This window comes from Tardiphaga sp. 285_C5_N1_2 (assembly GCF_052076065.1).
GTDB classification, from domain to species: domain Bacteria; phylum Pseudomonadota; class Alphaproteobacteria; order Rhizobiales; family Xanthobacteraceae; genus Tardiphaga; species Tardiphaga robiniae.
The window spans coordinates 5,454,418-5,511,707 of the sequence record NZ_CP197241.1; the positions used below are offsets into that span (position 1 = coordinate 5,454,418).

The 57,290-nt window shown below is 62.5% G+C and carries 52 protein-coding genes and 1 riboswitch (2 of these 53 only partly in view); of the genes, 22 read left to right on the forward strand and 30 right to left on the reverse strand.

What is annotated here, in order from left to right; genetic code table 11:
* The 3 genes in view from AB7951_RS25840 to AB7951_RS25850 are tightly spaced (at most 35 nt apart) and all read left to right on the forward strand, a layout consistent with a single transcriptional unit that may run on beyond the window.
* Positions 1-671, forward strand: partial view of a helix-turn-helix domain-containing protein gene (locus tag AB7951_RS25840; RefSeq protein WP_120287932.1) — the 3' portion only. 172 nt of this gene lie to the left of the window's left edge; the window shows 671 of its 843 coding nt (coding positions 173-843); its start codon lies off the left edge, out of view; it ends in the stop codon at positions 669-671.
* 35 nt (positions 672-706) lie between these two features.
* Positions 707-1,108, forward strand: a complete 402-nt coding sequence (locus AB7951_RS25845; protein WP_120287931.1) for an SRPBCC family protein — start codon at positions 707-709, stop codon at positions 1,106-1,108.
* Positions 1,105-1,632, forward strand: coding sequence for a hypothetical protein (locus tag AB7951_RS25850; RefSeq protein WP_120287930.1), 528 nt, complete (start codon positions 1,105-1,107; stop codon positions 1,630-1,632). The genes AB7951_RS25845 and AB7951_RS25850 overlap by 4 nt, the downstream gene beginning before the upstream one ends.
* 7 nt (positions 1,633-1,639) lie before the next feature.
* Here AB7951_RS25850 and AB7951_RS25855 read toward each other — a convergent pair whose 3' ends face one another.
* Both AB7951_RS25855 and AB7951_RS25860 read right to left on the reverse strand, forming a co-directional pair.
* Positions 1,640-3,085, reverse strand: a complete 1,446-nt coding sequence (locus AB7951_RS25855) for an MATE family efflux transporter (protein WP_120287929.1) — start codon at positions 3,083-3,085, stop codon at positions 1,640-1,642.
* Positions 3,086-3,214: 129 nt separating this feature from the next.
* On the reverse strand, positions 3,215-4,267 hold the full coding sequence (locus tag AB7951_RS25860) for a hypothetical protein (protein ID WP_120287928.1): 1,053 nt from the start codon (positions 4,265-4,267) through the stop codon (positions 3,215-3,217).
* Between the two features lie 128 nt (positions 4,268-4,395).
* Between AB7951_RS25860 and AB7951_RS25865 the strand changes: the two genes are divergently transcribed.
* Positions 4,396-5,736, forward strand: a complete 1,341-nt coding sequence (locus AB7951_RS25865; RefSeq protein ID WP_120287927.1) for a PQQ-dependent sugar dehydrogenase — start codon at positions 4,396-4,398, stop codon at positions 5,734-5,736.
* 169 nt (positions 5,737-5,905) lie between these two features.
* Here AB7951_RS25865 and garD read toward each other — a convergent pair whose 3' ends face one another.
* Complete coding sequence (garD, locus tag AB7951_RS25870; RefSeq protein WP_120288121.1) at positions 5,906-7,450, reverse strand: galactarate dehydratase; 1,545 nt, start codon at positions 7,448-7,450, stop codon at positions 5,906-5,908.
* Between the two features lie 162 nt (positions 7,451-7,612).
* Here garD and AB7951_RS25875 point away from each other — a divergent pair, with 162 nt between their 5' ends.
* A complete protein-coding gene (locus tag AB7951_RS25875) occupies positions 7,613-8,467 on the forward strand; it encodes an NAD-dependent epimerase/dehydratase family protein (protein WP_441256087.1) in 855 nt (284 codons plus the stop codon).
* 18 nt (positions 8,468-8,485) lie between these two features.
* Here AB7951_RS25875 and AB7951_RS25880 read toward each other — a convergent pair whose 3' ends face one another.
* A complete protein-coding gene (locus tag AB7951_RS25880; protein ID WP_120287925.1) occupies positions 8,486-9,478 on the reverse strand; it encodes an aldo/keto reductase in 993 nt (330 codons plus the stop codon).
* A gap of 139 nt (positions 9,479-9,617) precedes the next feature.
* Here AB7951_RS25880 and AB7951_RS25885 point away from each other — a divergent pair, with 139 nt between their 5' ends.
* Together AB7951_RS25885 and AB7951_RS25890 are read left to right on the forward strand one after the other, a co-directional pair.
* Entirely contained in the window at positions 9,618-10,511 is an 894-nt protein-coding gene (locus tag AB7951_RS25885) for a LysR family transcriptional regulator (RefSeq protein WP_120287924.1), read from the forward strand.
* A gap of 219 nt (positions 10,512-10,730) precedes the next feature.
* Complete coding sequence (locus AB7951_RS25890) at positions 10,731-11,393, forward strand: outer membrane beta-barrel protein (protein WP_120287923.1); 663 nt, start codon at positions 10,731-10,733, stop codon at positions 11,391-11,393.
* A gap of 100 nt (positions 11,394-11,493) precedes the next feature.
* Here the strand turns inward: AB7951_RS25890 and AB7951_RS25895 are convergent, their stop codons facing one another.
* On the reverse strand, positions 11,494-12,600 hold the full coding sequence (locus tag AB7951_RS25895) for a 2'-deoxycytidine 5'-triphosphate deaminase (RefSeq protein WP_068737579.1): 1,107 nt from the start codon (positions 12,598-12,600) through the stop codon (positions 11,494-11,496).
* 107 nt (positions 12,601-12,707) lie between these two features.
* Positions 12,708-12,787, forward strand: a riboswitch (SAM riboswitch).
* Between the two features lie 83 nt (positions 12,788-12,870).
* Here AB7951_RS25895 and AB7951_RS25900 point away from each other — a divergent pair.
* Positions 12,871-14,052, forward strand: coding sequence for an O-succinylhomoserine sulfhydrylase (locus AB7951_RS25900; RefSeq protein WP_120287922.1), 1,182 nt, complete (start codon positions 12,871-12,873; stop codon positions 14,050-14,052).
* 155 nt (positions 14,053-14,207) lie between these two features.
* On the opposite strand, the gene AB7951_RS25905 is transcribed toward AB7951_RS25900, so the two are convergent.
* From AB7951_RS25905 to AB7951_RS25915, 3 genes are read right to left on the reverse strand one after another with little or no spacing between them, the layout of a single operon-like run.
* The gene (locus AB7951_RS25905) at positions 14,208-15,179 is read right to left on the reverse strand and encodes an SGNH/GDSL hydrolase family protein (RefSeq protein WP_120287921.1); all 972 of its coding nucleotides are present in this window, start codon (positions 15,177-15,179) and stop codon (positions 14,208-14,210) included.
* A complete protein-coding gene (locus tag AB7951_RS25910) occupies positions 15,179-15,937 on the reverse strand; it encodes an SGNH/GDSL hydrolase family protein (protein ID WP_089266770.1) in 759 nt (252 codons plus the stop codon). The genes AB7951_RS25905 and AB7951_RS25910 overlap by 1 nt, the downstream gene beginning before the upstream one ends.
* On the reverse strand, positions 15,934-17,190 hold the full coding sequence (locus tag AB7951_RS25915; RefSeq protein ID WP_089266769.1) for an OpgC domain-containing protein: 1,257 nt from the start codon (positions 17,188-17,190) through the stop codon (positions 15,934-15,936). Before AB7951_RS25915 ends, AB7951_RS25910 begins: the two co-directional genes overlap by 4 nt.
* Positions 17,191-17,432: 242 nt before the next feature.
* Here AB7951_RS25915 and apaG point away from each other — a divergent pair, with 242 nt between their 5' ends.
* The gene (apaG, locus tag AB7951_RS25920) at positions 17,433-17,825 is read left to right on the forward strand and encodes a Co2+/Mg2+ efflux protein ApaG (protein WP_089266768.1); all 393 of its coding nucleotides are present in this window, start codon (positions 17,433-17,435) and stop codon (positions 17,823-17,825) included.
* A 972-nt stretch (positions 17,826-18,797) separates the two neighbouring features.
* Here the strand turns inward: apaG and AB7951_RS25925 are convergent.
* Complete coding sequence (locus AB7951_RS25925; protein ID WP_120287920.1) at positions 18,798-19,796, reverse strand: Hsp33 family molecular chaperone; 999 nt, start codon at positions 19,794-19,796, stop codon at positions 18,798-18,800.
* A 129-nt stretch (positions 19,797-19,925) separates the two neighbouring features.
* On the opposite strand from AB7951_RS25925, the gene AB7951_RS25930 reads away from it, so the two are divergent.
* Positions 19,926-20,735 (forward strand): aminoglycoside phosphotransferase family protein, encoded by an 810-nt coding sequence (locus tag AB7951_RS25930; RefSeq protein WP_120287919.1) that lies wholly within the window; start codon positions 19,926-19,928, stop codon positions 20,733-20,735.
* Between the two features lie 7 nt (positions 20,736-20,742).
* Here AB7951_RS25930 and argF read toward each other — a convergent pair whose 3' ends face one another.
* Complete coding sequence (gene argF / locus AB7951_RS25935) at positions 20,743-21,681, reverse strand: ornithine carbamoyltransferase (RefSeq protein ID WP_120287918.1); 939 nt, start codon at positions 21,679-21,681, stop codon at positions 20,743-20,745.
* Positions 21,681-22,919, reverse strand: a complete 1,239-nt coding sequence (locus tag AB7951_RS25940; RefSeq protein ID WP_120287917.1) for an aspartate aminotransferase family protein — start codon at positions 22,917-22,919, stop codon at positions 21,681-21,683. Before AB7951_RS25940 ends, argF begins: the two co-directional genes overlap by 1 nt.
* Before the next feature lie 446 nt (positions 22,920-23,365).
* Here AB7951_RS25940 and AB7951_RS25945 point away from each other — a divergent pair, with 446 nt between their 5' ends.
* Complete coding sequence (locus AB7951_RS25945) at positions 23,366-23,875, forward strand: GcrA family cell cycle regulator (protein ID WP_068737968.1); 510 nt, start codon at positions 23,366-23,368, stop codon at positions 23,873-23,875.
* A gap of 102 nt (positions 23,876-23,977) precedes the next feature.
* Here AB7951_RS25945 and phoB read toward each other — a convergent pair whose 3' ends face one another.
* From phoB to AB7951_RS25995, 10 genes are all read right to left on the reverse strand, one after another.
* Positions 23,978-24,682, reverse strand: coding sequence for a phosphate regulon transcriptional regulator PhoB (gene phoB / locus AB7951_RS25950; protein WP_068737970.1), 705 nt, complete (start codon positions 24,680-24,682; stop codon positions 23,978-23,980).
* 92 nt (positions 24,683-24,774) lie between these two features.
* Positions 24,775-25,488, reverse strand: a complete 714-nt coding sequence (gene phoU, locus AB7951_RS25955; RefSeq protein ID WP_089266763.1) for a phosphate signaling complex protein PhoU — start codon at positions 25,486-25,488, stop codon at positions 24,775-24,777.
* Positions 25,489-25,516: 28 nt separating this feature from the next.
* A complete protein-coding gene (gene pstB / locus AB7951_RS25960; protein ID WP_068737599.1) occupies positions 25,517-26,344 on the reverse strand; it encodes a phosphate ABC transporter ATP-binding protein PstB in 828 nt (275 codons plus the stop codon).
* Positions 26,341-27,186 carry a phosphate ABC transporter permease PstA gene (gene pstA / locus AB7951_RS25965; RefSeq protein ID WP_120287916.1) on the reverse strand — a complete coding sequence of 282 codons (846 nt, stop codon included), beginning with the start codon at positions 27,184-27,186 and terminating at the stop codon, positions 26,341-26,343. Before pstA ends, pstB begins: the two co-directional genes overlap by 4 nt.
* Position 27,187: 1 nt before the next feature.
* Positions 27,188-28,177 (reverse strand): phosphate ABC transporter permease subunit PstC, encoded by a 990-nt coding sequence (pstC, locus tag AB7951_RS25970; protein ID WP_175369635.1) that lies wholly within the window; start codon positions 28,175-28,177, stop codon positions 27,188-27,190.
* 153 nt (positions 28,178-28,330) lie between these two features.
* The gene (pstS, locus tag AB7951_RS25975; RefSeq protein WP_120287914.1) at positions 28,331-29,341 is read right to left on the reverse strand and encodes a phosphate ABC transporter substrate-binding protein PstS; all 1,011 of its coding nucleotides are present in this window, start codon (positions 29,339-29,341) and stop codon (positions 28,331-28,333) included.
* Positions 29,342-29,780: 439 nt separating this feature from the next.
* Positions 29,781-31,097: an ATP-binding protein gene (locus tag AB7951_RS25980; protein WP_089266759.1), complete on the reverse strand. Its 1,317-nt coding sequence runs from the start codon at positions 31,095-31,097 to the stop codon at positions 29,781-29,783.
* Positions 31,098-31,136: 39 nt separating this feature from the next.
* Positions 31,137-32,183, reverse strand: a complete 1,047-nt coding sequence (locus AB7951_RS25985; RefSeq protein WP_089266758.1) for a lysylphosphatidylglycerol synthase domain-containing protein — start codon at positions 32,181-32,183, stop codon at positions 31,137-31,139.
* Between the two features lie 329 nt (positions 32,184-32,512).
* The gene (locus tag AB7951_RS25990) at positions 32,513-32,812 is read right to left on the reverse strand and encodes a hypothetical protein (RefSeq protein ID WP_120287913.1); all 300 of its coding nucleotides are present in this window, start codon (positions 32,810-32,812) and stop codon (positions 32,513-32,515) included.
* A complete protein-coding gene (locus AB7951_RS25995) occupies positions 32,809-34,212 on the reverse strand; it encodes an OmpA family protein (protein ID WP_120287912.1) in 1,404 nt (467 codons plus the stop codon). The genes AB7951_RS25990 and AB7951_RS25995 overlap by 4 nt, the downstream gene beginning before the upstream one ends.
* 162 nt (positions 34,213-34,374) lie before the next feature.
* On the opposite strand from AB7951_RS25995, the gene AB7951_RS26000 reads away from it, so the two are divergent.
* Positions 34,375-35,433, forward strand: coding sequence for a polysaccharide deacetylase family protein (locus AB7951_RS26000; protein WP_120287911.1), 1,059 nt, complete (start codon positions 34,375-34,377; stop codon positions 35,431-35,433).
* 56 nt (positions 35,434-35,489) lie between these two features.
* Here the strand turns inward: AB7951_RS26000 and AB7951_RS26005 are convergent, their stop codons facing one another.
* A complete protein-coding gene (locus tag AB7951_RS26005; RefSeq protein WP_120287910.1) occupies positions 35,490-36,215 on the reverse strand; it encodes a CBS domain-containing protein in 726 nt (241 codons plus the stop codon).
* A gap of 182 nt (positions 36,216-36,397) precedes the next feature.
* On the opposite strand from AB7951_RS26005, the gene AB7951_RS26010 reads away from it, so the two are divergent.
* The 4 genes from AB7951_RS26010 to atzF all read left to right on the forward strand — a co-directional run bounded on the left by AB7951_RS26010 (position 36,398) and on the right by atzF (position 41,701).
* Positions 36,398-37,204 (forward strand): SDR family oxidoreductase, encoded by an 807-nt coding sequence (locus AB7951_RS26010; RefSeq protein WP_068737620.1) that lies wholly within the window; start codon positions 36,398-36,400, stop codon positions 37,202-37,204.
* Positions 37,205-37,466: 262 nt separating this feature from the next.
* The gene (locus AB7951_RS26015) at positions 37,467-38,201 is read left to right on the forward strand and encodes an isochorismatase family cysteine hydrolase (protein WP_120287909.1); all 735 of its coding nucleotides are present in this window, start codon (positions 37,467-37,469) and stop codon (positions 38,199-38,201) included.
* Positions 38,198-39,841: a regulator gene (locus AB7951_RS26020; protein WP_439066652.1), complete on the forward strand. Its 1,644-nt coding sequence runs from the start codon at positions 38,198-38,200 to the stop codon at positions 39,839-39,841. Before AB7951_RS26015 ends, AB7951_RS26020 begins: the two co-directional genes overlap by 4 nt.
* Before the next feature lie 54 nt (positions 39,842-39,895).
* Positions 39,896-41,701, forward strand: a complete 1,806-nt coding sequence (atzF, locus tag AB7951_RS26025) for an allophanate hydrolase (RefSeq protein WP_120288120.1) — start codon at positions 39,896-39,898, stop codon at positions 41,699-41,701.
* A gap of 139 nt (positions 41,702-41,840) precedes the next feature.
* Here the strand turns inward: atzF and AB7951_RS26030 are convergent, their stop codons facing one another.
* The 3 genes from AB7951_RS26030 to AB7951_RS26040 form a co-directional block, all read right to left on the reverse strand.
* Positions 41,841-43,886, reverse strand: a complete 2,046-nt coding sequence (locus tag AB7951_RS26030; protein ID WP_244628369.1) for a methyl-accepting chemotaxis protein — start codon at positions 43,884-43,886, stop codon at positions 41,841-41,843.
* 282 nt (positions 43,887-44,168) lie between these two features.
* Complete coding sequence (locus tag AB7951_RS26035; RefSeq protein WP_199711993.1) at positions 44,169-44,873, reverse strand: 3-oxoacid CoA-transferase subunit B; 705 nt, start codon at positions 44,871-44,873, stop codon at positions 44,169-44,171.
* Positions 44,870-45,538, reverse strand: coding sequence for a 3-oxoacid CoA-transferase subunit A (locus AB7951_RS26040; protein ID WP_199712009.1), 669 nt, complete (start codon positions 45,536-45,538; stop codon positions 44,870-44,872). The genes AB7951_RS26035 and AB7951_RS26040 overlap by 4 nt, the downstream gene beginning before the upstream one ends.
* A 358-nt stretch (positions 45,539-45,896) precedes the next feature.
* Here AB7951_RS26040 and AB7951_RS26045 point away from each other — a divergent pair, with 358 nt between their 5' ends.
* From AB7951_RS26045 to AB7951_RS26060, 4 genes are all read left to right on the forward strand, one after another.
* Complete coding sequence (locus AB7951_RS26045) at positions 45,897-46,382, forward strand: (2Fe-2S)-binding protein (RefSeq protein ID WP_068737631.1); 486 nt, start codon at positions 45,897-45,899, stop codon at positions 46,380-46,382.
* An 88-nt stretch (positions 46,383-46,470) separates the two neighbouring features.
* On the forward strand, positions 46,471-48,825 hold the full coding sequence (locus AB7951_RS26050) for a xanthine dehydrogenase family protein molybdopterin-binding subunit (RefSeq protein WP_120287907.1): 2,355 nt from the start codon (positions 46,471-46,473) through the stop codon (positions 48,823-48,825).
* A gap of 74 nt (positions 48,826-48,899) precedes the next feature.
* On the forward strand, positions 48,900-49,700 hold the full coding sequence (locus tag AB7951_RS26055) for an FAD binding domain-containing protein (RefSeq protein ID WP_120287906.1): 801 nt from the start codon (positions 48,900-48,902) through the stop codon (positions 49,698-49,700).
* A 293-nt stretch (positions 49,701-49,993) separates the two neighbouring features.
* Positions 49,994-51,100, forward strand: a complete 1,107-nt coding sequence (locus AB7951_RS26060; RefSeq protein WP_120287904.1) for a CaiB/BaiF CoA transferase family protein — start codon at positions 49,994-49,996, stop codon at positions 51,098-51,100.
* Between the two features lie 202 nt (positions 51,101-51,302).
* Here the strand turns inward: AB7951_RS26060 and hppD are convergent, their stop codons facing one another.
* A complete protein-coding gene (hppD, locus tag AB7951_RS26065; protein WP_120287903.1) occupies positions 51,303-52,427 on the reverse strand; it encodes a 4-hydroxyphenylpyruvate dioxygenase in 1,125 nt (374 codons plus the stop codon).
* Between the two features lie 133 nt (positions 52,428-52,560).
* Here hppD and AB7951_RS26070 point away from each other — a divergent pair, with 133 nt between their 5' ends.
* Together AB7951_RS26070 and AB7951_RS26075 are read left to right on the forward strand one after the other, a co-directional pair.
* Complete coding sequence (locus tag AB7951_RS26070; protein ID WP_120287902.1) at positions 52,561-53,037, forward strand: Lrp/AsnC family transcriptional regulator; 477 nt, start codon at positions 52,561-52,563, stop codon at positions 53,035-53,037.
* A 152-nt stretch (positions 53,038-53,189) separates the two neighbouring features.
* A complete protein-coding gene (locus AB7951_RS26075; protein ID WP_120287901.1) occupies positions 53,190-53,501 on the forward strand; it encodes a DUF1272 domain-containing protein in 312 nt (103 codons plus the stop codon).
* Positions 53,502-53,571: 70 nt separating this feature from the next.
* On the opposite strand, the gene hmgA is transcribed toward AB7951_RS26075, so the two are convergent.
* The 4 genes from hmgA to AB7951_RS26095 form a co-directional block, all read right to left on the reverse strand.
* Positions 53,572-54,918 carry a homogentisate 1,2-dioxygenase gene (gene hmgA, locus AB7951_RS26080; protein WP_120287900.1) on the reverse strand — a complete coding sequence of 449 codons (1,347 nt, stop codon included), beginning with the start codon at positions 54,916-54,918 and terminating at the stop codon, positions 53,572-53,574.
* Positions 54,919-55,032: 114 nt separating this feature from the next.
* Positions 55,033-55,983: an MBL fold metallo-hydrolase gene (locus AB7951_RS26085; RefSeq protein WP_093758037.1), complete on the reverse strand. Its 951-nt coding sequence runs from the start codon at positions 55,981-55,983 to the stop codon at positions 55,033-55,035.
* 135 nt (positions 55,984-56,118) lie between these two features.
* Positions 56,119-56,343 (reverse strand): DUF2783 domain-containing protein, encoded by a 225-nt coding sequence (locus AB7951_RS26090; RefSeq protein WP_120287899.1) that lies wholly within the window; start codon positions 56,341-56,343, stop codon positions 56,119-56,121.
* Positions 56,340-57,290, reverse strand: the 3' portion of a protein-coding gene (locus AB7951_RS26095) for an FAD-dependent oxidoreductase (RefSeq protein WP_120287898.1). It continues 663 nt past the right edge of the window; only the last 951 of its 1,614 coding nucleotides appear in the window; its start codon lies beyond the right edge, outside the window; its stop codon occupies positions 56,340-56,342. The genes AB7951_RS26090 and AB7951_RS26095 overlap by 4 nt, the downstream gene beginning before the upstream one ends.

The following is a 57,290-nucleotide window of genomic DNA, read 5'->3' on the forward strand; positions in this document are numbered from 1 at the left end:
CCGGCGCGCTGCTGATCGGACACCCCGGCGACGAATATACCTGCCATCACGAGCATCATGGCTGCGGCGACGAATGCCTGTCCTTCGCCTTCGCACCCGAACTGGTCGAGACGATCGGCGATGCCAGGACCATCTGGCAGCAAGGCGCTGTCGCGCCACGCGCCGAATTGATGGTACTCGGCGAACTCGCGCAGGCAAGTGCTGGTGCCCACAGCGATCTCGGACTCGATGAGATCGGTCATGCGTTTGCCGCGCGTTTTGTCGACATCGTCTCGGGCGAGCCGCGCAGGCGTGTGAGCGGCAATGCACGGGATCGCCGGCGCGCGGTCGAGGCCGCGCTGTGGATCGACGCCCATGCCAGCGACGAGATCGATCTCGATGCGGCCGCCCGTCAGGCCGGATTGAGTCCGTTTCATTTCCTGCGTCTGTTCAGGAATGTGCTGGGCGTGACACCGCACCAGTATCTGGTGCGCGCGCGGCTGCGGCGGGCTGCAAACCTGCTGGTCGAGAAAGACCGCGCCATCACCGACATCGCCTTCGATGTCGGCTTCGGCGATCTCTCGAATTTCGTGCGCAACTTCCATCGCGCTGCCGGCGTCTCGCCCCGCGCATTTCGACAGGCTTCCCGAGGCGACCGCAAGATTTTCCAAGAACGGCTGGCCGTGCGCTGAGTAGCTTGCCGTCCTGATCAACCGGGAGGCACAGCATGGCATCGATTCACAAAGAGATTTTCCTCGGCGCACCGGCAGACGATGTCTGGTCCGCACTGGCCGACTTCGGCGCGCTGCACACAAGGCTGGTGCCGGGGTTCGTCACCGACACAAAGCTGGACGGCGACGCGCGTATCGTGACGTTCGCCAATGGGTCCGTCGCACGCGAAATACTGGTCACCTGCGATCACGACCGGCAGCGCCTCGTCTATGCCATCGTCAGCGAACGTATCAGCCAGCACAGCGCGTCAGCGCAGGTGTTTGCCGATGGCGATGCGCGCTGCCGGTTTGTCTGGACGGCCGACGTGCTGCCGAATGAGATCGCGCCTTACATGAGCGAGCAGATGGATCTGGGCCTGGCGGCGATGCAGACCCAGTTCGGGAAAGCCGCGCGATGACGGCATCGTTTCTCGATGCGCTCGCAGCGGACGGCCCTGCCCCGGATCGCATCGGCCAGATGGATCTCTATGGCTGGCTGATCGGCGCCTGGGAGCTCGATGTCACCAGATATATACCGGACGGCAAAGAGCGACGGCGCAAGGGCGAATGGCATTTCGGCTGGGTGCTGGAAGGCCGCGCCATCCAGGATGTCTGGATCGTGCCGCCGCGCGGCCAGTTGCGCAACGGCGACGCCGCAGCGAATGCCTACTCGTATGGAAGCACGCTGCGGATCTACGACCCACGCATCGATGCGTGGCAGATTCAGTGGACCGATCCGGTGATGCAGAATTTTCTCACCATGACCGGCCGCAAACAGGGCAACGACATCGTCCAGCTCGGCCGCGACAATGACGGACGCCCGATCCGCTGGAGCTTCTCGCAGATCACGCCGCGCTCGTTTCTATGGCGCGGCGAGACCTCGCATGACGACGGCGCGACGTGGCGGCGCGATGTGGAATTTACTGCGACGCGCGTCGGCTAGAAACAGCTCAGACGAGCTCCGGCCGAATCTCGGGCACGGGGCCAGCCTTCGGTCCCCACGACGTCAGCAGTACGCTGAGCGCCGACAGCACGCCGAGCAGCACCATGGACGCCGCCGCGAGCCAGAAAAAGCTTGTGGCCGAGGCATCGATCGACAGCAGCCACCAGCCTCCAACGCTGACGAAGGCCAGCCGCGCGGTTTGCGCTAGCACCGGGCCGAGTACCTTGGCGGCGCCCTGCGAGGCAAAATAGGCCACCGTGGACAGCCCCAGAAAGGCATACATTGGCGCACAGGTGGCCAGATAGGTCCGGCTTGCCGCACGCACACCGGCATCATTGGTGAACATATTGACCCAGGCATCGGGGAAGATCGCGATCAGCGTGCCGAGCAGACCGACAACACCGAAGGCGATCACGCTGCCAGTCCAGGTCACGCGGCGCGCACGCGCGATGCGGCCAGCGCCGATTGCCATGCCGACAATCGGCACCGAGGCGATACCCACCGCGAAAGCCAGCGTGCTCAGCATGAATTCGAGCCGCGCACCGATGCCGTAGCCGGCCAGCACCGCGGTGCCGTATTGCGCCAGCATATGGGTGAAAATCAGGAGAGTCAGAACGCCCTGTAGCGGATTGAAACAGGCGATGGCACCCACTTTCAGAATATCGAAGAACATCCCGCGCTGAATGCGAAAGCCCTTGATCTGAGGCCGGACTCGCGCACGACCGGAAAAGACATACCAGCCCATGACGCCTGTGCCGATCGTGAATGCAATCAGCGTGCCCGCCGCGACGCCGGGCATGCCGAATTGCGGGATCGGACCGAAGCCGAGACCCAGCACGCCACCGAGAACCACTTGCAAGGCGGCCCCCGCCATCTGCATGGCGGAGGGCATCTTCATGTTGCCGGTGCCGCGCAGGATCGCCGCGAAGGTATTCAGCAGCCACGGGATCACGCCACCCGCGAAGAAGACGGTGATGTAGCCCTGCGCCTGGCTCAGCACATTGCCGCGGCCACCAAGCAGTTGCAGCAGCATGGAGCCGAAGGCCAGCATGCCGACCGTGAAGGTGAGGCCGAAGCAGATGGCGATCAGCAGCGCATGGCCCGCCAGCGTATCGGCGCGCGCGCGGTCGCCGGCGCCAAGCGCGCGCGCGATGGCCGAGGACACGCCACCGCCCATGGCGCCACCGGACATGGTCATGGTCAGCATCACGAAGGGAAACACCAGCGCCATCGCCGCCAATGCTTCGGTGCCGAGCCGACCGACATAGGTGGTCTCAAAAATAACGACGACGGCGCCTGCCGTCAGCGCGATGACATTGGGCCAAGCCAACCGCAGGATGGTCGGCAGAATGGGATGATCCAGCAGGGGGTTTTTGGCCGGCGCCTTCAGGCTCGGAAGCGGCTGCTTGTCGGCATCGACCAATCGGGGTTCGGCGACGACAGCGTCGGACATGCATTCTCCCTGAGCTTCCGGTCTTGCCTGCCGGACACCTCGTTCCTAGCACCGATCGCGGACAATGCCATGCGCGACACACGCATGGGGGATGTTCGATTTGCACTGCAGTATCAAGGGGTCGAGGCGCTAGCCGACCGACCAGATGAACGGCAGCGCACCACCTCGTGCCGGCGTCATCGCGATGGGTATATTGCGACCGCATCCGGCGGCGAGGCCCTCAACCAGTCCCTGCAGGGCCTTCGCGCAAGCGGCATTGTTGTCGGCAACGCCGTCCATCAGCTTCCAGCTCTGCTGCCGGATTTCGAACTGGCCCTCGGATGTACTGATCTCCACGACGTCGTCCTGCGCTGCGAACAGAACGCCGAGGAATTCCGCAAAGGCCCTGGCGTCGCCGCGCTGCAAGCCGAAGCCTGCGGAGACCTCGTCGAAATACTGCATGCCGATCAGCTTGCCGGTGAGATGCAGCAAATAGCCAGCATCGACCGGACCGAACAGTTGAACCGCCACAGGCGCTGCGGTCCGCACATATTCCATGGCGTAGTTGCGATAGGCCTTCTCCAGCCGGGCTTTCGGCCAGCTATCGACGGGCAGCGCCGGCGCCTTGGCGGGATCGAACAACGGCGCTTCCAGATGGCGCGCGAACACCAGACGCTGATCGATATCCAAATCATGGTCGTATTCGCAGTAATAGCCTTCGAGCCCATCCTGGCCATCGACGCTCTGCTTGGTGCAGACGAAACCCATGCGGGGATTGCCGAGCGAGACGCCGTTGTTGGCGTGCCAGCCGCGCAGCATCGCGCGGGACACTTCGCCGGGCACGCCGCAGATCGCGGTGCCGCGCCAGATCCAGCGCGGCGGCGGATAGCGGATCCAGGCCTTGCGGTCGCTCTCAACCATGTACTCGACCGACACGCCGCCGATCCAGTTCGAGAGATAGTGATACTGGGCCGCAGCGACCGCGGGTGGCAGGCCGGACAGACCGAGCTTCACGAGTCCCGGCAGAAAGCGCTCCTGCTGCTGCCGGCGGAATATCCGAAACATGAACTCGGCGGCGTCTGCCGTGCCGCGGCGCGTGACCGTGGTCAGGATCAGGCCGGTGAAATAGGCGTGATAGAGATCGGCGACGCTACGCCAGCGCGTCCAGGTGGCTTCGTCGCTCGTATTTGTCGGTCCGGTCATCGTTTCTTCCCTGATTGTTGGGAAGGACCATAGCCGCGCATCACTCTAGCTTCACATGAAATTCATGCAGGGAGGTCGAACGTTCCTGCATTGGCCGCATTAGATCGTTTCAGTCACAAGGACATTCCATGCGCCAGAAATTCCTGCTTTTGGCCTGCCTCATCGCTCTGGCGCTGCCGCTGGCCGGATGCAACGAACAATCCACCATCGCATCAGGCGAGGATTTCGGACCGTCGCCGAAGCTTGTCGAGCCCAACAAGTCGCTGATCCCGACCGTCAATGTCTCGAAGGCGGTCGGCTGGCCAGAGGGTGCCAAGCCGAAGGCTGCGGACGGCATGACGGTCAACGCTTTTGCGCGCGGCCTCGATCATCCACGTACGGTCTATGTGTTGCCCAATGGCGACGTGCTGGTGGCAGAAAGCAATGCGCCGCCTAAGCCGGAAGACGGCAAGGGCATCAAGGGCTGGGTCATGAAACTGGTCATGGGCCACGCTGGCGCGGGCACGCCGACGGCAAATCGCATTTCGCTGCTGCGCGACGCGGACGGCGACGGCGTCGCCGAAACCAGGACAGCGTTTCTCGAAGGGCTCAACTCACCCTTCGGCATGGTGCTGGTGGGCGATGAATTCTTCGTCGCCAATGCCGATGCCGTGGTGAAGTTTCCCTACAGGACCAATGATACCAGGATCACGACGCCAGCCGTGAAGGTGGTTGACCTGCCCGGCGGCCCGATCAATCACCACTGGACCAAGGATCTCACGGCGAGCCCCGACGGCACGAAACTCTATGCAACCGTCGGCTCCAACAGCAATGTCGGTGAGAACGGCATGGACGCCGAGAAAGACCGCGCCGCGGTGATCGAGATCGACCGCGCGACCGGCGCCTCACGCGTCTTCGCATCCGGTCTGCGCAACCCCAACGGCCCGTCGTGGCAGCCGCAGAGCGGCGCGCTCTGGGTCACCGTCAACGAGCGCGACGAGATCGGCAGCGACCTCGTGCCGGACTATATGACCTCGGTGAAGGATGGCGGTTTCTATGGCTGGCCCTACAGCTATTACGGCCAGCACGTGGACGTCCGCGTGCAACCGCCACGTCCCGACATGGTTGCCAAAGCCATCGCGCCCGATTACGCGCTCGGTGCGCATACCGCATCACTCGGGCTGACCTTCAACACCGGAGACCTGTTTCCAGCCAGCATGAAGGACGGTGCCTTCATCGGCCAGCACGGCTCGTGGAATCGGCGCCCGCAAAGCGGCTACAAGGTGATCTTCGTGCCCTTCACCGACGGCAAGCCATCGGGCAAGCCGCAGGACGTGCTCACCGGTTTCCTCAATGACAGTGGCGAAGCGCAGGGACGCCCGGTCGGCGTGCGCATCGATAGCAAGGGCGCATTGCTGGTGGCTGACGATGTCGGCAATACGATCTGGCGTGTGACGCCATCGGGCACGAAGGCGGCAGCGTTAAAGTGATACCAGAGACCTGACGAAGCTCCGTCATGGCCGGGCAGCGCGAAGCGAGGGCTTCACTTGATGTCCCGGCCATCCACGTCTTCGTGAGTATATGGCCAAGACGTGGATGCCCGGCACGAGGCCGGGCATGACGAGTTTTTATTACTTCGCCTATCCCACTTGAAATTCTTCACGTCACCGGCGCGGGGTTGAACAGTACCAGATCGTTGTGCAGCCCCCATTTGTCCGCCCAAACCTGCTTGCGGCCGCTGGCAACGTCGAGGATCAGTTGAAACAGCTCCCAGCCGGCCTCCTCGATGGTCATCTCGCCTGACGCAATGCGGCCGGCGTCGAAATCGATCAGGTCCGACCAGCGTTTCGCCAGTTCAGTCCGCGTCGAGACCTTGATGACCGGCGCCTGCGCCAGCCCATAGGGCGTGCCGCGCCCCGTGGTGAAGATCTGCATCTGCATGCCGGCGGCAAGCTGCAGCGTACCGCAGACGAAATCGCTTGCCGGTGTTGCCGCGAACAGCAATCCCTTCGTCGTCGCGCGTTCGCCCGGGCCGATCACACCGCTGATCGCGCTCGAGCCGGACTTGACGATCGAGCCCAATGACTTCTCGACGATATTGGCAAGACCGCCCTTCTTGTTGCCGGGCGTCGTATTGGCGCTGCGATCGGCGCCGCCACGCGCCAGATAGGAATCGTACCAATCCATCTCGCGTATCAGCGCGCGGCCGACATCGGCATTGATCGCGCGCCGGGTCAGCAGCTCGATAGCATCGCGCACTTCGGTGACTTCGGAGAACATCACCGTTGCGCCGGCGCGCACCAGCAGATCACTGGCGAAGCCGAGCGCCGGATTGGCGGTGACGCCGGAAAACGCGTCGCTGCCGCCGCATTGCAGGCCGATCACGAGGTCGGAAGCCGGGCAGGTCTCACGCTTGCGCTGGTTCAGGATTTTCAAGCGCGCTTCTGCCATGGTGATGATGGTATCCACCATGTCGCCAAAGCTCTGATTGCTCTCATCCTGAAGGCGCATCATGCTGCCGGGATCGTCCTTCGGCAGCAAACGCTCCGGTGCGAGCTTCTCGCAGCCGAGGCCGACCACCATCACCTCGCCGCCAAAATTGGGATTGCGCGCGATGTTCTGCAGTGTGCGGATCGGAATATAGGCATCCGGCGCATTGATGGCGACGCCACATCCATAGCCGTGGGTGACGGCGACCACGTCATCGACATTCGGATAGCGCGGCAGCAGCTCGGCCTTGATCTTCTTGAGCGCAAATTCCAGCGTGCCGGCGACGCATTGCACCGACGTGCTGATGGCGAGAATGTTCTTCACGCCGACGGAGCCGTCGCGATTGCGAAAACCTTCGAATGTGTAATCGTTCAGCGGCGGCTGCGGTTGCGGAACCGCATTGGCAATCTCAAGGCTGTCGAGATCCGGCGCATCGGGCATATGGATGCGCGCCTCTTCGACCCACTCGCCGGCAGAAATCATATCCAGCGCATAGCCGATGATCTCGCCGTAACGGATGATGGGCGCATCCTTTGCGATATCTTGCAGCGCCACCTTGTGCCCCTGCGGCACGAAATTGCGCAGCTCCAGACCGTCGGTCATCCTGGTGCCTGCAGGCAGGCCAAAGTCATTGACGATGATGGCGACATTGTCGCGCGCATTCAGTTTGATGTAGCGCGGCGCATATGCATCTGCTGCCAGCGTGGTGGCCATCGCCTTGTCCTTCCCAAATCTGCCGGCATTCGCGCCGGTCTCGTAGCAGAGCAGTAGCACAAAAGATGACGGTGTCGCGCACTTGACCGGCACGCTCTGCAGCCCGAATGATGACCTTGAAATGGGCCGGCGCGCCCGAATTCATGCAGAAATAGGATCACCGTGCGTCTTTTCGTCTTCGGGCTCGGCTACAGCGCAAACTGGTTCCTCGCGCAGTATGGCGGTCAGTTCACCGGGATTGCCGGCACCGTCCGCACAGCCGGCAAATCGGCGGCCTTGGCACCAGCTCGCGATATCGAGACGCTCGTCGTCAACCCGGACGTCGCCGATCCCGGCATTGCCGATCGTCTCGCAGATGCCGATCTGCTGCTGGTCTCGATCCCGCCCGGCGCGGATGGCGATCCCGTGTTGCAAGCCTTCGGTGCGCGGATCGCCGCCAGCGGCTTCCGGCGTATCGTTTATCTCTCCAGCGTCGGGGTTTACGGCGATCATCAGGGCGCCTGGATCGACGAAACTGCCCCGGTTCACGGCGAGGGCCGGCGCAAGGCACGCATCGATGCCGAAACGGGCTGGCGCGCTCTGGCCGGCGATCGCACGACGATCCTGCGCATCGCCGGCATCTACGGTCCCGGCCGCAATGCGCTGGAGAATCTCAAAACCGGCAAGGCCCATCGCATCGTCAAGCCGGGCCAGGTGTTCAACCGCATCCATGTGGACGACATCGCAACATCTGTCGCCGCAGCATTCGATCACGCGCAGACCGGCATCTTCAATCTCTGCGACGACGAGCCGGCGCCGCCGCAGGACGTCGTCACCTATGCCGCAGCACTGATGGGAATTGCGCCGCCCCCCGAGCAGGACTTCGCAACCGCCGAGATGAGCGCGATGGCGCGCAGCTTCTATGCCAGCAACAATCGCATCTCGAATGCACGGTTGAAACGCGAGCTTGGCGTGAAGCTCGCGTTTCCGACCTATCGCGAAGGCCTCACGGCGCTGTGGCAGCGGCGCGAGACCTAAGCAGCCGTGACTTTCGGGCTATCGCCCCGTCATCGCTTCCAACCTGTCCGGATATCGGTTGCCCTGAACGGTGATCTTCGCAGCAGCGCTCTCGATATCCCGCAGATCGTCGGCTGTCAGCTCAACGTCTGCTGCACCGAGATTTTCCTCAAGCCGATGCAGTTTCGTGGTGCCCGGGATCGGCACGATCCACGGCTTCTTGGCCAGCAGCCATGCCAGCGCGATCTGCGCGGGCGTCGCCTGCTTCCGTCCGGCGATCTCGCCAAGCAGATCGACAAGGGCCTGATTTGCCTTGCGCGCTTCGGGCGTGAAGCGCGGGAGGATATTGCGGAAGTCTCCGCTGTCGAGCGTCGTGTTCTCGTTCATGGCACCCGTGAGGAAGCCCTTGCCGAGCGGGCTGTAGGGGACAAAGCCAATCCCGAGTTCTTCGAGCGTCGGCAGCACTTCCTTTTCGGGACTGCGCGTCCATAACGAATACTCGCTCTGGATCGCAGTAATCGGCTGCACGGCATGGGCGCGGCGAATTGTCGTCACGCCCGGCTCGGACAGGCCGAAATGCCTGACCTTGCCCTCATTGATCAGATCCTTCACCGCACCGGCGACATCCTCGATCGGCACGTAGGGATCGACGCGGTGCTGGTAGAACAGATCGATGGCATCGATCTTCAAGCGCGTGAGCGATGCTTCGGCGACCTCACGAATATGCGCGGGGCGGCTGTCGAGACCGACCTGCTGACCGGTGGCGGGATCGAGCCTGAAGCCGAATTTGGTGGCGATGACGACCTGATCGCGGAGCGGCGCGAGCGCCGCGCCGACGAGTTCTTCATTGGTGAACGGGCCATAGACTTCGGCGGTATCGAAGAACGTGACGCCGCGTTCGACCGCCGCGCGGATCAGTGCGGTCATTTCCGTTGTGTCGGCCGGAGGCCCGTAGCCGAAGCTCATCCCCATACAGCCGAGCCCGATGGCCGAGACGTCCAGTCCATTGCGTCCGAGTATGCGTGTCTTCATGTCAGATCTCCTGTGCCATCCGGCCAATGAGCGGCTCCCGCGCTGGTGGGATTTTGCCGCCGACATGCGACATCTGGAGATCGTGCGCCCATGAGACTAGATGATATAATCTGCACGCACTTATCAGCCGGATTCATGAATGGCCCGCCAGACAATCGACGACCTCCTCGCCTTCTTTGCCGTCGCGAAGGAGGCGAGCTTCACGCGTGCAGCCGCCAAACTCGGCGTCTCGCAATCCGCGCTCAGCCACACCATTCGCGGTCTTGAGGAGCGGCTTGGACTGCGGCTCCTCACCCGAACGACCCGCAGCGTGGCACCAACCGAGGCTGGCGAACGCCTGATCCGGACCATCGGTCCGAAGCTGGAAGAGATCGACGCCGAACTCGCGGCGGTCACGGAGCTGCGCGAGAAGCCGGCCGGCACCATCCGCATCACCACCGGTGAGCATTCCGCCGAAACGATCATCTGGCCTGCGCTTGCCAAGCTGCTGCCGCGCTATCCCGACATCAAGGCCGAACTCGTCGTCGATTACGGCCTCATCGATATCGTTGCGGAACGCTACGACGCGGGCGTTCGCCTGGGCGAACAGGTCGCAAAAGACATGATCGCCGTCCGTATCGGACCGGACTTTCGCATGGTCGTGGTCGGCGCACCGTCCTATTTCGCCAAACGACCGCCGCCGAAACGACCGCAAGATCTCACCGCGCATGACTGCATCAATATCCGTCTGCCGACCATGGGCGGCCTCTATGCGTGGGAGTTCGAGAAGCGCGGGCGCGCCTTGAAAGTGCGCGTCGATGGCCAGATCGTGTTCAACAACATGTCACTGCGCCACAAGGCGGTGCTGAACGGACTGGGGCTGGCCTATTTGCCGGAGGATCGCGTGCGCGATCACATTGCCTCAGGCCGGCTTGTTCAAGTGCTTGACGATTGGTGCCAACCGTTCTCGGGTTATCACCTTTATTATCCGAGCCGCCGACAACCGACATCCGCATTCGCGGCGCTGGTTGAAGCGTTGCGTTACCGTGGCTGATCAACGGTTGTCGTGTTCCAGCGAACGTGATTGAAACGAAATCGCACATTGTGAAAAGTTCCTGAATCAATTTGGGCAATGCTGTGTCCTAAGCGCGACGTGGTCGCCAAAGCTGCCTTTTTCGTTTGAGGCGCTGTTGCACGCGTGTGACAGCAATCACTGCGCAATAGTCTAGGTTGCCTTTCGTCATCCCCCGTCGGGATTGAGAAGGAACACCTGATGAAGAAGCTTCTACTGTCTACCGCTGCTCTGGCCCTCGTCGCTTTGGCCGCTCCGGCGTCCGCTGCTGACCTGGCTGCGCGCCCTTACACCAAGGCTCCGGCCTATGCTCCGGCTACTCCGATCTACAACTGGACCGGTTTCTACATCGGCGGTCACATCGGCGGCGCGTTCCCGGGCAACGACAACAACCTGCTCGGCGGCAGCAATGACGGCACGTTCATGGGCGGTGTGCAGGGTGGTTACGACTACCAGTTCGCCCCGAACTGGGTGTTCGGTCTCGAAGCCAATTACAGCTTCCTCTCCACCAGCAGCAACTTCGACAATCGCGGCCTCGGTTCGGTCACCGGTCGTGTTGGTTACACCTGGGGTCCAGCACTGCTCTACGTGAAGGGCGGTTACGCCTGGGCTGATTCGCGCTTCACCAACGGCTTTGCCGGCGATGGTGGCCGCGATGGCTACACGGTTGGTGGCGGCCTCGAATATCTGTTCACCCAGAACTGGTCGGGCAAGGTCGAATACCAGTATTACGACTTCGGCAACGTCAACTTCATCACGCCGACCCTCGCCGTTGGTGGTTTCAAGAACGACGAGCACACGATCAAGGCCGGCCTGAACTACCGCTTCAACCTGGGCAACTTCGGCGCAGGCTTCGTTCAGTAAACCTGACGATCTATCGTCTACTTCGTCTCCAGAAAAAACTTAGGCCCGCAGCAATGCGGGCCTTTTTTCTTTCCCGGCTACGATGACCGGCGGTGAGCGATCAGACTTTGAAGTGCTTCGACAGCTTCAGGCTCTGGCCCTGATAATTCGAGCCGATACGCTGGCCGTAGAGGGCATCCGGACGATCCAGCATGCGCTCATAGACGAGACGGCCAACGATCTGGCCGTGTTCGAGAATGAACGGAACTTCGCGCGAGCGCACTTCCAGCACGGCGCGCGAGCCCTTGCCGCCGGCGCCATCATGACCGAAGCCGGGATCGAAGAAGCCGGCATAGTGGACGCGGAATTCGCCGACCAGCGGATCGAACGGCACCATTTCGGCGGCGTAGTCCGGCGGCACCTGCACGGCTTCCTTGGAGGCGAGAATGTAGAACTCGCCGGGATCGAGGATCAACGTGCCGTCCTTGCGCGCCGAGATCGGCTCCCAGAATTCATTGACGCTGTAGCCACCGCGACGATCGATATCGACCACGCCGGTATGACGCTTGGCGCGGTAGCCGACGAAGCCCGAGGCATTCTCGCCGGAGAGATCGACAGACAGCGCGAGGCCGTTGTTGAGGTCGGCAGTGTCGCTGTCGACCAGCGGCTCCTGTGCATGCAGCTCTTCCAGCGCTTCGGTATCGAGCACCGCATCGCCGACGCGAAAACGGACCTGCGACAGGCGCGAGCCTTCGCGCAGCAATACCGGGAATGTCTTCGGGCTGATTTCGGCATAAAGCGGCCCGTGATAGCCCGCACCGATCACATCGAACCGTCTGGTGCCATCAGCAATCACCCGCGTGAACACATCGAGGCGTCCCGTGGAGCTCTTCGGATTGGCAGCCGCGAAGATGTTCGGCGGCAGCGCCAGGCTTTCTATCAGCGGCACGATGTAGACGCAGTTGGTTTCCAGCACCGCGCCATCGGACAGGTCGATCTCGTGCAGCTTCAACTCGTCGATGCGTTCGGCGACCGTCGAATTCGGCCCCGGCAGGAAGCTGGCGCGCACGCGATAGGCGATGGAGCCGAGCCGCAGATCGAGGCTGGCAGGCTGGATCTGGCTCTCGACGAAGGGATATTCCGGCAGGATCAGGCCGGCATCGGCCATCGCCGCAATCATGCGGTCGGGCAGAATTCCATCGGCATCGGGGGCAAGCGTAAACGGCACAGGTCTCGTCCTTCGGTCGTCCTTCAGCGAGAATACACTGAAAAATAGCGACTTTATCGGTTATCTCAGCCCCGCCTTGACGAAAAGGGCAAGCGGGAATATGCACATCGTTATCCCGTGGTGATTTGAGCCGGCCGGCTTGCAGCCACGTAAAATAAGTCGCTAAACAGGCCGGGGACACATGTCCTTCCAGCATGCGATCCCGGCCTGAGGACGTCCGTCCAGGCCGGTTTTTTTGTGCCCGTGTTACGCGGGTACGTTGGAGGTCACATGTCTACGAAGTCCTATCGCCCCGAAACCCGGCTCGTTCATTCCGGCGCGCTGCGCTCGCAATTCAACGAGACGTCCGAAGCCCTCTTCCTCACGCAGGGCTTCATCTACGAGACCGCAGAAGCCTGCGAGGCGCGGTTCAAGGGCGAAGATCCCGGTTTCATCTATTCGCGCTTTTCGAATCCGAATACGTCGATGTTCGAGAGCCGCATGATCGACCTCGAAGGTGCGGAGGCTGCACGCTCGACGGCCACCGGCATGGCCGCCGTGACCACCGCCATTCTCGCGCCGCTGCGCATGGGCGATCACGTCGTCGCCGCCAAGGCGCTGTTCGGCTCCTGTCGCTACGTCATCGAAGAGCTGCTGCCGCGCTACGGCATCGAATTCACGCTTGTCGATGGACTCGACCTCGACCAGTGGCAGAAGGCGATGCGCCCGAACACCAAGTCGCTGTTCCTGGAAAGTCCGACCAATCCGACGCTCGACGTGCTCGACATATCAGCCATCGCTGACATCGCCCATGCCGGCGGTGCGCGGCTGATCGTCGATAACGTGTTCGCGACGCCGCTCTGGCAGAGCCCGCTGGCGCTCGGTGCGGATGTTGTCGTGTATTCGGCAACCAAGCACATCGACGGTCAGGGACGCTGTCTCGGCGGCATCATCCTGTCGTCGAAGGACTTCATCGACGAGCATATTCACAACTATCTGCGCCAGACCGGGCCCTCGATCTCGCCGTTCAATGCGTGGACGCTGGTGAAGGGACTGGAGACGCTGGCGATCCGTGTCGAACGGCAGACGCAGACCGCGGCTGCCATCGCAGACGTGCTGGCGCAGCATCCGAAGATTTCGCGGCTGATCTATCCGGGCCGCGAGGATCATCCGCAGGCGGCAACGGTGAAGAAGCAGATGCGTGCGGGATCGACGCTGATCGGCTTCGAGGTGAAGGGCGGCAAGGCAGCTGCATTCCGCGTCCTCAACGAGCTGAAAGTCGCCCGCATCTCCAACAATCTCGGCGACGCCAAGAGCCTGGTCACGCATCCGGCGACAACGACGCATCAGCGTCTGCCGCTGGAGGCGCGGCTCGAACTCGGGATCACCGAAGGCTTCATCCGCTTCTCGGCGGGCCTCGAGCATCGTGACGATCTGATCGAGGATCTCGAAGCGGCACTGGCGAAGGCGTAGCCAATCTCTCCATCGTCATTGCGAGGAGCACTTGCGACGAAGCAATCCAGACTTTCTTTCAAGCAAGACTGGATTGCTTCGCTCAGCGAAAATCGCCGAAGGCGAATTTCGCGGGCTCGCAATGACGGCTGAGAGGCATTCGCCCCTCTTCGAACTTACAGCGGCTTCTGCGCCTGCTGAATCTGCGGCTCGTTGATGCCGAGCTTCACCTGGCCGACCGACTTGATGATGTTGTCGCCGAGCAACTGCGCGAAGCAGGCATAGCCCCAGTCATTCATATGCAGGCCGTCGGCAATGACGAAGCTGTCGAACGACATCTGCTGGCCTTCGTGCCATTCCTTCATCACTTCGAAGCGCGGGAAGATGCCGACCTTGCGCAGTTCGGCCACCTTGTGCAGCAGCGAGACCATCTTGCTGGTACCTTCCGGCCGCGTATTCACCAGCGGCGAATATTGCGGATCCACCAGCACCAGATCGGCGCCTGCAGCCTGAATGCGGGCCACGCCGTCTTCCACCATCTTGCTGGTTTCGCCGGGATCGAGATTGCGCAGCACCGCATTGGTGCCGACTTGCCAGATCACGAGATCAGGCTTCGAATTGATCACTTCGCTCTGCAGCCGCGCCATCATTTCCGGCGCATCTTCGCCGCCCTTGCCGCGGTTGAGCACGGTGATATTGGCCGACGGGTAAGCACGATGCAGCTGCGCGGCAAGGCGGTTCGGATAGGTGAATTCCGGCGCTGTCGAACCGTAGCCTTCGGTGGAGGACGAGCCGAACGCAACGATGACCACGGGCTTGCCGGCAACGAGTTTGCTGGCCACATGCGGCAGCGCGCCCATCGCCTTCATGCCGCCTTTCGGTGTGCGGCAGGGGACGCGGCTCAAGATATCGGTCGCGGTCTTGGCGACTTCCTTGACCCTGTCGATGGCTTTCGCAGCGACGCCCCTCTTCGCGGCGTCCGCGGGATCATTCGCCGCAACGCCCTGGTCGGCGCCCTTGCCGTCGGCCGGGGCGGCCTGCGCCGCTTCGGCGTGCGCGATGGACGATGAGATCGGGAGTGCGAGCGTCGTAGAGGCAGCAAAGGCAGCGACGACAGCAAAGCGAGACAGATGGCCGACGAAACTCATTAACGCTGAATCCTCAAATCCGCTGCTTTGATCTTGGCCGCATCGACGACAAAGGTCGAAAGCGCCCGGCCGAGACAATCATGCACCCGCTTCGCCAGCTCCATGCCGGGCGACGCGCTGAACAGGTCGAAATCGCCGCTCTCATTCCAGTGCCGCATGATGGCGAAACGGTCGAACAGCGGGACGTCGTGCTGCTGCGCCACCACACGCATATTATCTAGGTAGGCGGAGCCGGAAATCATCGTCTCCGTGCGCGGACTGTACTGCAGATTCATTAAAATGACGTCAGTTCCGGCCTTTTGCATGGCGGCAACACCCTCATCCAGGGCGTTCCGGAAGTCGTCGGCGTCGGCCTGTTTCATGGCATCCACGGTTCCGGTCTGCCAGATCACCAGGTTCGGCTTCTTGTCCGTCACCAGCTGTTCCAGGGTCGGGGCCATTTCCTCGGCTGTCTTCTTGACCTGCAGCTCCAGTGCCACGTTCACCTCGACGCCCGGTAGCTTCTCCTTCAGATAGGCCTGTAGGCGGTTCGGATAGGCTGCGGAGTGGTCTGAGACCCCGATCACCGAGGATCGGCTGCCAATGACCAGAATATCGAGCTTTCCGCCCGGTTTCGCCGCAGCCTCGACCTTGGGCAGGGTGCTTTCGGAGGTCAGGAGGTAGGCGGGAACCTCACAGGTATGCGCGGGCGGTTCGGCCCGGACAGGAGCCGCCACCAGCAGGCCAGCCAGCATCGTGAGCCGCAGAACGGCCTTCATGCTTCCCCTCCTGCGAGATCCGCGTCGGATCGTTTGGCGCGGGATCCGCCTTTGACAGTGACGCCCTTGTACCACGAAAACACCCAGGCGGCGGTTGACATAACAACTATGCCGAGGAAGCTGATCAAGGCATGCATGCCGGCTCCGCCGGCGACCTCAGCCAGCACGAAATGGCCGGCAAAGGCCAGGAACACCCCGATACAGAAGATTTCGAGCGAGTGCTGGCCGCACAGCACCATCGGCCGCAGCCAGACCGATTTCAGCCCCGGCCACTCCTTGGGCAGGAAACGGACCGTGAGCGCCGCCAGCGCCAGGAAGTGGGCGAAGCGCAGCACGTCGAGATCGGTCTTGTTGATGGGATACATCCACTGCTCGATGACCTTCGGCAGCAGATGGTGGATCTGCGGAATGTACCAGGTCAGCGTCACCCAGAACGCCGCCAGAAGATAGGCCACGCAGAGCCAGAGCGTGATGTTGGATGACAGTATCCGCGACATCCTGACGGCGCCGCCCAGCGCGCACCAGGCACCGAACACGAACAGCAATTGCCAGGCGAACGGATTGAAGGCCCAGACGCCATTCGGATAGGCCGTCAGATGCAGGTCGAATTCCCAGGTCAGCGCATAAAGACCGACCGACAGCGCCAGCGTGAGATCGGCGCGGCGGCGCATCAGCCAGAGGATCGGCGGCAGGAACAGCATGAGGACGATATAGAGCGGCAACACGTCCATGTTTACCGGGCGAAATTTCAGCAACAGCGCCTGAACGATGGTCACGTCAGGCTGTTTGAGAAAATCGAGAATCCCCATTTCCTCGGAATAAAGCGGGTTCTCGAACCGCGTCGCAACATAGGAGATTTCCGCGAGGAAGATCGTGAACAGGAAGACGTGGGCGACATAGATCTGCCAGACCCGCTTGAAGATGCGCGCGCTGGCAACCAGCGTGCCCTGCTCCTGCATCGCGCGGCCATAGACGAAAGCGGCGGTATAGCCGGAGATGAAGATGAAGATCTCGGTGGCGTCGCTGAAACCGTAATTACGGATCGTCAGCCAGGTCAGGATATTCGGCGGCAGGTGATCGATGAAGATCAGCCACAGCGCCAGCCCGCGAAACAGATCGAGGCGCAATTCGCGTTCGGTGCCTGCGACGGGAAACGACACGGCATCGGCACGCGTCGAGGCGCGCGACGCGGACACGTGGGAGGACGCATCTGCGTGGGGATGGCCGGCAATCGGGTCGGCAACAGAGGTCATTCAGCACCGCTCAACGGAAATCGTCGCATGATGAAAATCGACCGCCCCACACCACGCAGGCCATCTGCATGGGGCGATCCGTCACGTCATAGCCAAATCAGGGATCGATTATGCGGTAACTATGTTGAAACCGCGATGGGTTGCCGCCGTTCCGCGCAGCACTCCACGCCGATTTTCCCTGGATTTGGCCGGTAACGTGTTTTTCGCTATGCTTGCGACGCATTTTGAACGATGACACCGCCATGTACCGCGCCATAACACGACAGATCGAAGTCACCGTCGAACCGAATTTCATGCCTGAAAGCTCGTCGCAGGAGAAGCGACAGTTCTTCTGGTCCTATACGGTCGTCATCACCAATGCCGGCAAAGAGACCGTGCAGTTGAAGACCCGGCACTGGATCATCACCGATGCGTCCGGCCGCATGCAGGAAGTGCGCGGCGAAGGCGTCGTCGGCGAGCAGCCCGTGCTCGGCCCCGGCGAACGCTTCGAATACACATCGCGCGTGCCGCTGCCGACAACGTCCGGCTTCATGGAAGGCACCTATCAGATGGTGACCGATACCGGCGAGCCGTTCGAGATCGACGTGCCGCTGTTTTCGCTGGACGGACCGGACGGGAAACGCGTGCTGAATTAGGCGACCGCCGTAGAAATGTAGGATGGGTAGAGCGTCTTCGCGAAACCCATCATCACCACCGTATGTTGATGTGGGTGATGGGTTTCGCTCCGGCGCAAGATGCGCCTGCGCTCTACCCATCCTACGGCCTCATCGCAGATTCAACTGTCAAACAGCCACAGCCCTTCAGACATGCGTCATCGCCCCCATTGTTTGCGGCGCGGGGGCGCCGTCGTCTGCTGCATTCCCTGCCCCCTGTGAGAGGGCGTGCGGAACGCCAGGTGCCCGTTGCACCCTTGGGCCTGATACGATGCGGTCTTCCGCAATTGTGAGTGCATCAGGACTTTCGGAGGCGCCGAGCAAGTGCCCGACGTTCCGCATGCGGTGTTTTTTCGGTTGCCTGCACATCTGCCATGGCGAACGGTCCCATCACCAAAATTAATGTCCCAGGGCGGAGGGACAGGGTAGCCGCAAAGCACTTGGCCGAACGCGTTTCGATTTGGTCGTCCGTCACACTGTCCAGGGCTCTGTCCATCCCAAGGTCGGCCGTCTCCTTGCCAGTGGCAGTGCTGGCGCAGATCCGTCCTGCCCGAAGACAGACGTCACCCCCAAACCGCGTAACGCCGCATCTCCGGCGTCCACCGCATCCAGCCCCGCGAACGTGACGATCGCGATCGCCCCTCTCGGTGGGGCAGGACGGAGGAGAATATAAACCTGATAGGGATGTTGTCAACGGGAGATAGGAAAAAATATTTGAGGATGCCTCCTCGCCTCCAACTGTCATTCCGGGGCGCGCCCGGCACTTGCCGGACGCGAACCCGGAATCTCAGCATGGGAGTCTCTAGTCAGTGCAAAACACTCTGGGATTCCGAGTTCGCACTTCAGCGGCTTCGCCGCTTTCGTGCGCCCCGGAATGACGAGTGTGGATCGAGACTCCCTCCATACCAATTGGTGTGCCGGGGAATGACAGCGGGGCGTGACGCGGGCGAATGCCTATTCCACGCCCGCTTCCTGCGGTGTGAACTCATACACCGACGAACAGAACTCGCAGGTCACGACGACCTTGTCGTCCTTGACCATGTCGGCGCGGTCCTGCGGCTCGAAGCTCTTGAGCATGCCGGACACGGCATCGCGCGAGCAGGAACACTCCGCGCGCAGCGGCGATGAGGCGAAGACGCGGACGCCGCGCTCGTGGAACAGGCGATACAGCAGCCGCTCGCCGGACAGATCGGGATCGATCAGCTCCACATCCTCGACGGTGCCAATCAGCGACTGGCCCTCGACCCAGGCGTCATCTTCCGGCACAGCATCCACCTTCGCGCCCTCCGGCGCATCGCCGGCATGGAGGTCGCGCTGCACGCGCTCCGGCGCCTTTGGCAGGAACTGCAGCAGCATGCCACCGGCGCGCCAGCGATGTGTCGGGCCACCTTCCTCGCCGCTGCGCCATTCCTCGCCGACGGCGAGGCGCACCTTGGTCGGAATCTGTTCGGAGCGCAGGAAGTATTCATGTGCGGCATCTTCCAGCGTACCGCCGTCAAGCGCGACGAGCCCCTGATAGCGGCTCATATCCGCCCCCTGATCGACGGTCATCGCCAGATGGCCCTTGCCGAGCAGCGCCGCGGTGCCGAGACCGGGCAAAAGGCGCTCGGCATCGAACCGCGCATAGGCGCGCATTTTATCCGGCGCGCGGAAGTCGACGATCATCAGCGACACCGGACCATCGGTCTGGGTCTGCAGGATGAAGCGGCCGTCGAATTTCAGCGAGGAGCCGAGCAGCGTGGTCAGCACGATGGCCTCGCCGAGCAGCTTGGCCACCGGCGCGGGATAATCATGCTTGGCGAGCAGCTCGTCGAGCGCCGGGCCAAGCCGCGTCAGCCGCCCGCGCAGATCGAGCGGGGCAACCTCGAAGGGCAGCACCGCGTCATCGACCGGAACGGAGGACGGCGCGCGAATGGGGGCGTCGGGCTGGAGATTTGGATTTGATGGGGTCATGGCGCTCTATGTAAGGGCGAGGAGCTGAAATCGAAACCCCGCAAAGGGGCAAATGTCCGAACGAATACAAGGCATCCGGCGACGATTTGCCCCCGCTCGGATGAAATATCTACCAAGTATAAGCGAACGATGTTTGAAACCTACCTTAGGCGATGGCACCTCGTCCCGAACGGCACGGCCATTACCTCCCACGCCGGATATTTGCTGCCAGTCCTGCATCGGGGCCAGCCGGCGATGCTGAAACTGGCCAAGGGCGAGGACGAACGCGCCGGCAGCGCGGTACTGGAATGGTGGGACGGCGACGGTGCCGCACGGGTTCTCGCCCGCCATGACGACGCGTTGCTGATGGAACGCGCGCAAGGCCCGGCCTGGCTCTCCGACATGGCGCGTGGTGGACAGGACGACGAAGCCTCGCGCATCCTGTGCGCCGTGGCGGCGCGGTTGCACCGGCCAAGGCAAAAATCGCCGCCTCCGCTGGTACCGCTGCAGCATTGGTTTCGCGAACTCGCACCGGCCGCAGCGACCCATGGCGGCCTGTTACGTCGCTGTTCCGAAACGGCCAACGCTTTGCTGGACGACCCCCGCGAGGTGACCGTGCTGCACGGCGACCTCCACCATGACAATGTGCTGGACTTCGGGGAGCGTGGTTGGCTTGCCATCGATCCGAAGCACATCATCGGCGAGCGCGGCTTCGACTTCGCCAACATTTTCACCAACCCGGATCTCTCGGATCCCACGCGCCCGGTCTCGACCTTGCCAGGCCGTTTCCAGCGGCGTGTCGAGGTCGTCAGCGACGCGGCCAAACTCGATCGCTATCGCTTACTGCAATGGGTCCTGGCATGGACCGGCCTCTCGGCCGCATGGTTCCTCGGCGACGACGATCCGGCGAGCATCGACTTTCAGGTGGCCGAGCTGGCCGCGACAGAACTCGATCGCTGATCGCGCCTCACGCCACCGCGTTGAGGCACCAGGCCAGAATGCCCTTCTGCGCATGCAGACGGTTTTCGGCCTCGTCGAACACCACCGACTGCGGACCGTCGATCACCTCGTCGGTGACCTCCTCGCCGCGATGCGCCGGCAGGCAATGCATGAACAGCGCATCGGGCTTGGCCAGTGACATCAGGCGCGGATTGACCTGATAGGGCTTGAGCAGGTTGTGGCGGGTCTCGCCGTCCTTGTCGCCCATCGACACCCAGGTGTCGGTGACGACGCAATCGACGCCCTTCACCATCGCATCGGGATCGTCGCTGAAGGTGATCGGCGCGTTTGCCGCCTTGACCCAGTCCTTGAACGGCTTCTTCGGCGATAGCTGCGGCGGTGTCGCGATATTGAGTTTGAACTGGAAGCGCTCGGCCGCATGCGCCCAGGACATCAGCACATTGTTGTCGTCGCCGGTCCAGGCCACGGTGCGTCCCTTGATCGGGCCGCGATGTTCCTCATAGGTCATGACATCCGCCATCACCTGGCAGGGATGCGAGAACCGCGTCAGGCCATTGATGACCGGCACCGTCGCATTCTCCGCGAGTTCCATCAGCGAGTCATGATTGAGGATGCGGATCATGATGATGTCGACGAAGCGCGACAGCACGCGCGCGGTGTCGGCAATGGTCTCGCCGCGACCGAGCTGCATTTCGGCGCCGGTGAGCATGACGACTTCGCCGCCGAGCTGGCGCATGCCGACCTCGAACGACACGCGGGTGCGCGTCGAGGGCTTTTCGAAGATCATCGCCAGCGTCTTGTTCTTGAGCGGACGATCGGGCTCGGCATTCGAGCCATCCCGCCCTTTCAGCTTCGCCTTCATGGCGGCAGCCGCGTTCATGATATTGCGCAACTCACTGGCCGGCACGGCCGTGAGATCAAGAAAGTGCCGCGGTGACTTGCTCATCACGCGGCTCCCTGCGTCTTTGCAGATGCCTTGGCGGATGAGCTGAGGGCCACGCAAGCCTGTTCCAGCCGCTGCACGGCCTGCTCGATCTCGGACTCGCTGACGATCAGCGGCGGCAGGAAGCGCACGACATTGTCGCCGGCGCCGACGGTCAGCAGCTTCGCGTCACGCAATGCGGCCACGAGATCACCAGCCGGCACGACAGCCTTGAGGCCGATGAGAAGACCTTCGCCGCGCACTTCGCTGAGCACGTCAGGGTGGCCGTCGACCACGCCTGCGAGTTTCTGTTTCAGCAGCAGCGACATCTTCTTCACGTGGTCGAAGAAGCCGGGCTTCAGCATGATATCGAGCACGGAATTCGCCGCGGCCACCGCCAGCGGATTGCCGCCGAAGGTCGAGCCGTGGGAGCCGGGCGCCATGCCTTCAGCCGCTTCCGCCGTGACGAGGCACGCGCCGATCGGGAAGCCGCCGCCGAGCGCCTTGGCGAGCGACATCACATCAGGCGTCACGCCGATGCGCTGATAGGCGAACAACTCGCCGGTGCGGCCCATGCCGGTCTGCACTTCGTCGAAGATCAGCAGAATGCCGTTCTTGTCGCAGAGTTCGCGCAGCGCGCCGAAGAACGCGTTGCTCGGCGCACGCACGCCGCCCTCACCCTGCAGCGGCTCGATGAGAATGCCGGCGGTGTTCGGGCCGATCGCCTTCTTCACGGCTTCGATATCGCCGAGCGGCAACTGGTCGAAGCCGTCGAGCGGCGTGCCGTAGCCTTCGAGATATTTGGCGGCGCCGGTCGCGGCGAGCGTGCCGAGGGTCCGGCCATGGAACGCGCCTTCAAAGGTGATGATGCGGGTGCGCTCGGGATGGCCCTTGGAGAAATGATAGTGGCGGGTCACCTTGATCGCGCATTCCATCGCTTCCGCACCCGAATTGGCGAAGAACACGAAGTCGGCAAAGCTTTGTTCGCACAGCCGCGCGGCGAGGCGCTCGCCGTCCGGGCTCTTGAACAGGTTCGACATGTGCCAGAGCTTGGTGGCCTGCTCCTGCAACGCGGCGACCATATGTGGGTGCGCATGGCCAAGTGCGTTCACGGCAACGCCGCTGGTGAAATCGAGATAGCGCTCGCCATCGGTTCCAATCAGCCACGCGCCTTCACCGCGCTCGAAAGCGACATCCGCACGCGCGAAAACAGGCAGCAAGTGAGCCTGAGAGAGGGGCGAAGACGTTGCGTTGCTGGTCATAACCGATCCGATCGAAAAGACTGCGGCCGCGTCGATGACAACTGTGCGAAATCGAACAACGGACCCTAGAAACGAAACGTGCCGCCCTTCTCGGGCGGCACGTGGGCATTATTCTATGTGTGCTGTGAAGACTGTCAACCGCGCACTGCGGCTTTCGAGTCACACGGAGTCGCAGAAAAAGCCGATTTTGCAGCTTTATTTGCAGAAGCATGTGGACGCGGCATGCCCGACTCTTGCGCGCGAGTCACGGCATATTGTAGCTTTTGCCTCGTCGGATACGACATCTCGTGCGGCGGTAGATCCTTTTGACACATCCAGTGCGGCGTAACAGCCGGACGCGAAATTCGCGCCCGGTGAGCGCTAAAGGATTCTGACCGCAGGGATTTTTGAAGTCTCAACTCGCAGCGCTGCCCGGTCAGGCCGGCGCTCACGAAGGGAAAACGGCGATGACGGTAATGACATGGACCGACGATCGCGTCGAACAGTTGAAGAAACTCTGGGAAGGCGGCCTTTCCGCCAGCCAGATCGCTGCGGAACTCGGTAACGTGACCCGCAACGCCGTGATCGGCAAGGTTCACCGCCTTGGCCTGTCCGGCCGTGCCAAGAGCCCCTCCTCGGCAGCTCCGCGGCAGCGCAAGGCGCGCCCGGCGCAGCAGATGGTACGCGTCGCCCGCCCGATGGCACGCGGCAATACCGCGCTGGCCCATAATTACGAGATCGAGGCCGAGCCCGACCCGATCGCCTATGACAACATCGTGCCGATCAGCCAGCGCCTGTCGCTGGTCGAACTCAACGAAGCCACCTGCCATTGGCCGATCGGCGATCCGTCGAGCGCAGACTTCTACTTCTGCGGCGGCAAGGCCCTGGCCGGTGCCCCCTATTGCGCGCATCACTCGCGCATCGCCTATCAGCCGGCCAGTGACCGCCGCCGCGCGGTGCCGAAGCCGACGCGCTGAGCTGGAAGATATCTAAACCAAATGAAAATGCCCGGTGATGAGCCGGGCATTTTTTGTTTGGGGCTTCTAACCTCGCCCCGCTTGCGGGGAGAAGGAAGATACCTACTCCGCCGCCTTGTCGAAGCGGTCATCCAGCGCGTAGCCGGCGCCGCGCACGGTGCGGATCGGATCGGGCTCACCGGCGGGGTTGAGCAGCTTGCGCAGGCGGCCGATATGCACGTCGACGGTGCGCTCGTCGATATAGATGTCGCGGCCCCAGACGCTGTCGAGCAACTGTTCGCGGCTGAACACGCGGCCCGGATGTTCCAGGAAGAACTCCAGCAGGCGATATTCGGTCGGACCGAGATCGATCGGACGGCTTGAGCGCACGACGCGGCGCTTGTCGCGGTCGAGTTCGATGTCGCCAAACGCCAGGACGGTGGCGAGACGCTCGGGAGCTGCACGACGGAGCAGGCCCTTCACGCGGGCCAGGAGCTCCGGCACGGAGAACGGCTTGACGATGTAATCGTCGGCACCGGTGGCGAGACCGCGAACGCGCTCGCTCTCTTCGCCGCGCGCCGTCAGCATGATGATCGGCAATGCCTTGGTTTCGGGCCGTGCGCGCAGGCGGCGGCACAGTTCGATGCCGGACAGGCCCGGCAGCATCCAGTCGAGCACCACGAGATCCGGCACCCGCTCCTTCAAGCGGGTATCGGCATCGTCGCCGCGAGCGACGGTTTCAACATCATAGCCTTCGGCGTCGAGGTTGTAGCGAAGCAGCGTCGTTAGTGCCTCTTCATCTTCCACAACCAGAATGCGTGCATTCACAGCCATCTTGATCAATACCCTCAGTGACGTCCGACAAGTCTTTAAATCATGATCCTTGCGGAAGACTGGCTTCCACTTTTCCGGATCATGCTTCAGACCGTCGGCGTATTCGCGAATGTGGTCATGTCGCCCTTCGGGCGCTTGTCGAGGATCTGCTGGCCCTCGATCATGTAGAACACGGTTTCCGCAATATTGGTGGCATGGTCACCGATCCGCTCGATGTTCTTGGCGCAGAACATCAGGTGGATACAGAACGAAATGTTACGCGGGTCTTCCATCATATAGGTCAGGAGTTCGCGGAATAGCGAGGTGCAGATCGCGTCGATTTCCTCGTCGCCCTTCCACACCGTCATCGCGGCGGGCAGATCATGTGCGGCATAGGCGTCGAGCACGGCCTTGACCTGGGTGGTCACGAGGTCGGTCATGTGTTCGAGGCCGCGGATCAGCTTCAGCGGATGGAAGTCGCTGTCGAGTGCATTGACGCGCTTGCCGATATTCTTGGAGAGATCGCCGATGCGTTCCAGATCGGTGGCGACGCGCAGCGCGCCGACGATCTCGCGCAAATCGACAGCCATCGGCTGGCGCTTGGCGATGGTCAGCACGGCGCGCTCCTCGATCGTGCGCTGCAACTGGTCGATCTCGGAGTCGGTGGCGACAACGCGCGCACCGAGCGCGACGTCCCGGCGGATCAGCGCATCGACGGATTCGACGATCTGCCGTTCCGCGAGGCCACCCATCTCGGCGACGAGACGGGTCAGCTCCTGCAGATCGTCGTCGAAAGCCTTGGTGGTGTGTTCAAAAGCCATCTCAAATTCCTCCCGCGAATATGTCGCGTCAGCCGAAGCGGCCGGTGATGTAATCCTGGGTGCGGCGATCGGTCGGCGACGTGAAGATCTTGTTGGTCTGATCGAACTCGATCAACTCGCCGAGATACATGAAGGCTGTGCTGTCGGAGACGCGGGCAGCCTGCTGCATGTTATGGGTCACGATCGCGATCGTATATTGATCCTTCAACTCGTCGATCAGCTCCTCGATCTTCGCGGTCGAGATCGGATCCAGCGCCGAGCACGGCTCGTCGAACAGGATCACTTCCGGCCGCACCGCGATGGTGCGCGCGATGCACAGGCGCTGCTGCTGACCGCCCGACAGGCTGAGGCCCGACGCGTTGAGCTTGTCCTTGACCTCGTTCCAGAGTGCACCGCCGCGCAGCGCCCTCTCGACGCGGATGTCCATCTCCGACTTGGAGATCTTTTCATAGAGGCGGATACCGAAGGCGATGTTTTCGTAGATCGTCATCGGGAACGGAGTCGGCTTCTGGAACACCATGCCGACGCGGGCGCGCAGCAGGTTGAGGTCCAGCTTCGGATCCAGAATGTTCTGGTTGTCGAGCATGAGCTGACCTTCGGCGCGCTGGCCGGGATACAGATCATACATGCGGTTGAAGATGCGCAGCAGCGTGGACTTGCCGCAGCCCGACGGGCCGATGAACGCAGTCACGCGGTTCGCCATCAGCGTCAGGTTGATCTTCTTCAGAGCGTGGTGTTCGCCATAGTAGAAGTTCAGGTCGCGCACGGTGACCTTGGGACGGGTCTCGCCCTGCAGGGCCGACGGCGGCGGCATCGAGACGGAAGGAACGCCAGACGACACAGAAAGCTCACTCATTTTGCTGTCCTCTCGGCGCCGAGAATGCGCGCGCCAATGTTAAGGGCAAGTACGGTCAAGGTGATGATCAGGGCACCGCTCCAGGCGAGCTGCTTCCAGTACTCGTAGGGGCTCTGCACGAAGTTGTTGATGGTCACCGGCAGGTTGGCCATCGTCTTGGTGAGATCGAGGCTGAAGAACTGATTGCTCAGCGCGGTGAACAGCAGCGGCGCCGTTTCGCCAGCGACACGTGCGGTCGCCAGCAGCACGCCGGTGATGAGACCGGAACGGGCTGCACGATAGGCAATCCGCTTGATGACCAGGGAGCGCGGCAGGCCAAGCGCCGAGGCCGCTTCACGCAACGGATTGGGCACCAGGCCGAGCATGTCCTCGGTGGTGCGGACGACGACGGGGATCACGATCACGGCGAGCGCGAGCGAGCCGGCGAGAGCCGAGAAGCCGCCCATCGGAATCACCACCGCGCCATAAACGAACAGGCCGATGATGATGGACGGGGCCGACAACAACACGTCGTTGATGAAGCGGATCACCGAGGTGAGTTTGTCGTGCTTGCCGTATTCCGCGAGATAGGTGCCGGCAAACAGGCCGAGCGGCGCGCCGATGCCGACGCCGATGACGGTCATCATGACCGAACCGACGATGGCATTGAGCAGGCCGCCTTCCATGGAGCCGGGCGGCGGCGTGTTCTGGGTGAATATCTGCAGGCTGATGCCCGCGAGACCGTTGTAGAACAGCGTGAACAGGATCAGCGCGAGCCAGGTAACGCCAAAGAGAGCGGCACCGACGCAAAGCAGACGGATGATCGTATCGTGGCGACGGCGGGATGCGTAAATCGGGTTCATGTTAGTTGCCCGCCTTCTTTTCCAGACGCAGCAGCATCAAACGCGCTGCCGAGAGCACGAAGAATGTCAGTACGAACAGCAGGAGACCGAGCAGGATCAGGCCCGATTGATGCAGACCGTCACTCTCCGCGAACTCGCTGGCGATCGCCGCCGAGATCGTTGTGCCCGGGCCAAAGATCGAGCCTGTGATGCGGAACGAGTTGCCGATGATGAAGGTCACCGCCATCGTTTCACCGAGCGCTCGGCCAAGTGCCAGCATGACGCCGCCGATGACACCGACGCGGGTGTAGGGGATGACGACGTTGCGGACGACTTCCCAGGTGGTGCAACCGACGCCGTAAGCGGCTTCCTTGAGCACCGGCGGCACCGTCTTGAACACGTCGACCGAGATCGAGGTAATGAAGGGCAGCACCATGATGGCGAGGATCAGCGACGCGTTGAACAGCGAGAGATAGGACGGCGGGCCGGCGAAAATCACGCCGAGCACCGGCACGCCTTCGAAGGCATTGATCATGAACGGCTGCACGTGATTGGCCAGGAACGGGCCGAGCACGAAGAAGCCCCACATGCCGTAGATGATTGAGGGAATACCAGCGAGAAGCTCAACCGCCATGCCGATCGGGCGGCGTAGCCAGTTCGGGCACAGTTCGGTGAGGAAGATCGCGATGCCGAGACCGACCGGGATGGCGATAGCCATCGCGATCACCGAGGTGATCAGCGTGCCATAGATCGGACCGACGGCACCGAGCACCGGCGGATCAGCGGATGGCGCCCAGCGCTGCGTCCACAGGAACGCAAAACCGAATTCCTTCATCGCCGGCCAGGCGCCGGCAATCAGGGAGAGAATGATGCCACCGAGGATAAGCAGGACGGACATCGCGCAAATGCGCGTGATCCAGTAGAACGCCTGATCCCCGAACTTGAAGGCGCTCAAAGCCTTTGCGCGGTCATAAGGCCCGGCTGCTTCCATCGATGAGCTCTGTACGGCCATGTCTGCCACGCCAGTCCCCTGTGATTGTTACTATACCTGAAACGCTGCGCCCCGCGCGGGTCGATCAGGGCGTGATGTCTTTAGAGAGCTCAAATCGGACTTGAGAGAATGAAGCGGAGGAGAGATGCCCCTCTCCTCCGCTCCCACACACGATCAGCTCTTGATGTCAGCCGACCAGGTCTTTTCGATCAGCTTGACGACGGGTTCCGGCATCGGAATGTAGTCGAGCTCTTCAGCCATCTTGCCGCCCTTTTCGAACGACCACTTGAAGAACTTCACGGCTTCAGCCGATGCAGCCTTATCGACCGGAGTCTTATGCATCAGGATGAAGGTCGCGGCAGTGATCGGCCAGGACGCGTCGCCCGGCTGGTCGGTGAGGATCACGTAATAGCCGGGAGCCTTGGCCCAATCGGCATTCGACGCAGCGGCCTGGAAGGCAGCGATGGTCGGCTGCACGGTCTTGCCAGCCTTGTTAATCAGACCGGCATAGGTCAGCTTGTTCTGCTTGGCGTAAGCATATTCAACGTAACCGATGGCGTTCTTGGTCTGACCGACGTTGCCGGCAACGCCTTCGTTGCCCTTGGCGCCGACGCCAACCGGCCACTCGACGGCGGTACCGGTGCCGACCTTGGTCTTCCAGTCAGCCGAGGCCTTCGACAGATAGTCGGTGAAGTTGAAGGTGGTGCCCGAACCGTCCGAACGACGAACGACGGTGATGGCAGCCGACGGCAGCTTCAGCTTCGGGTTCAGCTTGGCGATGGCAGCGTCGTCCCACTTGGTGACCTTGCCGAGATAGATGTCGCCGAGCACTTCGCCGGAGAGAACCAGCTCGCCCGAGGCAATGCCTTCGAGATTCACGACGGGAACGATCGCGCCCATCACCATCGGCCACTGAACCAGGCCGTCCTTCTCGAGCTGCTCAGCCTTGAGCGGCGCGTCGGTGGCGCCGAAGGTCACGGTCTTGGCCTGGATCTGCTTGATGCCGGCGCCCGAACCGATCGACTGGTAGTTCAAACCATTGCCAGTCTCTTTCTTGTAGGCGTCGGCCCACTTCGAATAGACCGGGAACGGGAAGGTTGCGCCGGCACCCGTGATGTCGGCGGCAAATGCCGAGGTCGAGGCGGCGACGAGGCCGGCAGCGACGATCGCTTTGAGGAATTTCATGGGATGTCTCCAATCTCGTGAGCGACCGCGCCGGATGCGCCAGTTGTGCTCACGCCGCCCGTTTAGGGGTGGTCGATTGTGCTTTTATGATAGTTCCGTGACACTTGGATGACGACGTCAAACATCTGTAAATGCTTTGTTTTTCTGCCTCCGCGGATAATTTTACCGTGCAAATGACAGCGAAAATGCCCTGCCATAAGGGTCATGCCAGGCCGTCAAAATCCGCCGTCACAGGGGTTAACAATATGTTTCAGCACGCGGAATCCGGCCTCGCGTGCATGCGCGCGAATGACAGCGGCGGGCACGATATTGAGGGGGATCGGACGCAATGCCGCACCATCCGCCAGGGCTTTTTTGACTGTCTGAGCGAAGCGCAGCGATGCCCGACCGCCCGAGGGCGGCCCTGACGGGCGCAGGAGAACGAAGGGAGTTTAAGGCGTCAGGACGCCGCGGAGGTAGGAGGCGCCGGCGGCGTCTTCACCTGCGGAAAGGCGGCGGTAAAAGTCGCGCCGTTCTTCGGCACGCTTTCGATCAGCAGCCGGCCGCGGTGCCGGTTCAGGATGTGCTTCACCAGCGAGAGGCCGAGGCCCGTACCGCCCTGTGCGCGGCTGTCGCCGACATCGACCCGGTAGAAACGCTCAGTCAGGCGCGGCAGATGCTCGGGGGCGATGCCCGGGCCATAGTCCCGCACGGCGACGCGGATTTCCGGCACACCCTCCGAAGTCGACTCCGTGGTCAACGATACGTCCACCTTGCCACCGGACGCGCCGTATTTCAGCGCGTTCTCGATCAGGTTCTCGAACAGCCGAAGCAATTCCTCGCGATCGCCAGCGATGGACACCGGCGTCTCCGGCAGCGCCATTTCGATCCTGACGTTGCGCTCATTGGCCAGCGGCTCCAGCCCGTCGCCGACTTGGCGGATGATGGGGAGAATATCGACCAGCGTATCTGGCCGCACATGCGCCGACAGTTCGACGCGCGACAGCGACAGCAGATCATCGATCAGCCGTGCCATGCGGGTCGCCTGCGCGTGCATGATGCCGAGAAAGCGCTCGCGCGCCTTGGCGTCGTCCTTGGCCGGTCCCTGCAACGTGTCAATGAAGCCGGACAGCGCCGCCAGCGGCGTGCGCAGCTCGTGGCTGGCATTGGCGACGAAGTCGGCACGCATTTCCTCGACACGGCGCAGCGGCGTCTGGTCGTGGAACGTCATCAGCATGCAGGTGTCGGTGCCGCCAAAGGCGGTCGGAACCGGCACCGGCGTGATCATCAATTCCATCCAGCGATCGACGGGAACGTGGTCGAGATAAGTCGCGCGGCGCGGCTCGGTGGTGGCGATGGACTCGCGCAAGGCGGTGATGATCTCCGGCGAGCGCAGCGCGAATTGCGCCAGTTCGTTCTTGCGGAGTGCCGGCGCGAGCTGCGCCGCTGCGGCATTGAGATGGATGACGCGGCCGGCACGGTCGAGCAGCACGGCGGGATCGGGAATGCCGGCAATGATGGCGCGCACCGCAGGCGCCTCGACAGGATTGGCGGCCAGCGCCTCGTCGCGCGCCGTCACCACGTCATGCAGCCGCCACGGCACCAGCGCCGCGCCGGCGATGCAGACGAACACGATGCCCGCGCGCACAGGCGACAGCTCGCCGAAAAACACCAATGCGGCCAGCGCCAGGCCGGCGGCCAGCAGGATGATCGCCGAATGCCGCAGCCGGTCCGGCCACGGCGAAAACATGGTCGATGGAGAAGCTTCAATGGCCATCTGAACCGGATCTCTTCCTGCTGCGAATGCGAACGTATATCAGGCGCCGGAGCGACCATGTTCCTTGAGCGGGTGGCCGACGCCGGGCTTGGCGTCCGCCGCGACCGCCTGCAGCTTTTTCGATCGCGAACCGATAATAAGCTCGCGAAGCGTCAGTAACATGACTGATATAAAGAACGGCGCGAGGTAATAAAGCACCCTGAACAGCAACATGCCGGCCAGCAGCTTTTCCTGATCCATCATTTCGAGGCCAACCAGCATGGCGGCGTCGAACACGCCAAGACCGCCGGGCGAATGGCTGGCGAAACCCAGCAAGGTGGCCGAGACGAACACCACCGCCACCACGACGAAACCGACGTCAGGCTCGGCGGGCACCAGCATGTACATCGCCAGCGCACAGAAGCCGAGATCGATGATGCCGATGGTAATCTGCAGCAAGGTGAGCGGGCCGCCCGGCAGTACCACCGACCATGGGCCGCGGCCGACGCTGCGCGGCTTCATCCAGACCCAGACCACATAGCCGACGAGGCCGGCGAGGATGATATAGGCCAGGATGCGGTTCATCCATGGCGGCACCTGGTTGATCGCGCTGGCCGCCTCCGGGTGATAGGCGATGCCCATGCCGAGTACCGCGAGATTGCCGAGCCAGAAGGTGAGGCCGGCAAGAAAGACGATCTTGGCGACATCGACGGCGCTGAGATCCCAGGCCGAATAGATGCGATAGCGCACCGCGCCGCCGGTGAAGACGCTGGCGCCGACATTGTGGCCGATCGAATAGCTGGTGAAGGCCGCCAGCGCGTTGATCCGGTACGGCACGTCGCGGCGACCGATCGTGCGCACCGCAAACCAGTCGTAGAATGTCAGGGTGAAATAGCCGGCGGCGACCGACAGCGCCGACAACATGATCAGCCGCGGCTCGGTCTCCGTCATCGCCCGGAAAACGGCAGCAGCGTCGATGTTGCGCAGCTTGTGATACAGCATGTAGCAGGCGATGCCGATCACCGCGACGCTGATCAAGACACCGAGCTTGTGCAGGATTTGCTTCTCGCGCAGAAACGAGATCGCCCTGCGTATTGCTTCCAGCATCTCAACCTCGAATGCGATCCCCTGACCAGAGAGATCTGGACCAGGAAGTCAGACTAGCCTCGGCGGAACCGCCACATCAGTTGTCTCCGGCACAACCGTCGTAGCGCGTTTTGCGGCAAAGTGGAATTCGCCGGCTGTGAATAAAAACAAGCCACATCAGTATATTAGGTCAGTCCTAACAAACCACCAGCCTCTCGGGCGCATTCGCTGCGGCAAAATGCCAACGTCCTGACGCGTCTCACGTGACAATGAGGCTTTCGTGACCTCATGCCGCCGATTTGGCGGCGAGACGTTGATAAAAAAGACGGCAGCGGCATGCGCCACAGACCTCAGGTCGCGCGGGCCTGCTGCCTGGTCACCACGATGTCGCGCAGCCACGACCCGATGGCGCAGCCGACGAGATAGAAGCCGAACAATGCAAGGCCGAGATCGAGCCAGTAGCCGAAGCGGCCGGGCACGACTTTGGCAATCGCGACGCCCACGATGACAACGGCGATCACCGACAGGCGCTGGATCCAGACCCGCGACACCGAACGCCCGCGATAGACCACGGCGATCCAGCCCATGCAGAAGCCGATCAGGAACGCCCCGAGCAGCCAGCCCCAGTGAAACATCGCAAGATAGGTCATGGCGCTTGCCTCACGACGAATTCGATCCGGCGATTCTGCAGCTTGCCTTCGTCGGTATCGTTGGTGGCGATGGGTTGGGTGCTGCCGTAGCCGATCGTCGAAAAACGGTCCGCAGGCAGGCCGGCCTTCACGAGATATTCTTCGACGGCGAGCGCGCGCTTTTCCGACAGCGACTGATTGAACGCTGCGTCGCCATCGCCGTCAGTGTGACCGGCGATCTCGACCCGGACATTGGGACAGCGCATGGCGATTTCCACGAGGCGATCGAGCAAGCCGGCGGAATCCACATTGATGCTGGCGCTGGACGGCTCGAACCGGATGCGGCCCTTGGTCAGGTTCTGCGCGAAGAGCTGCTGGCACACGCTGGCATCGACCGGTGCCGCGGCGGGCTTCACCGATACTTCGGCTTTGGCCTGCCAACCCTGCGGGAGCTCGCGCGCCAGGCTTGCGCGTATCTGGTCGGCGGCCACTTCGTAGAGTGCGTCACCTGACAGCTTCACCTCGCGGTCGGACACCACCAGGGTCCCCGTCGACAGCCGCGACAGCGCACCCAGCGCCGTGGTCACCGCTGCGGCAAAACCGCCGGGCGCGCCGATGCTGGCCTTCAGGTTATCGACGATCTTCTCATTGCCGAACTTGCGTCCGGCAGCCGACGCCAGCGCGGCGTGAATGGTGTTGTCCGGGACATAGCCGCTCAGCGTCAGCGTATTCGTCACCGGGTCCTTGTTGGCCTGGAACACATAGGGCGGCGCCTTGACGTCATTGGCCGCGACCGTGAAACCTTCCGGCAGATTCTTCAACGCGGCCGCAATGGCTTCGCGGCCACCGAGATCGCGCGCCATGCCGGAGAGGCTGACATTGGTATCCGAAATCACCGCCTTGCCTTCCTTCAGCTTGGCGACCTGATCGAGCAACAGCACAGCCGCGGCATCGAACCGCGGCGGCGCGCCGCGCTTCAGACCCATGCGGTCGGAGACCTCGGTTCCGCTGAGTGCGGCGCGGGCCGCTTCCACGATGCGCGCCTTGCTGGCAGGCAATGGAGCGGTTCCCCACAGCGTGACGCGGACATTGTCGCGCTCCGCGACCCAGACGAACGGCTTGGCTTCCGCGACGAGGCGGGTTTCGTCATTGACCAGGCGAACGCCGGGTGTGGCCTCGACCGACGAGACCGCACTGCGGCGACCATCTTCGGAAAACGCTTCGGCAGAAAACGATACGTCACGGCCGGCAACCGTGATCTGGCTCTTGTCGAGGATCGTGTTTTTCAGCGCCGCAGTGCTGTGCGCCGTTAAATCCGTTTCAAGCGGAATCGTGCTAACCCAGGCAGCAACCGCCCAAAGGATGGCAAGCGGGATGAGCCCGGGCCACCATTTGGCACTCCACCTGTAAAATCCGTGCATTCGACGTCCTGCGGGTCTGGAAACAGAGAGAAAACAAACCCTTGCGGGACTGTCAAATTGAAATCAAGGCAAACCTCTGGCGTCGCCGCGGGTATTCGAATAACGCTTTGTTCAATCGTTTCTGATCATTTCCGTGGGTAGCATCAATTGCTCGGTCATACGATGAAGCAGATTCGCAACACGATTATTCGTGCCGGCCTGGACGCGCTGTATTTCAGCGGCGCCCACCGGGTGTTGCGACCTATCTTCGGCGGCGTGGGCACCATTTTCATGCTGCACCATGTGCGCCCTGCGCATGCCGGTCCGTTCCAGCCCAACCGTCACCTCGAGATCACGCCCGATTTCCTGCGCGCCACCCTCGCTTATCTGCGCGCAACCGACGTCGATATCGTGACGCCCGATGAAGTGCAGCGGCGGTTGACGGAACGGGATTTCTCGCGCCGCTTCGCCTGTTTCACCTGCGACGACGGCTATCGCGACAACCGCGACCATGCATTGCCCGCGATGCGGGATTTCGACGCTCCCTTCACGGTCTATGTCACCAGCGACTTCGCCTCCGGCACAGGTCGGCTGTGGTGGGTGGCGCTGGAGCGTGTCGTTACCAGAGCCGATGCGATCGAGGCCCCGATCGACGGACAGATGGTGCGCCTGGACACATCGACTCTCGCCGGCAAGGACATGGCGTTCGACCGCCTGCATGGCTGGCTGCGCGGATTGCCGGAAGAAGCGGATATCCGCCGCGAGGTCAGCGCACTCTGCGCTGCGCATGGCATCGACGAAGACGCGGTCAGCCGTGAGCTGTGCATGTCGTGGGACGAACTCAAACCTTTTGCCGCCGATCCGCTGGTGACAATCGGCGCGCATACCGTCAGCCACTGCAATCTCGCCAAACAGACCGAAGCGATGGTCGTGCATGAGCTGTCAGCCAGCCGCACCGATATCGAAAACGTTCTGCAGCGCCCGGCCGTGCATCTTGCCTATCCCTATGGCGACCGCTGCGCCGCGGGCACACGGGAATTCGCACTGGCGAAAAACGCCGGCTTCGAGACAGCCGTGACGACGCGCCCCGGCGTGATCGCCTCGGACAACTTCTCGCAGCTCACAGCGCTGCCGCGGGTCTCGCTGAACGGCAACTATCAGGACACCCGCTATCTGCCGGTGCTGACCTCCGGCGCGGCCACCGCGATGTGGAACGGCTTCCAGCGCGGCGGCGTCGGATAGTCTGGCCCGCTGCAGGCGAACTGCAGCCTTACCGGAGTCGCGGGTCCCGCGCCGGATCAGACCGGCTTTTGCGGCAGATCGGCATCCGGCGGAAAATACACGCCCGACATCGGATCGACCCAGCACAGATGCTCGTTGACGCTGGTTACGCCAGCCACATTTTCAGCAGCCACGACGATCGCCCGACGGACATTCTCGTCCGTGATGAAGCCGTCGATATCCACGACGCCATCCTTCACCCGGACGTCGAGGCCGAATGGTGTCCATTCGTTATGCCTGAGCACAGCGACGATGCGGCGGCGGATCAACGCATCACTCGACCCGACATCGGAGACATCGTGCATGATATCGGCGATGGCTTCGACGAAATTCTGCCGGCTGACGATACCCACGAGCTTGTCGCCCTGCAGCACCGGCACGCGCTTGATGTGATACTTCTCCATTACTTCAACGATATCGGCCAGACCGGTCTCCTCGGTCACCGTGCGGACCTCGCGAGTCATGATCTCATGCACCTTGCGGCCGGCTTCGCGGACATAATCGATAGCCTGCAGGCTGGGGCCACGCACGAACTCGAGCCAGCGCGGACGCCTGCGCTGCGTGCCGACCTCGTGCCGACGCAGGAAGTCCCGCTCGGTCACAATGCCGACCAGCTTGCCGGCCGCATCCACCACAGGCAATCCGCTGACGTGATAATCGATCATCAGCCGCGCAGCTTCGCTAATCGACGCGTCCGGCGACACGGTGACGAGCTTGCGGGTCATAATTTGATGGGCTCTCATGACACTCTCCCATTGGGTTGAGGTCCGCTTGCTGGACGAACCAACGCGAGAAGCCTACGCCGGCTGCCGGTTCCGGCCTTGATCTGGGTCAACTGCAGCAGCGCTTGTTGACTCGCCTTGTTGACTCCCCCTGCCCGCCGCCGCACACAATCGGCCCAACGACAAAACAAACGGGAGGCGTCATGTTCACCAATCTGTTTTCGCTCGATGGCCGCATTGCACTCGTCACCGGCGGCTCGCGCGGCATCGGCAAGATGATCGCGGCAGGATTTCTCAGCCAGGGCGCGGCGAAGGTCTACATCACCGCGCGCAAGGCCGGGCCGTGCGAAGCCACCGCGAAAGAACTCTCAGCGCAGTATGCCGGTGAATGCATCGCACTGCCGATCGACATCTCGACCATGGCCGGCATCGAGATGCTGGCTGCCGAAATCAAGAAGCGCGAACCCAAGCTCGACATTCTCGTCAACAATGCGGGCGCCGCCTGGGGCGCGGACTTCGATGAATTTCCGGAGAGCGGCTGGGACAAGGTGATGACGCTGAACGTCAAGACGCCGTTCTTTCTGACCAAGGCACTGGCCGGGCCGCTGCGTGCAGCAGCCAGCGCGGACAAGCCCGCCAAGGTCATCAATATCGCTTCCATCGACGGCATCTTCGTCAATCCGATGGAGACCTATTCCTATGCGGCGAGCAAATCCGGCCTGATCCACCTGACGCGGCGGATGGCCGTCAAACTGATCCAGGATCACGTCGTCGTCACGGCCATCGCGCCGGGCCCGTTCCAGTCCGACATGAACAAGGCTGCACGCGACAATGCCGATGAAGTGGCGACCCGCGTGCCCGCCGGCCGGATCGGCACCGACGAGGACATGGCGGGCGCCGCGATCTATCTCGCTTCGCGCGCCGGCGATTACGTGGTCGGCGCCACCATCGCGGTGGACGGTGGCATCGTCTATGCGAATCCAGGCATCAAAGGCGACGGCTGGGATTGAGGTCACGCACGCCACGTCATTGCGGCCCTCGGGCTGCAATGACGTGCGATCGCTGCCGATCTATCAGCCTCGGCTATAAACTAAGCAATTAACCAGCGCCCGGCCTGCAAGCGACATTTAGGCAGCAAAGCTATTCTTAAATAACCATCTGATTTATATAAATATAATATCCTGAACTATTCCATCGTCGCAGTTGTACACAATGGCACGCTGCTTGCTTTGTTAACCTCTGAGACATCCATGCCTCGGGGAGTACACGGCAATGGCGGACTCACTGCATACAACGACGGTCCTTGCAGAACCTGGCCCGATCGCGATCGACTGGGGCACGACAGCGCTCGTCATCATCGACATGCAGCGCGATTTCATGGAGCCCGGCGGCTTCGGCGAGACGCTCGGCAACGACGTGTCGCAACTCGCCAGCGCCGTCGCCCCGATCGCCGCGGTCCTGAAAGCCGCGCGCGAAACCGGGATGATGGTGGTGCACACCCGTGAGGGGCACCTGCCCGATCTCTCCGACGCACCGCTCGCCAAGATCGAACGCGGCGCGCCGTCCCTGCGGATCGGCGATCCCGGTCCGATGGGACGCATCCTCATTCGCGGCGAGGCCGGTCACGACATCATTCCCGCGCTCTATCCGGTCGAAGGCGAGATCGTCATCGACAAGCCCGGCAAGGGCGCATTCTACGCCACGACGCTCGGCGCCGATCTCAAGGCGCGCGACATCGACACGCTGCTGGTCTGCGGTGTCACCACGGAGGTCTGCGTCAACACCACCGTGCGCGAGGCCAATGACCGCGGCTATCGCTGCATCGTCATTTCTGACGGCTGCGCGTCCTACTTTCCTGAATTCCACGAGATGGGCCTGAAGATGATCAAGGCCCAGGGCGGCATCTTCGGCTGGGTCGCCTCATCCGCCGCAATCCTTGAAGCAATGACACTTTCTGAAAATGCACCGGAGACTTCCAACAAACTTGCAGCAGGAGCATCACGATGAGCACGACCGCGGGGACGTTTTCTAAAGATTCTGCCGGCAAATCCGACTTCAAGCCCGCTCTATGGACACCGGGCGACTGGAATGCGTTTTTCGGCTTCGGCACCAATATCCTCGTCAACATGCTGGTGCTGACCGGCCTGCTGCGCTTCGTGCTGAAGATGCCTGACAACATCGTGTTCGGACGCATCCTGCCGGCGATGGGCCTGATGATGTGCCTGTCGACGATGTACTACGCCTGGCTTGCCTACAAACTGGCGCAGAAGACCGGCCGCAGCGATGTCTGCGCGCTGCCCTCGGGCATCAGCGTGCCGCATATGTTCATCGTCACCTTCGTGATCATGCTGCCGATCTCGATCACGACGGGCGATCCCATCAAGGGCTGGGAAGCCGGCCTCGTCTGGGTGTTCTTCCAGAGCTTCATCCTGATGATCGGCGGGTTCATCGCGCCCTGGATCCGCAAGGTGACGCCGCGCGCCGCACTGCTCGGCACACTGGCCGGCGTCTCCATCGCTTTCATCGCCATGCGTCCGGCACTGGAAATGTTCATGACGCCGGTGATTGGTCTCACATGCTTTGCCATCATCATGCTGAGCTGGTTCGGCGGCTATAAATATCCCAAGGGAATTCCGGCCGGCCTCGTCGCGATCGGCGTCGGCATGGTGATCGCCTGGGGCTCGAACCTGTTCGGTGTCGGCATCGGCGGCGTCAGCGTCGCCGGCGTCAAGGCAGCCTTCACCAATTTCGGCTTCTCGGTGCCGATCCCGGCCTTCGATCACGTGTTCTCGGGATTCCAGTTCCTCGGCATCATCCTGGTCACCGCCATTCCCTATGGCATCTACGATCTGGTCGAGGCGATGGACAACGTCGAAAGCGCGGAAGCTGCCGGCGACGAATATCCGACCACCCGCGTGCTGACCGCCGACGGCGTCGTCTCACTGATCGGCTGCCTGATGGGCAACCCCTTCATCAACGCCGTCTATATCGGCCATCCCGGCTGGAAGGCGATGGGCGGCCGGATCGGCTATTCGGCAGCAACGGGCCTGATGGTGATCGTACTTTCCTGGTTCGGCGTCATCTCACTGATGCTGGCCGTCATCCCTGTGGTCGCGATCTCACCGATCCTGCTCTATATCGGCATGTTGATCTGCGCGCAGGCGTTCGAGACCACGCCACGCGAGCACGCGCCCGCCATCGCGCTTGCACTCACGCCGCATCTTGCGGCCTGGGCCACGGTGCTGCTGTCGGGCGCACTCGGGGCCGCCGGCATGAATTTCGGCGCGATCCACTCGCCCGAATTCATCGCCAAGATGGGGCAGAACGGCGTGCTGTTCCACGGCCTTGAAGTCATGGGCGGCGGCTCGATCCTGGTCGGCCTGGTGCTCGGCGCCATCGCGGTGTTCGTCATCGAGCGCAAATTCATCAATGCATCGGCCTTCGCTCTGGCCGGCGCCGTCCTGACCTATTTCGGCTTCATGCATGGCGAGGCGATCGGGATCGGCGGCGGATTGGGGGTGACGCCCGGCGTCGCTCTCGCTTATGCTCTCGTTGCAGCCGGGCTCTTTGCCGCGGACAAGTTCGGCGCAACCAGCCTGTCTTCTGTCCCGCAATCGGAGCCGCCACTTGCCGTGCCTGCTGAATAACATCGTCTCAACCTGCGGGTGGCACACCCGTGCCATCCGCAGCAGGTTCGCATCGTGAGTGAATCCGTTCCCGAGACCATCGCCGCCATCGTCGCCGCGCACCGCGCCGGCACCGTGACGCCCGCACAGACGGTCGCGCGCAGCTATCAGCGCATCCGCGACCGCGGTGACACGGCGATCTTCATCACGCTCCGCGTTGAGGCCGAGGCGATTGCCGAAGCCGAGGCGCTCGCTGCGAAGGATCCCGCGACGCTCCCACTCTATGGCGTGCCGGTCGGCGTGAAGGACAATATCGACGTCGCCGGCCTGCCGACCACCGCCGCCTGTCCCGCTTTCGCCTATAACGCGACGCGTGACGCCAGCGCCGTGGCGCGGCTGCGCGCGGCGGGTGCGATCATCATCGGCAAAACCAATCTCGACCAGTTCGCGACAGGTCTGGTCGGCGTGCGCTCGCCCTATGGCATTCCCAAAAACGCGATCCGCGACGATCTCGTGCCCGGCGGATCGAGCTCCGGCTCTGCCGTTGCGGTATCCGCAGGCCTCGTGCCGCTGACGCTTGGTACAGACACTGCGGGCTCCGGCCGCGTGCCGGCCATGCTCAACAATATCGTCGGCCTCAAGCCCAGCCTTGGCCTGATACCGACCGCCGGTGTGGTGCCGGCCTGCCGCACGCTGGATTGCGTGTCGATCTTCACGCTGACGGTGGACGACGCTGTTGCCGCGCTCGATGTGATGGGCGGCTATGACGCGCATGATCCCTATTCGCGCAAGCGGGTGCCGGGTTCGCTCACCGACTTTCCGAAGGGCCTCAAGCTCGGCGTGCCGCGCAACGGGCAGTTGATCTTCTTCGGCGACAAGGCCTCGGAGAAAGCCTATGCGGACGCGCTGAAGCGCTGGACCTCGCTCGGCGCGACGCTGGTCGAGTTCGACCTCGAGCCGTTCTACGAGACCGCGCGGCTGCTTTACGACGGACCATGGGTCGCCGAACGCCTGCTGGTGATCCGCGACCTGCTGGCCTCTGCGCCGGATGCAATTCATCCGGTGACGCGCGAGATCACCATCGCCGGTGCACGCCAGAGCGCGACCGATACGTTTGCGGCCCTGTACAAGTTGCAGGAGCTGAAGCGTGTCGCAGAACAGGCTTTCACTGCTATCGACGCGCTGGTGCTGCCGACGGCGCCGACCGCCTATACGACGGCGCAGGTGCTCGCCAACCCCATCGAGCTCAATTCCCGGCTCGGCACCTATACCAATTTCGTCAACCTGCTCGACCTCTGTGGCCTCGCCATCCCCGCGGCCATGCGTGCCGACGGCATCCCGTTCGGCATCACGCTGCTGGCACCGGGTGGCGATGACGCCTTGCTGGCGAGCATCGGCCGCGTGTTTCACGCCGACACCAAATTGCCGGTTGGCGCCGGGGCCCTGCCGCAGCCGGCGCTGGCGCCGCTGTCCACTGAGTTGGCCGAAGGCGAGATCGCGATCGCCGTGGTCGGCGCGCATCTCTCAGGCATGGCGCTGAACGGCGAGTTGCAGGCCCTCAATGGTCGCCTGCTGAAAGCCACGACGACGGCGCCGGACTACAAATTCTATGCACTCAACGGCACGACGCCGGCGAAGCCCGGCCTGCTGCGCGTCGCCGCTGGCTCGGGCGCGGAAATCGCTGTCGAAGTCTGGGCGCTGTCGGCAGAGGCTTTCGGCAAATTCGTTGCATTGCTTCCGCAGCCGATGTCGATCGGCACACTGACATTGTCCGACGGATCGAGCGTCAAGGGCTTTCTAGTGGAAGCCAAGGCGACGGAAGGCGCGCGGGACATCTCGTCGTTTGGCGGATGGCGGGCGTATATGGTAGAAAAAAAGTAGCCGCACGCAGCGTCGCTACTATTGAAACGCTGTCATGGCCGGGCTTGTCCCGGCCATCCACGTCTTCTCACGCACCGCAAAGACGTGGATGCCCGGGACAAGCCCGGGCATGACGGAGTTATAGGTGCGGGCATCGCGTTTACGCCGCCCGGATATTCCCCATGAACCGGTCGAGCTCGGCACGCAGACGCGCACTCTCGCTCGACAGGGTCTGCGCCGAGTTCAGCACCTGAGCCGACGCCGCGCCGGTTTCGGTCGCGCCGCGATTCACATCGACGATATCGCCGGCGACCTGTTGGGTGCCGTGGGCAACGCGCTGAACGTTCTGCGCGATTTCGCGCGTGGCAGCGCCCTGCTGCTCGACGGCGCTGGCGATCTCGGACGCAATGCCGGAAATCTCCCCAATGGTGTTGCCGATCTGCTTGATCGCCGACACCGATTCCTGCGTCGCACTCTGCATGCCGGCGATCTGGGTCGAGATTTCCTCGGTCGCCTTTGCGGTCTGGCTGGCCAGCGACTTCACTTCGGACGCCACAACCGCGAAGCCGCGGCCGGCATCGCCGGCCCGCGCAGCCTCGATGGTCGCATTGAGCGCCAGAAGGTTGGTCTGTTCCGCGATCGCCGTGATGAGATCGACGACGTCGCCGATGCGCTGTGCGGCACGCGACAATTCGCCGATGCGGGCATCGGTCTGCTGCGCCTGCACGACGGCGCTGTCCGCGATCTTGCTGGAGGTCTGGACCTGCCGGCCGATTTCATTGACCGACAGCGACAGCTCCTCGGTTGCAGTCGCCACCGACTGCATGTTCGAGGAGGCCTGATCCGATGCGCCGGCGACGCGGCTCGACAATCCCTCGGTGGTCTCGGCGGTGCGCGTCAGCGTGCCCGCTGCGGTTTCCAGCTGCCCTGCCGATGCCGACACGTTCGAGACGATAGCGCCCACGGCGGCCTCGAAATCGTCGGCAAAGCGAATGAGTTCGGCACGGCGCGCCGCACCGGCTTCGCGGCTTTGCTCTTCCTGCGTAGCGGCATCCCGCTCGGCCTTCGCGATGGCCTGTACCTTGAACTCTTCCACGGCAGAGGCCATGTCGCCGAGTTCGTCGCGGCGGCCAAGACCTGGCAGCACGACTTCGAAGTCGCCGGCTGCGAGCTTGCGCATCGCTGCGCACATCGCAATCATCGGGCCGGCAATGCTGCGGCCCAGCAGCAGCGCAAGGATAGCACCGACGATGAAGCCGCCAACGCCCAGCACCATCACCTGGCGCTCGGTGTCGTGGATCGTGGTGTCGGATTCGGTTTCAAGACGCTGCTGATCGGACAGCAGATCCCCCTTCATCGCCGTCGACAGCTTGGTGATCGCTCCCGCTGTCTCCGACATTTCCTGAACGAGACCGTCGACCTTCTTGGTGTTCTCAACGAACTTGACGAAAGCATCAGCGTAGAGCTTCGTCTCCGCGGTGATCTCCTTCACCTTGTTGTTGATCTTGTCGTCATTGGCATAGATCGTCGCAAACGAGTTCTGCAGGAACTTGATGCGGGCCGTTGCGGCATTCGAGGTCTTGTCCTCGGCCTTGCCTATATAGGTGTTCACGAGCGACGTCGCGGTGATGAACTGGGTGGTGATTTCCTTGACCTGATCCTGTACGGAGGCAAGGCCGGCCATGGTCGCGGTATCGCCGAGATCATCGATCTTGTTACGCAGCATCAGGCTGGTGCGCGACAACTGGGTCGACGCGATGGTGTCGTTCTGTCCCTTGACGGTGAGGATGTCGGCGAACACCTTGGTGAACGTAATGAATTCGCGGGACAGTTTGGTGATCTTGTCGAGCCGCGCGGAGTCCTTGGTCACCTTCATCGACTGGTCGATGGCGTCTTTCAGACTGGTTTCCGCAGCCTTCGCTGCCTTGGCGTCCGCTTCATTGCTGGTGAGGACGTAATAGCGCGTCAGCGCCTGATAGGAGGTCAGTTCGCGGTCGATATTGCGGGCTAGACCAGACTCCGCAACGCTGGTGCGATACGACACCACGCCGGCCGAGATGCGCTCGAAGCCGACATAAGCGAGCACCATGCTGAGCGCGGAGATGGCGAGCACGGCCGCAAAGCCCAGCGTCACCTTGGCGCGGAACCTGAGGGCAGGAAACTTAAAAGAAGCCGGCTTCTTCCGGACAAGCGTCGTCGTTGCCACGTGGGGCCCCCGTTCATCACTCCCAACATCCCGGTCATCGCGCGCAAGCGCGCGCAAAGCCGATGCCCAAACCTACGGCACATTGGCTAAGGACGAGTAAACGGATACCGGAACTTCTGGAGGTTGCGCGGCAGGCGAACAGGACTGTCATTCCGGGGCGGGCCGACGCCGTAGGCGGCGGGACCGAACCCGGAATCTCGACATGTTGTGCAAAGCAGCTCAAGATTCCGAGCCCATGCCGGCCCGCTACGCGGTCCGTCCTGTCCCGGAATGACGAGCCAACTACGCCGCCATCGCCGGCGGGGTCAGCGACTGCCAGTTGTTGGCGAGCTGCAGCTTGGGCTCGGTGAGTGCCTGCAACTGCTCCAGCGTCATGCCCTCGACCATCTCGCGCACGAACAGGCCCTGCACCGTGACGTCAATGACCGCCAGATTGGTGTAGATGCGCTTGACGCAGCCCGGTGCCGTGAGCGGCAGCCGACACTTCTTGAGAATACGCGGCTTACCGGCTTTGTCGGTATGATCCATGATCACGCGGATTTCCTTGGCGCCGACCGCGAGATCCATCGCGCCGCCGACACCGGGCGGGAAGGACGGGTCTTCCGTAGTCCAGTTGGCGAGATCGCCGGCTTCGGAGACTTCAAAGGCGCCGAGCAGGCTGACATCGAGATGCTTGCCGCGGATCATCAGGAACGCGTCGGCGTGGTGCATGAACACCCCGCCCTTGATCAGAGTCGTGTAGTTCTTGCCGGCATCGATCAGGTTCTCGTCTTCCGTGCCCGGCTCCGGCTTCGGACCGAGACCGAGAATGCCGTTCTCGCTATGGAAGATCACCTCGCGCCCATCGGGCACATAGCTCGCCGCTCGCGTCGGCATGCCGATGCCGAGATTGACATAGGCGCCTTCCTGCAGGTCCTGCGCGGCGCGCCAGGCCATCTGGTCGCGATTGAGCGGCTTGTATGTTGCGGTCTTATCAGACGACGTCATGCCTTTGCTCCCACTACCACCACACGATCGATGAAAATGCTCGGCGTCACCACCGCTTCCGGATCGAGACTGCCGAGTTCAACCATTTCATTGACCTGCACGACGCTGAGATCGGCAGCCATAGCCATGATCGGATTGAAGTTACGCGCCGACTGGTCATAGACGAGGTTGCCCCAGCGATCCGCCTTCTTGGCGCGCAGCAGTGCAATGTCGCCCTTCAGCGGCTTCTCGAACACATACAGCACGCCGTCGATCTCGCGGGTCTCCTTGCCCTCGGCGAGTTTCGTATGCGCCGTGACCGGCGAGAAGAAGCCGCCGAGCCCCGCGGCATGGGCATGCATGCGCTCGCTGATGATGCCCTGCGGCACCAGTTCGAGTTCCAGCGTCTTGGCACGATAGGCATTCAGGAAAGCGCTGTAGTCGCCGGAGCGCGGATAAGAACAGATCACCTTGGCGACGCGGCCGGAATTGATCAGCCGGGCCAAACCAGTGTCGCCATTGCCGGCATTGTTGTGGACGATGGTGAGATTGGTCGCACCCTGCTCGTGCAACGCCTCCAGCAGATCATCGGCAATGCCGACAGTACCGAACCCGGCCACCAGGACGACTGCCCCGTCCTTCACCCCAGCCACGGCCTCGGCCGGGCTGGCTACGCTCTTATCGATCACTCCCGAAAACTCCTCGTCGCGGAATTGTTATTGTCCGCAATCGCTTGCGGCATTTATTGCGCCGCGACTAGAGCATTGCGGCCTGCGGATATGTAGGCACAAATTTGCAGGAGGGATACGCGCGTACCCTCCCCTGGAGGGGGAGGGTCGGTGAGCACCCGCGAAGCGGATGCGAGACGGGGTGGGGTCAGACCACACACTGCGTCGCTTGTGATTTCACCCCACCCCGCTGCGAGCTACGCTCGCATCGACCCTCCCCCTCCAGGGGAGGGTGAAGCACCCACCAAATTCCCAGTTGCAAACTTTCCGCACCGCGCTTCTAATTGGAATAATTAAAAAATACCGGGAGGTCTGCGTGTCCACAGTGAAACTGACGGTCAATGGCAAATCTGTCTCTGCCACGGTCGAAGACAGAACCCTTCTCGTCCACCTGCTCCGCGAAAATCTCAACCTGACCGGGACCCATGTGGGCTGCGATACCAGCCAGTGCGGCGCCTGCATCGTGCATATCGACGGCAAGGCGGTGAAATCCTGCACCACGCTGGTCGGTCAGATCGACGGCGCCAATGTCACCACCATCGAAGGCATCGCCAAGGGTGACCAGCTGCATCCGATGCAGGCGGCGTTCCGCGACAATCACGGCCTGCAATGCGGCTACTGCACGCCGGGCATGATCATGTCGGCGATCGACATCGTGAATCGCCACGCGGGCGATCTCGATGAAGAGACGGTGCGCCACGAGCTCGAAGGCAATATCTGCCGCTGCACCGGCTACCACAACATCGTCAAATCGGTGCTCGACGCCGCCGGACGCATGAAGGTTGCGCAAGCGGCTGAATGAGCCGCGGCGCATTGATCTGAGCTGAGCCAACCGCGCCTTTCGATGGAAAGCGCGGACAATCAAAAACTCCGGCAGGGAGACCCATGAGATGGGCGTTGAAGGCATCGGCGCACGCGTTGCGCGCAAGGAAGACAAGCGATTCATCACCGGCCGTGGCCGCTATGTCGACGACGTCAAGATCGTCGGCCTCACCCACGCGCATTTCATCCGCAGCCCACATGCCCATGCGAAAGTAAAGGGCATCGACGCCTCCGCCGCCAAGGACATGCCGGGTGTGGTCGACGTGCTCACCGCGCAGCAACTGGTGGACGACAAGATCGGCAACCTGATCTGCGGCTGGGCGGTGTCCTCCAAGGACGGCACACCCATGAAGATGGGCGCATGGCCGGCGATGGCGCCGGACACCGTGCGCTTTGTCGGACAGGCCGTGGCGGTTGTGATCGCCGAGACCAAGAACCAGGCGAAGGATGCGGCCGAGGCCGTGGTCGTGACTTATGAAGAACTTCCTGCCGTCAGCAGCATGACCGCAGCGCTCGCCTCGGGCGCGCCGCAGCTGCATCCGGAAGCGCCGGGCAATGTGGTCTATGACTGGGCGATCGGCGACGAGAAGCTGACCAATGACGCCTTCAGCAAGGCCGCCAATATCGTCTCGCTGGACCTGACCAACAACCGGCTGGTACCGAACGCGATGGAGCCGCGCGCAGCCGTCGCGGAATATGACGACGCAGAAGAGCACTTCACGCTCCATACGACATCACAGAATCCGCATGTGGCGCGGCTCGTCCTGTCGGCGTTCTACAATGTCGCGCAGGAACACAAGCTGCGCGTCATCGCCCCCGATGTCGGCGGCGGATTCGGGTCGAAGATCTTCATCTATCCCGAAGAAATGGTTGCACTCTGGGCCTCGAAGAAAGTGCGACGCCCGGTGAAATGGACCGGTGACCGCACCGAGGCCTTCCTCACCGATGCCCATGGCCGCGATCACATCTCACATGCCGAGATGGCGTTCGATGCCAACAACAAGATCCTGGGCCTGCGGGTGAAGACTCACGCCAATTTCGGCGCCTATATGTCGCTGTTCTCGTCCTCGGTGCCGACCTATCTCTACGCGACGCTGCTGTCGGGCCAGTACAATATCCCGACCATCTATGCCGAAGTGATGGGCGTCTATACGAACACCACGCCGGTCGATGCCTATCGCGGCGCCGGACGGCCGGAAGCGAGCTATCTGGTGGAGCGGCTGATGGAGACATCGGCGCGGCAGTTGAAAGTCGATCCGGCCGATCTGCGCCGCATCAACTTCGTCACCCAGTTTCCGCATCAGACGCCTGTCATCATGGCCTATGACATCGGCGACTTCGGCGCCTCGCTCGACGCAGCGCTGAAGGCCATCGACTATGCCGGCTTCCCGGCGCGGAAGGCCAAGGCGAAAGCCGCCGGCAAACTGCGCGGCCTCGGCTTCTCCTGCTACATCGAGGCCTGCGGCATCGCACCGTCCAAGGCCGTCGGCTCGCTCGGCGCCGGCGTCGGCCTGTGGGAATCCGCAGAGGTGCGCGTCAATCCGGTCGGCACCATCGAAGTGCTGACGGGCTCACACAGCCACGGCCAGGGCCATGAGACGACCTTCGCGCAACTCGTTGCTGACAGGCTTGGCATCTCCGTCGATCAGGTCCAGATCGTCCATGGCGACACTGATAAAGTGCAGTTCGGCATGGGCACCTATGGCTCACGCTCGGCGGCGGTCGGCATGTCCGCGATCTTCAAGGCGATGGAGAAGGTAGAAGCCAAGGCGAAGAAGATCGCCGCGCATCTGCTCGAAGCCTCCGAAGGCGACATCGTCATCGAGAATGGCGAGTTCAAGGTGGCCGGCACTGACAAGACGATCGCGCTGCCGATGGTCGCGCTCGCTGCCTATACCGCGCACAACCTGCCTGATGGCATGGAGCCCGGGCTGAAGGAAGGCGCGTTCTACGATCCCACCAACTTCACCTTCCCGGCCGGCGCTTACATCTGCGAAGTCGAGATCGACCCTGGCACCGGCAAGACCGACATTGTCGACTTCGTTGCGGTCGATGACTTCGGCCGGCTGATCAATCCGATGATCGTCGAAGGCCAGGTCCATGGTGGCCTCGCCCAGGGCATCGGTCAGGCGATGCTCGAAAGCGCTATCTATGACGACAACGGCCAGCCGGTGACGGCGTCGTTCATGGATTACGCCATGCCCCGCGCCGACGACGTGCCGTCGTTCCGGGTCTCGCACACCACGACGCTCTGCCCGGGCAATCCGCTCGGCGTGAAAGGCTGCGGTGAGGCCGGCGCGATCGGTTCGTCGCCCGCGGTGATCAACGCCATTACGGACGCGCTCGGCCACAACAAGATCGAGATGCCGGCGACGCCGGGCCGTGTCTGGGAAGCGCTGCAATTGCAGCAGGCAGCGGAATAAGCGGAGTGTTTTCAAGCGAAGTGGAAGCCGGTTCGCGTCAAGAAAACACGACCAAAAGATAAGGGAGCAATACGATGTACGAGACCACTTATCACCGCCCCGCCAGCATCGACGAAGCAGCGGCCCTGTTCGCCAAACATCCCGAGGCTAAATATCTCGCCGGCGGCCACACGCTGATCCCCGTGATGAAGCAGCGGCTGGCATCGCCAACGGATGTCATCGACCTCGCAAAGATCAAGGAGATGATCGGCATCGAGGCAACATCCGACGCGTTGATCATCAAGGCGGCGACGACCTATTACGACATCACGCAGAGCCCCGCGGCGAAGAAGGCGATCCCGGCGATCGTGCATCTGACGTCGGTGCTCGGCGACCCTGCCGTGCGCTATCGCGGCACCATCGGCGGCTCCATCGCCAATAACGATCCCGCCGCCGATTATCCCGCCGCCGTGCTGGCGCTGAATGCCACCATCAAGACCAACAAACGCGAGATCAAAGGCGACGATTTCTTCCAGGGCCTGTTCTCGACGGCGCTGAAAGAGGACGAGATCATCACTTCCGTGTCGTTCCCCATTCCGGCCAAGGCCGGCTACGCCAAGATGCGCCACCCGGCGTCGCGTTTCGCACTCACCGCGGTGTTCGTCGCCCAGACAAAGTCCGGCGAGGTCCGTGTCGCTGCCACCGGCGCGTCGCAGAGCGGCGTGATGCGCGTGCCGGCGATCGAGGCGGCACTGAAAGCGAACTGGTCGGCAGGAGCGCTGGATGGCGTGAAGATCTCAGCCGATGGGTTGATGGGTGACATCCACGGCTCGGCGGAATATCGCGCCAATCTCATCAAGGTGATGGCACAGCGCGCGGTGGAAGCGGCGGGGTAAAACTCGAACCTCTCAATTGTCATCCCCGCGAAGGCGGGGATCCATAGCCTCCATCCCGTCGTGGCGGAATGGCGGCAGAGGCCTTTGCAAAACACGAACTCGGTGGTTATGGGTCCCCGCCTTCGCGGGGACGACATCGAGTTTTGGCTTCAGCATTTTTGTGCAGTGCCGCAGCATGGCCGCATGCAGGATTGCGGCCAAAAGCTTCTTGCCCTTGTCACCTCCAGCATAGACAGTTTCCGGCAAATCGGCCCGTCGCCATCGACGGCCTATATCAAGCATGGGAAACACAAGTGCAGGACACCACCATCGCGTCGTCGCGATCACAGACCAAAGCCACCGGCCCGCTCAAAGGCACACGCATCGTCGAATTCGCCGGCATCGGTCCGGGTCCGTTCGCCTGCATGCTGCTGGCCGATATGGGCGCCGAAGTGATTACGCTGGTGCGGCCGAAGCAGATGCCGAAGGGCGCTGCGTCACGCGGCCGCAAGGTGATCGAGGTCGATCTCAAGGACAAGACTGCCATCGCACAGGTGCTGTCGCTGCTGGATAGCGCCGATGCGCTGGTGGAAGGCTATCGCCCCGGCGTGATGGAACGCCTCGGCCTCGGGCCGGATGTCGTCCTCGCCCGCAACAAGAGACTGGTCTATGGCCGCATGACCGGTTGGGGCCAGCATGGCCCGCTGGCGCAGGCCGCCGGCCATGACATCAACTACATCTCCATCACCGGCGCGCTGGCCGCGATCGGCGGCGCCGACAAACCCGTGCCGCCATTGAATCTGGTGGGCGATTTCGGCGGCGGCTCGATGTATCTCGTGATGGGCATGCTCGCCGCCATGCTGGAAGCCAGCCGCTCCGGCCAGGGGCAGGTGGTGGACGCGGCCATGTGCGACGGCGCGGCATCCTTGATCACCATGTTCTTCGACATGACCGCGGCCGGTCGCTGGAAGGAAAGTCGCGAGAGCAACATGCTCGATGGCGGTGCGCATTTCTACGGCGTCTACGAATGCAGCTGCGGCAACTTCATCTCGATCGGATCGATCGAGCCGCAATTCTATGCCGAGCTGCGCGAACTCGCCGGGCTGTCGGAGACCTGCTACGACAATCACATGGATTCCAAGAACTGGGCTGCGGTGAAGGACAAGCTCACCGCAGTGTTCAAGACCAAAAGCCGCGACGAATGGTCCAAAATCATGGAAGGCACCGACGTATGCTTTGCGCCGGTGCTGACCATGTCCGAAGCGACGAAGCATCCGCATATGGTGGCGCGCGAAGTGTTCATCCAGCACGAAGGCGCGACACAGCCGGCACCCGCACCGCGGTTCTCGCGCACGCCATCGGCGGCACGGCCGGCGGTGAAGATGGAACTGGTTGATGCGGTGAAGGAGTGGGCGAGTTGAGAAAGCTCATACTCGCCTAAGGAGCTCCGCTTCTCTTATCCCTCCCCCTTGTGGGGAGGGTGGCCGGCCGAAGGCCGGTCGGGTGGGGGTGCCCCACGTGACGTCGGTGTGTGGGGAAACACCCCACCCGTCTCGACCGCTTCGCGGTCGATCCACCCTCCCACTGCGCGGCTTCGCCGCTTGAGGGAGGGAGAAGAAAGAACTACGCCGCGGTCTTATCGCCGACGTGCAACACGCCGCGCCTGATCTGGTCTTCCTCGATCGACTCGAACAGTGCCTTGAAATTGCCCTCGCCGAATCCGTCATCGCCCTTGCGCTGGATGAATTCGAAGAAGATCGGTCCGATCGCATTGGCCGAGAAGATCTGCAGCAGCACCTTGGTCTCGCCGCCTTCGACCACGCCCTCGCCGTCGATCAGGATGCCGTTCTTCTGCAGGCGCGGCACGTCCTCGCCATGCTTCGGCAGCCGCGCATCGATCTTCTCGAAATAGGTCACAGGCGGCGCCGGCATGAAGGGCAGGCCATCGGCGCGCAGCTTCTCGATGGTCGTGTAGATATCCGTCACACCGCAGGCGATGTGCTGGATGCCCTCGCCGTGATAGGTGTTGAGATATTCCTCGATCTGGCCGGCATCGCCGGCATCCTCGTTGATCGGAATCCGGATCTTGCCGTCCGGACTGGTCAGCGCACGCGAGAACAGGCCGGAGGCGCGACCCTCGATGTCGAAGAAGCGGATCTGGCGAAAATTGAACAGCTTCTCGTAGAACCCGGTCCAGACATCCATGCGGCCGCGATGGACGTTGTGGGTGAGGTGGTCGAGATAGAACAGGCCGGCGCCTTCGGGCCGCGGGTTCTTCGCGCCCAGCCATGTGAATTCTTGGTCATAGGCCGAGCCCTTGGCGCCATAGCGATCGACGAAATACAGCAGGCTGCCGCCGATGCCCTTGATGGCTGGCACGTCGAGCGTCTTCTGCGCTGCGATTGCATCCGCCGGCTCGGCACCGAGCAAAATTGCGCGGTCATAGGCCGCCTGCGCATCGACGACGCGGAACGCCATCGACGGCGCGCAGGGGCCGTGCGCGGCGACGAAATTGAAGCCGTGAGTTCCGGGCTCTTCGTTGACGAGATAGTTGATGTCGCCCTGACGATAGACCGTGATCTTCCTGGTCTTGTGCTTCGCGACCGGCACATAGCCCATCAGCCTGAACAGGGCGTGGAGTTCTTCAGGCCTCGGATGCGCGTATTCGACGAATTCAAAGCCGTCGGTGCCCATCGGATTATGTGCCGAGATGGTGGCGGCCGGCGCGTCGTGCGGAAACGGACCCATGGTGATCTCCCGAAGCTGATTTGCATTATCGCTTGCCTGGAGTGTCGGTCGTTTGCGACGCAAGGTGCATGCAAATTCGGATGGAATATGCGACATTCATGCACGGTTCACGCATGAAAGAGGCTTTTGACGCATGATCCCGGTAGACGCCTTCGATCTCAAGATGCTGGCTGCCCTGCAGAACGACGGCCGGCTGACCAACCAGCAGCTCGCCGATGCCGTCGGCCTATCGGCCTCGCAATGCTCACGGCGGCGGATGCGGCTCGAAGAGGAGAAGGTGATCTCCGGCTATCACGCCGACCTGTCATCGGACGCACTCGGCTTCAACGTGATCGCCTTCATCCAGGTGCAACTGGCCACCCACTCGCCGGACAATGCCAAAAAGTTCCGCACGCTGGTGCAGCGGGTCGACGAGGTGCAGGAAGCTTACTCACTGACCGGCGACGCCGACTATGTCCTCAAGGCCGTGCTGCGCGACCTCAAGGGATTGTCCGATCTCGTCAACAATGTGCTGATGCCGCATCAGAGCGTGGCGCATGTGCGTTCGTCGATCGTGCTGGATCGGTTGAAGGAAACATCGAAACTGCCGCTGAAATCAGCCCTCGCCTGAGCGCAAAGGGTATCGCATGGGCGCGGCGGCTCAACATCCCGCGCACGGACGCAGCGTCGTAGCACCCGCCTTCCGGCGTCAGGCCGCCTGACAGTTCACGAACCATCGCGGTTCTGCCAAGATCGGCGCAACGAACCGATTGGGAGAGAACGATGGCACTGGCGCTGCGGCCAAACTGCGAATATTGCGACAAGGATCTGCCGCCCGCAGCACCCGATGCGCGCATCTGCACCTTTGAATGCACATTCTGTGCGGATTGCGTGGACACCAAGCTCTTCAATGTCTGCCCGAACTGCGGCGGCGGTTTCGCCCCGCGTCCGATCAGGCCGGCCACTGAATGGCGGCCGGGACTTTCCGTTACCAAGCGTCCGCCGTCGGACAAGCGCGTGCATCTCTCCCGCAGCCTCGAAGACATCGCCGCGCAGTCGGCGCGTATCAAGGACGTTCCGCCGGAGGAGCGGTGAGGCACGTCAACTTGATCGCGTCGTAGGATGGGTAGAGCGTCTTCGCGAAACCCATCCTACGGCCGGTGTATCACCGCTTGTTCGGATCGAAGCGCTTCTCCAGGCCCTTCCAGCAATCCGCATAATCGCTCTGCAGCGTCGCCGTCGTTGCCGCGTGTTGCGTAACGCGCTGCGGGTAGCGGGTCTCGAACATGAAGGCCATGGTGCCGGTGAGCTTCACCGGCTTCAACTCGCCATTGCTGGCGTGATCAAAAGCCTCGCGATCCGGACCGTGCGGCAGCATCATGTTGTGCAGGCTGATCCCACCCGGCGTGAAGCCCTGCGGCTTGGCATCATAGACGCCGTAAATGAGACCCATGAACTCCGACATGATGTTCATGTGATACCACGGCGGACGGAACGTGTTTTCCGCCACCGCCCAGCGCTCCGGGAAGATCACGAAATCGATATTCGCGGTGCCGGCAGTTTCCGATGGCGAGGTCAGCACCGTGAAGATCGACGGATCGGGATGATCGAAGCCGATGGCGCCCACCGGCGAGAAGGTCCGCAGGTCGTATTTATACGGCGCGTAGTTGCCGTGCCAGGCGACGACATCGATGGGCGAATGCGGTAGCGTGGTGACAAACAGCGAGCCGCCCCATTTCACATAGAGCTCGGTCGGCGTGTCCTTGTCCTCATAGGCAGCCACCGGCGTGAGGAAGTCGCGCGCATTGGCAAGACAATTGGCGCCGATGGGCCCGCGCTCAGGCAGCGTGAAGGCGCCGCCATAATTCTCGCAGAGATAGCCGCGCGCCGCGCCGCCCGTGAGTTCGACGCGAAACTTGACGCCGCGTGGGATCACGACGATTTCGCCTGGCTCGGCATCGATGCGGCCGAATTCGGTGACGAACAACAAGTTGCCCTGCTGCAGCACGAACATCATCTCGCCGTCGGCATTGTAGAAATGCTGATCGACCATGGATTTGGTGATCAGATAGACATGCGCCGCCATACCGGCCTGTGTCCCGGCATCGCCCGCCGTGGTCATGGTCTGCACGCCCTGCAGGAAGGTCATGTCCTCCTTGGGGATCGGCGCCGGATCCCAGCGCAGTTGCGCAATGGGCATATCGTTCTCATGGCACGGCGCGGTGCGCCACAGCTTCGCGTCCGCCTTTTCGAAGCGGCCGGAGTGCTTCACCGAGGGGCGGATGCGATACAGCCAGGATCGCTCGTTGGTGCCGCGCGGCGCCGTGAAGGGCGAACCTGACAGTTGCTCGGCATAGAGCCCATAGGCGCAGCGCTGCGGCGAATTGCGGCCGATGGGCAGCGCGCCGGGGAGCGCTTCGGTCTCGAATGAATTGCCAAAACCGGACATGTAGCCCGGCGTGACATTGGACGTCGCACGGCTGATCAGATCGGGATTGGTGGTGATGTTCATCTCATCCTCCTTTTCCTACCGTCATTGCGAGGAGCGCTTGCGACGAAGCAATCCAGTCTTCCTTTGTGACCTTCTGGATTGCTTCGCTTCGCTCGCAATGACGAATCTACTATGTTACCCTTGGAGCGCGGCCCACATTTCGCGGTCGCGCTTGTCGGTCCAGATCACGGGATCGTCGATCCCCGACGCTTCATCGAAGGCGCGGGATACGTTGAACGGCAGGCAGTGTTCGTAAATCGCAAAGCTCGAAAACTTCTTGTCCATGACGTCGCGGGTTGCCGCCATGGTTTCCTTCAGGCTGCGCCCCTTGGCGACTGACAGCTCCGCCGCGCCGTAGAGTGACATCACGAAATCACGCGTCATCGCGATCGCCTCGCGGGTCGTTTCCAGCCCTTTCAGTGCATCGCCGCGGCCCGGCGCAATCGCTTTCGGGTTGAACGCGCGAATCTCGTTGAGCGTCGATGGCCATTCGCGCAGCAGCGCATCGCCGCAGTAGCAGGCCGAATGATACTCGATGAGATCCCCGGAGAACATGACTTCGGCATCGGGCACCCAGGCAACGATATCGCCCGACGTATGACCGGCGCCGAGCTGCATCAGGCGCACCTCGCGCTTGCCGAGGAAGATCGACATCTCGCCTTCAAAAGTGAGCGTTGGCCAGGTCAGGCCGGGAATGCTCTCAGCATCCTGGAACAGGCGCGGGAAGCGGCCGAATTCGGAATCCCAGTCCTGCTGGCCGCGCTCCTCCACCAGCCGATAGGTTTCCTGCGACGCGACGACGCCCTGCGCCTTGTAGGCGGACGCGCCGAGCACACGCACCGCATGATAATGCGACAGCACGACATATTTGATCGGCTTGTCGGTGACGGTTCGCACCCGCTCGATCACCTTGTTGGCCATCGCCGGCGTCGCCTGCGCGTCGAACACGATGCAACCGTCATCGCCGACGATGACAGCCGAGTTCGGATCGCCCTCGGCCGTAAAGGCATAGAGATCGGTGCCGATCTCCGAGAAGGTGACCTTCTTCTCGGTCATGTCGGTGGTGGATGCGAAACCCTTGGTCATTCGATATTCCCTTTTGTATTTGTCTTTAGCCTCTGGGCCGTCATTGCGAGGAGCTTTTGCGACGAAGCAATCCAGTCTTTCTTTGTGGTTTTCTGGATTGCCGCGTCGCTTCGCTCCTCGCAATGACGGCTTCTGCTATTTTCGCTTCGTCTCGTCCCTCACATTCGGCAGCCGCCGCTTCGCCAGCGCAATCGCGTCACCGAGCACAGCGGCATCGCCGATATGATTGGCGAGGATCAGCACCAGCGCCGTATCGAGCGCTGCGCTTTGTTCATCACTCAATCCGCGATGCGCCTCGACGATCGCACGATAGGCGTCGTCGGGGCTGGCGAAATTGGACGTCGTGGATAGCGCCGTCATGACGGCCTCCCGCTGGCACGCGCGACCGCAGCCTTGATCGCCTGCGGCGTCGGATGCCGGAAACGCGCAGCGACATAACCATCGGGACGCAGCAGATAGGCGGCACCCGGATCGGCACCGTAACGCGCCTTGAACAGTCCGGTCTCGTCACGCAGCGCCGCATCGTCACCGACGACCAGACGGGCCACGCCCTCGGGCAGTTCGATCGCCTGACCATCCGACTGTAGCACGGTAAAGCCACACCCCGCCCCCGCGAAACATTCCGAGAGAAACACATGTGCGCCGTCATCGCTGACGAGCGGCGCATCCGGCATATGCGCGCCCGGTCGCGGGCCGCCGGACCACTCATCGCTATCGGTCGTCGAGAGCGGCGACTGATAGACCGACGGCACGGACAGTCGCCCGCCATTGATCATCCGCTTGGCGAAATCGGCTTCCCTGGCGAGCGACAGTATTGCCTGCCGCATGCGCTGCTCCTGCTTCGAATGCGGCGCGATGAAATCCGTCGCATGGGTCGAGGCGCGGATGTTCTCGTCTGCGGCCGGGCCCCGCTCGGCGTCATAGCTCGCCAGCAGCGACGCCGGCGCATTGCCGGCCAGCACCAGTGCGAGCTTCCAGGCGATATTCTCGGCGTCTTCAAGGCCGGAATTGGCGCCCCGCGCGCCGAAGGGCGACACCTGATGCGCGGCGTCGCCGGCGAAGATCACGCGCTCATGCAGGAAGCGCTGCATGCGGCGGCACTGGAACTTGTAGACCGAGATCCACTCGAAATCGAAATCATCGTGGCCGAGCATGCGTGCGATGCGCGGACGCACTTTCTCCGGCCGCCGCTCCTCGGTGGGATCAGCATCTGGCCCGAGCTGCAGATCGATACGCCAGACATCGTCGGGCTGACGATGCAGCAGCGCGGACTGGCCGGAATGGAATGGTGGATCGAACCAGAACCA

Excerpts from the sequence above, each read along its gene's own strand:
- hmgA (WP_120287900.1), bottom strand. The coding sequence starts at position 54,918 with ATGAACATCACCACCAATCCCGATCTGATCAGCCGTGCGACGTCCAAT.
- AB7951_RS26000 (WP_120287911.1), top strand. The coding sequence starts at position 34,375 with ATGAAGCAGATTCGCAACACGATTATTCGTGCCGGCCTGGACGCGCTG.
- AB7951_RS25915 (WP_089266769.1), bottom strand. The coding sequence starts at position 17,190 with ATGACCTCTGTTGCCGACCCGATTGCCGGCCATCCCCACGCAGATGCG.
- AB7951_RS25945 (WP_068737968.1), top strand. The coding sequence starts at position 23,366 with ATGACGGTAATGACATGGACCGACGATCGCGTCGAACAGTTGAAGAAA.
- pstC (WP_175369635.1), bottom strand. The coding sequence starts at position 28,177 with ATGGCCGTACAGAGCTCATCGATGGAAGCAGCCGGGCCTTATGACCGC.
- garD (WP_120288121.1), bottom strand. The coding sequence starts at position 7,450 with ATGGCCACCACGCTGGCAGCAGATGCATATGCGCCGCGCTACATCAAA.
- AB7951_RS26035 (WP_199711993.1), bottom strand. The coding sequence starts at position 44,873 with ATGACGTCGTCTGATAAGACCGCAACATACAAGCCGCTCAATCGCGAC.
- AB7951_RS25925 (WP_120287920.1), bottom strand. The coding sequence starts at position 19,796 with ATGACCCCATCAAATCCAAATCTCCAGCCCGACGCCCCCATTCGCGCG.
- AB7951_RS26085 (WP_093758037.1), bottom strand. The coding sequence starts at position 55,983 with ATGACCAAGGGTTTCGCATCCACCACCGACATGACCGAGAAGAAGGTC.
- AB7951_RS25990 (WP_120287913.1), bottom strand. The coding sequence starts at position 32,812 with ATGACCTATCTTGCGATGTTTCACTGGGGCTGGCTGCTCGGGGCGTTC.
- AB7951_RS26075 (WP_120287901.1), top strand. The coding sequence starts at position 53,190 with ATGGCACTGGCGCTGCGGCCAAACTGCGAATATTGCGACAAGGATCTG.
- AB7951_RS26070 (WP_120287902.1), top strand. The coding sequence starts at position 52,561 with ATGATCCCGGTAGACGCCTTCGATCTCAAGATGCTGGCTGCCCTGCAG.
- AB7951_RS25880 (WP_120287925.1), bottom strand. The coding sequence starts at position 9,478 with ATGAAGACACGCATACTCGGACGCAATGGACTGGACGTCTCGGCCATC.
- AB7951_RS25890 (WP_120287923.1), top strand. The coding sequence starts at position 10,731 with ATGAAGAAGCTTCTACTGTCTACCGCTGCTCTGGCCCTCGTCGCTTTG.
- AB7951_RS25850 (WP_120287930.1), top strand. The coding sequence starts at position 1,105 with ATGACGGCATCGTTTCTCGATGCGCTCGCAGCGGACGGCCCTGCCCCG.
- AB7951_RS26055 (WP_120287906.1), top strand. The coding sequence starts at position 48,900 with ATGTACGAGACCACTTATCACCGCCCCGCCAGCATCGACGAAGCAGCG.
- AB7951_RS25900 (WP_120287922.1), top strand. The coding sequence starts at position 12,871 with ATGTCTACGAAGTCCTATCGCCCCGAAACCCGGCTCGTTCATTCCGGC.
- AB7951_RS25855 (WP_120287929.1), bottom strand. The coding sequence starts at position 3,085 with ATGTCCGACGCTGTCGTCGCCGAACCCCGATTGGTCGATGCCGACAAG.
- AB7951_RS26020 (WP_439066652.1), top strand. The coding sequence starts at position 38,198 with ATGAGCACGACCGCGGGGACGTTTTCTAAAGATTCTGCCGGCAAATCC.
- pstB (WP_068737599.1), bottom strand. The coding sequence starts at position 26,344 with ATGAGTGAGCTTTCTGTGTCGTCTGGCGTTCCTTCCGTCTCGATGCCG.
- argF (WP_120287918.1), bottom strand. The coding sequence starts at position 21,681 with ATGAGCAAGTCACCGCGGCACTTTCTTGATCTCACGGCCGTGCCGGCC.
- apaG (WP_089266768.1), top strand. The coding sequence starts at position 17,433 with ATGTACCGCGCCATAACACGACAGATCGAAGTCACCGTCGAACCGAAT.
- pstS (WP_120287914.1), bottom strand. The coding sequence starts at position 29,341 with ATGAAATTCCTCAAAGCGATCGTCGCTGCCGGCCTCGTCGCCGCCTCG.
- AB7951_RS25980 (WP_089266759.1), bottom strand. The coding sequence starts at position 31,097 with ATGGCCATTGAAGCTTCTCCATCGACCATGTTTTCGCCGTGGCCGGAC.
- AB7951_RS25860 (WP_120287928.1), bottom strand. The coding sequence starts at position 4,267 with ATGACCGGACCGACAAATACGAGCGACGAAGCCACCTGGACGCGCTGG.
- AB7951_RS26005 (WP_120287910.1), bottom strand. The coding sequence starts at position 36,215 with ATGAGAGCCCATCAAATTATGACCCGCAAGCTCGTCACCGTGTCGCCG.
- AB7951_RS25995 (WP_120287912.1), bottom strand. The coding sequence starts at position 34,212 with ATGCACGGATTTTACAGGTGGAGTGCCAAATGGTGGCCCGGGCTCATC.
- AB7951_RS25985 (WP_089266758.1), bottom strand. The coding sequence starts at position 32,183 with ATGCTGGAAGCAATACGCAGGGCGATCTCGTTTCTGCGCGAGAAGCAA.
- phoU (WP_089266763.1), bottom strand. The coding sequence starts at position 25,488 with ATGGCTTTTGAACACACCACCAAGGCTTTCGACGACGATCTGCAGGAG.
- hppD (WP_120287903.1), bottom strand. The coding sequence starts at position 52,427 with ATGGGTCCGTTTCCGCACGACGCGCCGGCCGCCACCATCTCGGCACAT.
- AB7951_RS25910 (WP_089266770.1), bottom strand. The coding sequence starts at position 15,937 with ATGAAGGCCGTTCTGCGGCTCACGATGCTGGCTGGCCTGCTGGTGGCG.
- AB7951_RS25885 (WP_120287924.1), top strand. The coding sequence starts at position 9,618 with ATGGCCCGCCAGACAATCGACGACCTCCTCGCCTTCTTTGCCGTCGCG.
- AB7951_RS25905 (WP_120287921.1), bottom strand. The coding sequence starts at position 15,179 with ATGAGTTTCGTCGGCCATCTGTCTCGCTTTGCTGTCGTCGCTGCCTTT.
- AB7951_RS26050 (WP_120287907.1), top strand. The coding sequence starts at position 46,471 with ATGGGCGTTGAAGGCATCGGCGCACGCGTTGCGCGCAAGGAAGACAAG.
- AB7951_RS25845 (WP_120287931.1), top strand. The coding sequence starts at position 707 with ATGGCATCGATTCACAAAGAGATTTTCCTCGGCGCACCGGCAGACGAT.
- AB7951_RS25930 (WP_120287919.1), top strand. The coding sequence starts at position 19,926 with ATGTTTGAAACCTACCTTAGGCGATGGCACCTCGTCCCGAACGGCACG.
- AB7951_RS26090 (WP_120287899.1), bottom strand. The coding sequence starts at position 56,343 with ATGACGGCGCTATCCACGACGTCCAATTTCGCCAGCCCCGACGACGCC.
- pstA (WP_120287916.1), bottom strand. The coding sequence starts at position 27,186 with ATGAACCCGATTTACGCATCCCGCCGTCGCCACGATACGATCATCCGT.
- AB7951_RS26015 (WP_120287909.1), top strand. The coding sequence starts at position 37,467 with ATGGCGGACTCACTGCATACAACGACGGTCCTTGCAGAACCTGGCCCG.
- AB7951_RS25940 (WP_120287917.1), bottom strand. The coding sequence starts at position 22,919 with ATGACCAGCAACGCAACGTCTTCGCCCCTCTCTCAGGCTCACTTGCTG.
- AB7951_RS26010 (WP_068737620.1), top strand. The coding sequence starts at position 36,398 with ATGTTCACCAATCTGTTTTCGCTCGATGGCCGCATTGCACTCGTCACC.
- AB7951_RS25865 (WP_120287927.1), top strand. The coding sequence starts at position 4,396 with ATGCGCCAGAAATTCCTGCTTTTGGCCTGCCTCATCGCTCTGGCGCTG.